Here is a 55,028-nt window from a genome sequence, read left to right as displayed (position 1 = left end):
GATCTGATCAAGCGGGTCGTGGCGGTCGGCGGCGACACCGTGAAGTGCTGCGCGTCGGACGGGAGGCTCCTCGTCAACGGCATGGCGGTCGAGGAACCGTACGTCTATCCCGGGGATTCACCCTCCACCATCAAATTCGAGGTAAAGGTTCCGGCGGGCCGCCTCTTCGTCATGGGGGACCACCGCTCCAATTCCGCCGATTCGCGCTTCCACATGGACAAGACGGCGAACGGCACGATCTCCGAGGACGCGGTCGTGGGGCGGGCCAAATGGATCGTCTGGCCCTTCGGGCACTGGGCCGGCCTGGAGGAGCGTGCGGCCTTCGCCTCGGTCCCGGACGCGCGCGCCGGTACGGGGGCCGCCTCGGGGCCGTCGAATAGTGTGTCCAAAGATCCAGGCGGATTGATCCGGCTCCCGACCCCTGCGGAACTCCCGCTCGTTATGGGAGTGGTGGGCCTGCGTCGGCTAGGGCGCGGGCGGTGGCACGGAGTAAGGAGTGGATGTGGGGGATTTGGCGGTCGGCGCACGATCCGGACACGACGAACCCGAGGACCGGCCGGGACGTCCGGCACATTCCGAGCCCGCCGGTGCGGCGGAGGACGGGACGACGGTGAGCGGGGCGGAAAGTGACGGCGGCGCGTCCGGGAGCAGCACGGCCCGGAAGAAGAATCCCCGCCCGTTCTGGAAGGAGCTGCCGCTCCTCATCGGCGTCGCCCTCGTACTGGCGCTGCTGATCAAGACGTTTCTGGTGCAGGCGTTCTCGATTCCGTCGGACTCGATGCAGAACACGTTGCAGCGGGGCGACCGGGTCCTGGTGGACAAGCTGACGCCGTGGTTCGGTTCGGAGCCGGAGCGCGGCGAGGTCGTCGTCTTCCACGACCCGGGCGGCTGGCTGGAGGACAGCCAGGCCCCCGAGCCGAACGCGGTGCAGAAGTTCCTCAGTTTCATCGGCCTCATGCCCTCGGCCGAGGAGAAGGACCTCATCAAGCGGGTCATCGCGATCGGCGGTGACACCGTGCAATGCAAGAAGGGCGGCCCGGTCGAGGTCAACGGCAAGGCGCTGGACGACAAGTCCTTCATCTTCGAGGGCAACAGCGCCTGCGACGACGAGCCGTTCGGCCCGATCAAGGTGCCCAAGGGCCGGATCTGGGTCATGGGCGACCACCGGCAGAACTCCCTGGACTCGCGGTACCACCAGAACCTGCCGGGCAACGGCACCGTCTCCAACGACGAGGTGGTCGGCCGGGCCATCGTGATCGCGTGGCCGGTCAGCCGCTGGGCGACCCTCCCGATCCCGAAGACCTTCGACCAGCCCGGCATCAACGCCGCCGCCGCGGCGGCCCCCGGGGTGATCGGCCTCGCGGGGGCGGTGCCCCTGGTGCTCTGGCGCAGGCGGCGCCGGACCACGACCGCCGGCACAGTGAGGAACGACGCGTGAGCGACCTGGCAGACGGAGCACAGTCCGAACAGGCGCGGTCCGCCGAGTCTCCCGCCGCAGAATCCTCGGCCCCGGAGCCTTCCGCGGCTGAGCCCGAGGCGGACAAGAACGCGGAGCCGCAGGCCGGAAAGAAGAAGAACGACCGGCCGTTCTGGAAGGAGCTGCCGCTCCTCATCGGCATCGCGCTGGTCCTGGCCCTGTTCATCAAGACGTTCCTGGTGCAGGCGTTCTCGATTCCGTCGGACTCGATGCAGAACACGTTGCAGCGGGGCGACCGGGTCCTGGTGGACAAGCTGACGCCGTGGTTCGGTTCGGAGCCGGAGCGCGGCGAGGTCGTCGTCTTCCACGATCCGGACGGCTGGCTGGACGGTGAGCCGACCCCGAAGCCCAACGCCGCGCAGAAGTTCCTGAGCTTCGTCGGGCTGATGCCGTCCGCCGAGGAGAAGGACCTGATCAAGCGGACGATCGCGGTCGCCGGTGACACCGTGGAGTGCAAGAAGGGCGGCCCGGTCGAGGTCAACGGCAAGGCGCTCACCGAGCCGTACATCTTCCCCGGCAACAGCGCCTGCGACGACATGCCCTTCGGGCCGTTCAAGGTGCCGGACGGCAAGATCTGGGTCATGGGCGACCACCGCCAGGATTCGGCGGACTCCCGCTACCACACCAGCGACGCCAACAAGGGCTTCGTGCCGGTGAGCCAGGTCGTGGGCCGGGCCGTGGTCGTCGCGTGGCCGGTGAACCGCTGGTCCGTGCTCTCCGTCCCGGACACCTTCGACCAGCCCGGCATCAGCGCCGCGGCCGGTGCCGCACCGGGCGTCCTGGGGCTCGCGGGCGCGGTTCCGTTCGTCATCCGGCGCAGGCGGAGGCTGACCGCCGGACGTACTGCCGGGTAGGGTGCCCACGCGGATCAGCGATTGTCGATCTCCGATGGGGGACGCCGGTATGGGTGCAACAGGTCGTACGGACGACGGCCGCGGCCGGCTCGGCAGCAGGCTGTCCGGGGCGGCGGTGGCGCTCGGCTGCCTGCTCTTCCTCGGCGGCTTCGTCTGGGGCGCCTTCGTCTACCAGCCGTACACGGTCCCCACCGGGTCGATGTCACCGACGGTCGACGCGGGCGACAAGGTCCTCGCCCAGCGGGTGGACGGCGGCGAGGTCCGGCGCGGTGACGTGGTGGTGTTCAACGACCCGGAGTGGGGCAACACCCCGATGGTGAAGCGGGTCGTCGGCGTCGGCGGCGACAAGATCGCCTGCTGCGGCAAGGACGGCCGCCTCACGGTCAACGGCATACCCATGGACGAACCGTATCTGCGGTCGCCCGGCCGCGCCTCGGCCCAGGACTTCACCGCCGAGGTGCCCAAGGGCCAGCTCTTCCTGCTGGGCGACGACCGCACGGTCTCGCTGGACTCCCGGGTCCACCTGGAGGACGCCATGCACGGCTCGGTGCCCCGGTCGGCCGTGGAGTCCAGGATCGACGCCGTCGCCTGGCCGCTGGGCTCCATGATCGACCGGCCCGAAGCGTTCGCCGCGCTGCCGGGCGGTGTCTCGTCGGCCGGGCCGCTCAGGCTCCAGCTGACCGCCATGGCGGTGGGCATCGTGCTCATCCTGGGCGGAGCGGCGTACGGCCCGCTGGCGGCCCGGGCCGCGCGGCCGAAGCGGAGTGCGAAGCCCGAGGCGGCCGCCGGTGTCCGCTGAGGTGCGCAGGGTCGCCCGCCTGGTGCTCCTCGACCCGGACGACCGGATTCTGCTGATGCACGGCTTCGAACCGGAGGACCCGGCCCGCACCTGGTGGTTCACCCCGGGCGGCGGCCTGGAGGGCGACGAGACGCACGAGCGGGCCGCGCTGCGCGAGCTGGCCGAGGAGACGGGGATCACCGACGTCGGACTGGGCCCGGTGATCTGGCGGCGCTCGTGCTCCTTCACCTTCGACGGCCGGCGATGGGACCAGGACGAGTGGTACTTCCTGGCCCGTACGGCACAGACCGCCACGGACACCAGCGGCCACACATGGCTGGAACGCCGCAGTGTCACAGGGCTGAGGTGGTGGACCTCCGCCGAACTGTTGGCGGCGCGTGAGACGGTGTACCCCACCGGGCTCGCCGACCTGCTCCGGAGGCTGCTCGACGAGGGCCCTCCGCGTACGCCGGTGGACCTGGCCCCCGGAAGCGGCTGAGCGGCCGGGGCGCCGGAGCCCGGCGCACAATGGGGAAACGCACGGCTGAAGGGGAACATGCCAATGAGCGCCGAGGACCTCGAGAAGTACGAGACCGAGATGGAGCTGAAGCTCTACCGGGAGTACCGCGATGTCGTCGGTCTGTTCAAATTCGTGATCGAGACCGAACGGCGCTTCTACCTCACCAACGACTACGAGATGCAAGTGCACTCGGTCCAGGGCGAGGTGTTCTTTGAGGTGTCCATGGCGGACGCCTGGGTCTGGGACATGTACCGGCCCGCCCGGTTCGTGAAGCAGGTACGCGTGCTCACGTTCAAGGACGTCAACATCGAGGAGCTCAACAAGAGCGATCTCGAACTTCCGGGTGGCTGAGTTATCCACAATCGCCCGCCTGTCCACCAAGATCCACTGAAGTAGGGCGGACGCGTCAGAGTCGGTGCCGGAGGTGGTGCCGACATGAACGCACGGGCGGCTCTCGGGCGGTACGGCGAGGATCTGGCGGCGAGGCTGCTGACCGACGCCGGCATGTCCCTTCTGGAACGGAACTGGCGCTGTCGCGCCGGTGAGATCGACATCGTCGCGATGGACGGGGACGCGCTCGTCATCTGCGAGGTGAAGACCCGCAGATCGGGCGCGTACGAACATCCGATGGCCGCGGTCACCCCGGCGAAGGCCGAGCGGCTGCGCAGGCTGGCCGCGCTCTGGCTGGAGCGGCACGGCGGCCCGCCGCCGGGCGGAGTGCGCATCGATCTGGTCGGGGTGGTGCTGCCCGAGCGCGGCGCACCCCTGGCCGAGCACGCGCGGGGGGTGGCCTGATGGGGTTCGCACGTGCCTGCTCGGTCGCCCTGGTCGGCGTCGAGGGCGTGGTGGTGGAGGTCCAGGCGGACCTGGAGGCCGGTGTGGCGGCGTTCACGCTGGTGGGGCTGCCCGACAAGAGCCTGGTGGAGAGCCGGGACCGGGTCCGGGCGGCCGTGGTCAACTCCGGGGCGGAGTGGCCGCAGAAGAAGCTCACCGTGGGGCTTTCCCCGGCCTCGGTGCCCAAGGGCGGATCGGGCTTCGACCTGGCCGTCGCCTGTGCGGTGCTGGGCGCGGCGGAGCGGATCGACCCCGAGTCGATCGCCGACGTGGTGATGATCGGGGAGCTGGGTCTCGACGGCCGGGTGCGCCCGGTGCGGGGTGTGCTCCCCGCGGTCCTGGCGGCGGCCGACGCCGGGTACCGGCAGGTGGTCGTCCCGGAACAGACCGCGGGCGAGGCGGCCCTCGTCCCCGGCGTCTCCGTGCTCGGGGTGCGCAGCCTGCGGCAGCTGATCGCGGTGCTGTGCGACGAGCCGGTGCCGGAGGAGCGGCGGTCCCAGGACGAGGGCCGCCCCGACCCGATGCTCGCCGGGCTGATGGTGCCCGGTGCCGGGCTCGGCACCGGCCTCGCCAGGGGCCCGGCGGCCGGGGACGGCGCCCGGCCGGACCTGGCGGACGTGGCAGGTCAGGAGCAGCCGCGCAAGGCCCTGGAGGTCGCCGCCGCCGGCGGCCACCATCTGCTGCTGACCGGTCCGCCGGGCGCCGGCAAGACGATGCTGGCCGAGCGTATGTCCGCGATCCTGCCGCCGCTCACCCGGCAGCAATCCCTCGAAGTGACCGCCGTCCACTCGGTGGCGGGCATCCTGCCACCGGGCGAGCCCCTGATCGGCCGGCCGCCGTACTGCGCGCCGCACCACTCGGCGACCATGCAGTCGCTGGTCGGCGGGGGCAACGGACTGCCCCGGCCGGGTGCGGTCTCGCTCGCCCATCGCGGAATCCTCTTCCTGGACGAGGCGCCGGAGTTCTCCGTGAAGACGCTGGACGCGCTGCGCCAGCCGCTGGAGTCCGGGCACGTCGTGGTGGCCCGCAGCGCGGGGGTGGTGCGGCTGCCGGCGCGGTTCCTGATGGTGCTCGCCGCCAATCCGTGCCCCTGCGGGCGGCACACCCTGAGCGGTGGGGGCTGTGATTGCCCGCCGTCGGCGGTGCGGCGGTATCAGGCCAGGCTCTCCGGACCGCTGCTCGACCGGGTGGACCTCAGGGTGACCGTCGCACCGGTCACGCGGGAGGACCTGATGGGGCGGGCCGGCCGGGGCGAGTCCACGGCGACCGTCGCCGCGCGGGTGCGGGAGGCCCGGGAGCGCGCGGCCGAACGGCTGGCCGGGACGCCCTGGACGACCAACAGCGAGGTGCCCGGCCACGAGCTGCGGACCCGGCTGGCCGCTGCCCCGGGCGCGCTGATGGCGGCCGAGCGGGACATGGAGCGCGGGCTGCTCACGGCCCGGGGCCTGGACCGGGTGCTGCGCGTGGCGTGGACGGTCGCGGACCTGCGCGGCGCGTCCCGCCCCGACGCCTCGGACGTGGCGGCGGCCCTGGAGCTGCGCAGCGGCATCCCGCGCGGGGTGCCGCTGGGGGCGGGGGCACCGTGACGGGGCGCGGGGGAGGCGGACCCGGGGGAGGCGGATCCGGGTATGGCGCCGGTCCGGGTGCGGGCGGAGTCACGGGCGCGCGGGTGGGCCCGGAGGCCGCCGGGGGTGCGGGCGCGGCGGAGCGGCTGGCCCGGTCGGCACTGACCCGGGTGCTGGAGCCCGGCGACGAGCGGGGCGGCCGGTGGCTGCGGGAGTGCGGCGCGGTCGGACTGTGGCGGCGCATCACGGACCCGGCCGGGGAGGCGGAGCGGCTGCCAGGCATGACGGCGCGGCGTCTCGCGGGCTACCGGCTCCGGGCGGACCGGGCCGACCCGGAGCGGGACCTGGCCGCCGTCGCCGCGGTCGGCGGACGCTTCGTCTGCCCCGGCGACCGCGAGTGGCCGACCCAGCTGGACGACCTGGGCGACGCGCGGCCGACCGGGCTGTGGGTGCGGGGCGGGCCCGATCTGCGGCTCTGGGCGCTGCGCTCGGTCGCCGTGGTCGGCGCCCGCGCCTGCACCCCGTACGGGGCCCACATGGCGACGACGCTGGGCGCGGGGCTCGCGGAGCGCGGCTGGGTGGTGGTCTCGGGCGCCGCCTTCGGGGTGGACGGCGCTGCGCACCGGGGTGCGCTGGCGGCGGGCGGGGCGACGGTGGCGGTGCTGGCCTGCGGGGTGGACGTGGTCTATCCGCCGGGCCATGCCGAGCTGATCGCGCGGGTCGCCGGGCAGGGGCTCGTCGTCGGTGAGCTGCCGCCGTCCGAGCACCCCACGCGCAGCCGGTTCGTCCAGCGGAACAGGGTGATCGCCGCGTTGACGCGGGGGACGGTGGTCGTGGAGGCGGAGTACCGCAGCGGTTCGCTGGTGACGGCGCGGGTCGCACAGCGGCTGGGGCGCTTCACGATGGGCGTCCCCACACCTCTTTCCGGGGCTGCCACTCTGGCTCCGATCCGGTTCCGCATGGCCATCGCCGCGTAGCCGCGCCAGCACGAGGCCCGGGAGGGCATTCTCCCGGGCCTCTCGTGTGCCCGCCGGGCCTGGGAGGCCGGGGCGGGGTCTCGTGCGCTCCGTGGTGCCACCGGAGCCCGCGACGGCCTATGCGGTCGGCTGGGACTGCGACTCCTCGGACTGTTCTTCCTCGGTGCGCTCCCGTTTCATGTCGCGCCAGGCGACCCGGGCGCGACGTGCCGAAGCGAAAACGTCAGGTAGCTGGTCGAGGAAACCACGGATGGCGAAGAGCAAGATCGACAGCACGCCAAAGAATGCGAGGATGCCGAGCGTTACGGCCGCGTCCAACAGTCTCAGTACCTTTCAGACAGGTGACCGAGCCGGGTCTCTTGCGCAGGGCATTCGTCAGCTCGGCCACGGTGAAGTGGCTCGAACCGAGAAGCCCCGCGCTCGACGCAACGCTGGGTGTCTCAGTGGCCGAGGCGGGCGCGCTCGGCAAAACAGTGCGTTCATACAGTTCGTGGCGAGTCGAATGCTCCTCAAGCAACCTTGCGAGCCGACATCGATTGGACGTGACCAGCAGGTATCCGACCCGCCTGCCTCATCCCGGTCTCGCGCCTCCTGGAACTCCCTGCACCATCTGGATGCAGATCACAAGAAGCGAAGCAAAGGGCTTCGACTGCGTGCGAGAGCTTGCAACCTCCCACACGCAGAATTGATGGTAGGCCAAGCGCGTCCACACGCGCAGCTCCATCTGAGACAAGTGACCCCCGTCTCAGTCGCGTTGACTGGACGGGGGCAAGTGACAAGAGGTCGGGACGACCTATGCAGCGAGGGGCGGCTCCTCGTCGTCGTCCGCCTGGGGCGGCTCGTCCGCCGGGGGCGACGAGTTGGGCCTCTTGAAGCGCTGCCACGAGTCGCGAGCGCGTCCGGCCGAGTCGATGACGTCGGGCACCTGGTCCAGACACGCCTTGATCACGATGAGCAGCGCTGAGGCCACGCCAGCGATGCCGAGAATGATGATGGTGATGCCGTCCACCGATCCTGACCTTCCCTGTCATGGGTCGGATCGGGTGCGCAGGCAGCCTCGATCCGAACCCTACGGTTCGGACCGAGACACCCGCGCTTGACGCACAGCGGCGCAAATGTTCTCGGGCGGGCCAATGGTGGCCCGGGTTGTGCAGGTACTACGTCTCTTTCGGCGGCAGCCCCGTCTTCACGGCCTGTGCGTCAGGCCCCCTGTCGGAATTGAGAAGGGGGCCCCGAGCTCCAACGGGGCGGCGTCCTGGTTCCCGGTGCAATCGGGTCGCCCAGGTGCGGAGGGCCAACTGTGACCCTCAGTCGCCATGATAGCGCAACTGCGCCCCGCAACCTCGGTAGTTGAGGTGCGGGTCGCTCCCGTTGTGGGACTCGCGGCGGACTCGATCCGGCCATTCCGGATGATCGGTCACAGAACCACGTATTCCGCACTTATGATCCTCGCCATGACTACACAGAACCCCAACACCGCCTGTATGTGCGGCAGTTACTCGTTCGAGGTGCTGGTGCACGAGGAGCCCAGTGGCGACAAGGTGTGGCAGCTGAAGGCCACCGGTTGCGCCGCGACAACCCAGAGCAAGTTCGCGCCGGGGCATGACGCCAAGCTCAAGTCGTTGATCATTCAGGCCGGAGTCGGCGGCCACCCCGTGCGCCGCGTCGTCCGCGACACCGTGGTGTCCAAGGACGCGCTGCGGGTGGCCGCCGACCTCGGATGGGAAGACCTCGTCCGGGACGCCATCGCCCGGGGGAGTAGCTAAGCCTTGTCGGCCTCGGGCACCGGCTTGATGCGCTCCAAGGGCACGTCCCACTCGATGCCCCCGCCTTGTGGGCGCAGGTACGCCTGGCGGCCGACCACTCGCCCGCCCTCTTTGGTGCGCTCCTCGATCACGCCGACCAGGTGGCCCGTGCGCTCCGAGACCGTGTCTTCAACCAGCGTGCCGGCCGGATACGGCAATGTTCCGTGGCTCAACGTCGTCTGCGGCTTCTCGTGCATGCGTCCCGTCCCCTCGTCGTCCTGACCAGCAGGTATCGCGATATCGTGATGTCGCGCTATCGCATATTACTGCGGTAGCGCGGCTAACGGCGTGCTCTTACGGTCAGAGGGTGACTGGGGATCTTGATCGAAGCCGTCCGATCTGGCGGCAGGTGGCCGCGATCATCGAGGCGCGCGTGGCCGACGGGACTTACCCGCCGGGCAGCCGCGTGCCGGGCATCGTCGAGCTGAGCGCCGACTTCAACATCGCCGCGTCGACCGCGCAGAAGGCGTTGGCGCACCTGCGCACGACCGGGGTCGTCCGCACCGAGCTGGGCCTGGGCACCTTCGTCGCCGACAAGTAAGCCCAGAGAGACCCCACGGAAGGCCACGAGAGACCGCCCCGGGCCCAGACGGCCCGGGGCGGTCTTCTGTGCGCTCCCGTACCCCACGGGAGCCCGGGGCGAGGGTGGTCGCAGGAACGCCGAAGGGGCACCCCGTCTGGGTGCCCCTTCGGTCAGAGACCGTTCACTCAGCAGCCGCCACGTGACCCGCTGCCACAATCACGCTCACGGCTGACATAAGAAATGCAATAACCTTCATGCCAACCTCCACGTTGTGCTTTGAAATTGTGTGATCAGGGCGAGTGCCCTGGGTGTTGCTCTTACGGAACGCGCGAACAGCCTTGGTGAACTCATAGAAGTGCCAAAGTGCCAGGCCAACCGTAAGTGTGATTGCCGGAGTCGAACCGGCTGTGGCGATAGCTCAACGAACGCTCTCTATGCCTCAAGTCTACCTGAAACGGCCGGAGTTGGCCACGTTTGTCCCTCGCGCTGGCGGGGGCGGACGGACCCCCGGAATGGGTACGAGAGGCCGCCGGAGACCCCACGGAAGCCCGGAGCGGGGCATGCCCGGCGCGCTGGCCGGAGTCCCAGATGGCCGGGCGTCATGTTGAGGTATCAGGCTCCGGCCGGCCGTGACCTCTCGTGTTGAAACTCGTCACCTCCCGTGACAGCCGCGAAAGGCTGCTGACGGCATCAGCGGACTTGCGCAGAACGCAACGTCCGGCAGGTCTTGCCGCCCCGGGAAATGGCATGTTCCTCTGGGATGGCACCCGGCGACGAGGCTACCGAGCCGGGGGTGTTCAGGTAGTAGCCATAGGTATGGATGTGACGCCGCTTCTGCTGCGCCCGACCCTGGGGCATTCCTTGAAGTGGGATAGCCATGTCACTCCGTTTCGACCCCGACGCCTTGCGCCGAGTGCGCGAACAGCAAGGCATCAGTCAGGGCCAGCTCAGCCGCCAGGTGGCCGGTAACCGCATCGCGGTGAACGCCTGGGAGTGTGGCCGCAAGGTCCCCACCCTCGACACGATCGGCCGTCTCGCCGATGCGCTGGGCATCGAGTACACCGACCTGATCAGCCGGACCAGCCGAGAGGCGGTGTCGGCATGATCGCCAAGGACGCGCGTCCCATGACGGACGCTGAGCGTCGTCGGCTCATCCGCTTGATTTTCGGCCCCCGCAAGGAGACCACCCAGGGCGGAGGCGAGGGCGAATGACCACCGCGAACATGGATCGACCCCCGGTCGCCACAACCGAGGGCCAGGAGATCCACCACAACACCGGGACCAGCGAAGCACGCGATTTGAGCGGCATGCAAGCTGCGGATGACTCGCGCGGCGTGCTGGCGAACGCCCTCGCCCTGGCGGGCCGAGGTGTGGCCATCCTCCCGTGCCACACCATCAACGGTCACGGCGTCTGCACCTGCTACAAGAACGGCTGCCCGAGCCCCGGAAAGCACCCCCGGACCAATGACGGGTCCGAGGACGCGACGACCGACCGTGACGTCATCCTGGGTTGGTGGCGGAAGTGGTCCGGCAAGCTCAACTTCGGTCAGACGCTGGCCGATCGGTGCGTGGTGGACGTCGACACGAACGACGGCAAGACCGGTGCTGAGACGCTGGAGGCGCTGGAGGCCGAACACGGTCAGCTCGTGTCGACGCTGACCTATCGAACCGGACGCGGCGGCACTCAGTACGTCTACGCGTGGCCGGACGACGCCGACCACGAGGCGTACGGCAAGAGCCTGGGCGACTACGTGGACTTCAAGCACGGCGCGACTCAGTACGTGATGGTGCCGGGCAGCCGGACGGAGGGTATCTACGAGGCCCTCACGGATGTGCCCCCGGCCCCGGTGCCCCGGTGGGTGCTCGGAGCGGCTCCGAGAGCCGCCGGAGGGTCTTCCCGGGCCTACCACGTAGAGCTGCCCCGGGTGCCGGTCAGCCTCGCTGAGTGCCGGACGCTGGCGGACTGCCTGTCGCTGCCGAGGGACCACCCGGAGCGGGGTGACGACTGGCTGACCAAGGTGGCCGGGTTCGAGGCCCAAGGCGTTCGCAACGTGACGGCGCTGTTCGCGAAGCTCCGGGCGTACAACGCGGGGTCGTCCGACCCCATGGACGACGGCCGGGTTCAGAAGATCGCTGAGTCCGTCTGGCGACGTGAGCAGGCGAAGGCCGAGAGCACCATCGCCGAACTGGTCGAGGCTGGCGACCTGGACGCCGTCCGTGAGGCCGTACGCGATACCGCCGACTACAAGCGCAAGCTTGTCGAACAGCGCGCGTTGGCAGTCGCCCGTGAGGATGTCGCCCGGGAACTGTCGGGCATCTCCGACGAGGCCATCGCCGAGCCCGAGGTGATGAGCCTGGCCGACATGATGGCCGAGGTCGACGCAATGGACGCGCCGCAGTGGCTCATCCAGGGCCTGTGGCCCGAGGACGCATACGGCGTGCTGGCTGCCCAGAAGAAGGCGGGCAAGACGTGGTCGGCGCTCGACCTGGCGGTCTCGGTGGCGTCCGGTGGTCGGTGGTTCGGCGAGTTCCAGTGCAAGCGCGGCCCGGTGATCTACATCATCGGTGAGGGCGGCAAGCGAAACACGATCCGGCGAATCCGGGCCATCGCCGAGCACAAGGGCGTGAACCCGGCCTCGTTGCCCATCCAGATCTGCACAATGCCGATTCAGATTACGAAGGCCGAACACCTGGCGATCGTCCGGAAGTGGATGGACACGGTCAATCCGGTAATGGTCGTCATCGACCCGTTCTACCTGAGTCAGGGATCGGCCAACGGCACCAACCTGGCCGAGATGGGCGAGACCCTGCGTGAGATCCAGGTCATCGTGTCGAGCAAAGACGCGGCCCTGGTCATCGTCCACCACTTCAAGAAGGGCTCGGCAGCTGGCACCGACCAGATGACGGGCGTCGGCCTCCAGGAGTGGGGCCGCGTGCTGGCCACCGCTGGCATCGCCGAAGGCGGCATCGTCGACGAGGTCACGAAGCGCACCCGGGTCAAGATGAATTGGGCATTCAGCGGAAGCGAGATCGCCCCGCAGGAGTTCACCGCGACGCGCGAAGTGTGGAGCACCGACCCCGACAGCCTGACGGCTCCGATGCGGTACGAGGTCAGCGTGGGTCGGGCCGACAGCGAGTCGGCCAGCGATGGACCCCGGGCGCTGTCGGCCGGTCAGAAGCTGCTGTACGAGGCCACCAAGGCACTCGGCACGGCGAGCCCTGCTGACGTGTTCGCGTGGCTGGAGCAGAACCGCAAGAAGCGCGAAGTGCTCAAGTCGAAGGACGCCGTCTCGGAAGGGTTCCGCAAGTTCCGCGAGAAGCGGCCTGACGTCATCGCGTACAGCGATGCGAACGGCACCGTCGAGTACCGGCTGACCTAGGCCCCCCCACGCACTGGGCCCCCGGGCAGGGGGGCCACGTGGGGGCCCTGCGTGGACTTGCTGGGTGGGAAAGCCTGGCCGGTCAGAGGGGGTCCACGCCCCCACGTGGCATCCCACGTGGCACCCCATCCACGCCCCCACTCCCCCCCCATAGGGGAGTGGGGCGCGTGGGGGCGTGGGGGGCCGGTGTGGGAGATAGCGAGAAGAAATAGAAATCAAACTTACAGAATCGAGGAAATCAAGTGGCAATCAAATGGTTCAAGATTCAGGTGGACGACGCCGGAGGAGCCGTGTATCGGTCGGAGCTCAGCCCCACCATGAAGTTCGGCCAGCAGTCGGACGGAATGTACATGCACGCCAAGGTGGTGCGGAGGTGGGACGAGGTCGACGAGGAATATCACTGGGTCACCGTTTCAGGGCCGCTTTGGAAGGGTGCGCGCATCGTGGCCGAATTCGGCAGCCGCGAGGACTCCTTGGCTGACAAGCAGCTTTGCGAGGGATGAGGCCCGGGACGGCCCACGGGAGACCACGGAGGACCGCCCCACGGCCCGAGTGCCGCAGGCACCGGGCGAGGCCACGGGAGATACCGCCGGACGCCGGGACGGCACCAGTGCGCGGCAGCGGGTGGTCCCGGGGCGGCCCCGTGGCGCGGCCCCAGTAACGACGAGTTCCCAACATTCACCGGTCGTGCCGGCCGGACTTCAATATTTAAGAGCCACGGAGGAGCGATGGAGTTCTGGAACGCACACCCGAAGGTGCAGCTGGGGGAGCGGTGGGTGGCCCTCAGGCGACACGGGCTCTTTGATCCGGACTGGTGTCTCGCCAGGGTGACGGACGGGCGCGGTCGGCGACAGCTCGACCAACTGCTGCGCGACGAGTTCGCACGGCCCGGCTTCAACTCGGTCTTTGAATACACGGTCGTCGCCAAGGAGGACGCGGGCAGGGTGGCCCAGCGGTTCGCCGAGATCGGCCACGCCGACCGGCTCATACTGCGGCTGCTGCCCGAAGCGCCGCGTTTCTGAAACCGGACACGCAGAAGCCCCACCGGAATGAACCGGCGGGGCTTCTGCACCGATGGCCAACATCCCCAGGAAAGCACCCCGGAAAGACCGCGTCTATCTTGCGCGAAACGCAACCCCAAATGGTACTACCGTGCGGTGCACCGCACGTGATGGACTTTTTCCATGGACGGAGCGAAGATCCGGGAGATTCGGCGTTCCCGGAACATGACGCAAGAGCAATTCGCCGATGAGCTGGGGACGTCGCGTTTCATCGTGAACAGGTGGGAAGCCGGGGTGCACCGGCCGAACATCGAAAGCACACGGAAAATCGCGAAGGTCGCCGGAATCACGATCGATGAACTCATTGAGGAGGTGACCGAATGAGCGAGTACGTGAAAGCGGACGCGGGGTGGGTGGCCATCGAGAGCGACCCGGAATTCGGGGCCGAGGTGCACCGGGTGCGGTTCTTCGAGGTGGACGACGAAGGCGTCCGGCCGCTGATCAAGGACGTGGACGGGGTGATGGTCCAGCCGGGCCGCCACACCACCGACGTGATCCAGGCGAGTGGCCTGGACGCGGTACGGATCGCCGCACTGCGAGAGCTGATTCGGCTGGCCGGACGAGCCCGGACGCAAAAGCAGATGGACGGCATCGCCGAGGCGCAGGCGCTGATCATGCGGGGGCCCGGTGGGTGACCAGGTCGCCAAGGCGCTGGAGAAAATCCGCGAAGCGGAACCGGTCCAACCTCGCGCGGAGATGGTTATCGTCCTGGCGCAACAAGGGATAGGGCGAAACGAGATTTCCCGACGTACGGGGATTCCGGCGGTCACGGTTTCACGGATCGCAGCAGCCGAAGGGCTCAAGTTCGACCGAGCCAAGATGGAGCGACCGCTCAAGGCGCGAATTGCCGATCTCAAGCTGGCGCAGGCCGGAATTGCTGAAGGTCTGCAAGAGGACGTGACATTCGCCCGGGTCCTGCTGCGCACGGCCAGGACCCACCGCGACTACGCGTTCGCCGCAAAGGCGATCAGCGATCTCACTCAAGCCGTTCAGCGCATGACGCCCGAGGTCACCAGCGCCGAATCCCTCGAAGAGGCCAAGGGCTTCTTGGTCGACCTCAGGGACCAGCTCGCCGCAGTGCGCGACGACTTCGAAAAGCAGACCGGCGTGGCCTTCGAGAGCGACGAGGCCGGGCGAATCATCAACCAGCAGGAGGAACCAAATGACGAATCGTAACTTCGGCCAGGTCGTGCAGGGGCCGATGGCGCCGGACGGCCCGAGCGTGGACGACCTGCGGGCGGACCTGTACGGCGGACAGGTGGCCGGGCGGTTCACGTTCCGGGACGCCGAGGGCGTGACCACCGCCAGCGTCACGGACGGCCAGGAGACCCGGCAGGGCGACGGCACCGTGACCGAGGACGAGATGGCCGAGATCCGGAGGTCCGCCGGGACCCGGGCCGAGGACCGCCGGGATCTGCCGGACCCGAAGTCGTACGTCGAGCGGATCGACCCCACGACCGGGGTGGCCACCCGGACCTACGGCGACGGCCGCACCGAGCAGGTGTAGCGGCGGGGCGGGACGGGGGTCCGGACGGCCTCTCGTCCCGCCCGGGGCCCGTGGGCCCGCCAGCCGCCGGGAGGCCGGGGGAGAGCCGCCCGGAGCCGCAGCCAGAGCGGTGCGCGGAACGGGCGTCAGCCCGCCTCTTCCGGCTGGCACTCGTCCGCCGGATCTGGCGGGGGTCCGCCGGATCTGACAGCCGGGTCCGGGCCCGACCCCGGACCGGGTCCGGCCGATCTCGGACCAGATCCAGACCCGGAAGCCGGACCCCGTCCCCAGGGTCCAGATCCCAGGGCGCCGGGTCCGGACCGCACTTGCCGATCTCGCATCGACCTGGCGCGAGATCCAATACCCATCAAGGAGCAGCAACCATGAACGAAGCCGAACTGATGCAGCTTGCCCGCCAGGCCATCGAGGACGAGGACACCGCCCGTCTCGACGCCAAGGCGGCCGAGCTGGCCGCAGCCGACGAGCGCAACCGGCTTGCCGCCGAGAAGGAGGCCCGGACCGAGGAGCTGAAGGCGGCGGCCGAGCAGGCCATGAACGCCGAGGGCGTCACGCTCCCCCACATCGCCCGCAAGTTCGATGCGGCGGTGGCCTCGCTGGTCGACCTCGGCCGTGCGGCCTGCACCCGTAACGAGGTGATCAGCCGCCACGCTGAAGGGCTCCGGGCGGCAGGACTCAGCGACGCAGAGCGGACCCCTGCGCGAGAGCTGCTGGCCCGAGCGCTGGCCATGGCCGCCAACCAGGTTGCGACCCCGGACAACGGTCTGGGCCGCCTGGCCAGTGGCCTGCTGGGTCACACCGGGCCCATGCACCGCCTGACCGCAGTAGAGCGCGCCGCCCGATAGGCCCGTCCCGGCCTCCCGTGGTACCTCCCGCCGCACGAGAGATCCGGCCCGGTACTCGGTGCCCGGCCGGAGGTTGACGACCCGCACGCAGAAGGGGCCCGGAAGCTACCCCGCCAAGGATTCGCTTTCGGGCCCCTCAACCACGAACGACCTGACAAGGGAAGGCCGCCCAAACCCAGAAAAGCACGGGGGGCGGGTGGCCGGAAGGGACCACCGATGGCCACCGCCAAGACGTTCAAGCCGGAATTCCGGACCCGCACCGGGAAGCGCGTCAGCTTCGGCGCGAACTACACCCACAACACCGCCGCCAAGCGCCGCGCCGGACTCACCAAGAACGGCCTTCCCCGGGTTTCTGTGGGGGGTGCTGGCACGATCGTCCGGCGCCCTCGCCGCTGGAGGACGTGGGCCATTCTCGGCGCCAATTCGGCAGTGCTCGGCTGCTGTTTCGCCATCCGTGAGCTGGGGCCCGTGCCCGGCGGCCTGGTGATCGCCGGAGGGCTCTACGTCGCGTACAAGGTCGCGCGCTGGACGGTGGGGGAGGTGGCCCACTGGAGCGTCAAGGCCCGGCAGATCAGGGGCCGCGACCAGATGGCCACGCTCGCCAGCGACGGCCTGCCGACGCCCCGCGTTCCGGCCGACACGGTCAACCACTCCGGCTTTCAGCGGTAACGAGCCGTAATTGGAAAATGGAACTGTAAACCCCGCCCCACCCCCTCCCCGCCGGGTACGTGCCCAGGCATGGGGGGTGGGGCGGGGGTTCCACTGGGTGTTCCAGTTCCAGTTTACAGTTACGAGAAGTGACGATTACGGGTCGTGAATTCAGGTGCGTGAATGGGTGTGGTCGCGCCTATTTCGGCCGCCTTTTTGGTTTCGGTTAAATTTGAGAAATTGTGCGGCGCGCAAATCCCGTGTTTTGATTTTCCTGTAATTCCGGACCGGCCGGAATTCGGAGAATTCGGGAGACACGAAATGGCCGCGAACAAGACCGCGAACAAGGTTGCAGCCGACCAGGGCGAGCGCTGGACGCCGTGCACCTGCTCGCAGTTCTCCACGGAGGACGGCCGGACCACCGGCTGCGCGACGACCACGACGCGCCTGTTCGCCCCGGGCCACGACGCCAAGCTCAAGTCTTTCCTGATCAAGGCCGGTGCGGCGGCGGAGATGGTCACCCGCACCCAGGACGGCGTCGTCACCAGCGGCCAGGCCGACTCGATGGCCGCCGGATTCAAGTTTGCCTACATGGTCAAGGCCGGAATCGCCCGAGCCCGGGGCAAGGCCGCCGAGAAGGCCGCCAGGGCCGCCGACCGCGCCGCCAAGAAGGCCGCCCCGAAGTCCGTCACCGCCAAGGTCGGCCGCTGGGAGCGCACCGGGACCGTCGCGGGCGACACCTTCACCTACACCGACGCCAAGGGCGCGACCAAGACCACGACCAAGTTCCAGCTCGTCTGACCATCCCGCCGCCGGGCGGTCGGTCAGGCCGCCCGGCTCCTCACCGAGGAGCCCCCGATGTACAAGATCCAGTTCCGCAACCCGCAGGGCCGCATGGTCACCGCCCAGAACCGCGACGCCGACACGATCCAGAGGCTCGCCGACAAGGCCCGGCGCGACATGCCCGAGACCCACGAGTTGAGGGTGCGCGAGGTGGTCATGGACCAGGCATCCGGCGACTTCATCTGGGCCGACTGCACGGCCGACTTCACCCGCTGACGAACGAGCCCGGCCGGGGGTGCCACCCCGGCCGGGCCGAATGCTGAAACAAGGAATCGCCAGCATGAACCAGAAGAACACAGACGCTCTCGACGTCGCCATGGGCGTCATTGACCGGGTCACCCAGACGGCCAGGTTGCGGGCTGTCGCCTATGCCCGCGTCTCGACCGAGGAGCAGGCCAGGGGGTACGGCGTCCAGGCCGCACTGAAGAAGATCACCCGGTACATCGGGCGCAAGGACTGGGACCACGTCGGCACCTACACCGACGAGGGCATCTCGGGGTCGCTCGAAGCGGCCGACCGTGAAGATCTCAAGCGGCTGATGGGCGATGCCCACCGCACCCCCCGACCCTTCGACATCGTGGTCGTGAGCGAGGGCCGCGCCATCGGCCGGACCGGGCGGGCGTTCTGGCGGTGGGTCTGGGCCCTGGAAGACATCGGCGTGTACGTCGGCGTAGTAGAGGACGACTACGACAACAGCACGGCCGAGGGTCGCAAGAAGATGCGCCGTGACGCCGACTACGCCGAAACCGAGTGGGAGACCATCCGCAGGCGCACCCAAGGCGGCCTCCAGGAGAAAGCCGAAGACGGCGGGTGGCCCGGCGGCATGCCGCCGTACGGTTACGAGATCGCCTGTCAGGGCCAGAAGGGCAAGTCACACCTTGTCCAGTGCGAGGCTGAAGTCAAGGTGCTGCGGCTGGCCTGGCGGCTGATCGTTGAGGACGGCATCAACAACACGCGCGAGCTGGCCACCCGCCTCAACGCCGAGAACCTGTTCACTCGGTCGGGTGTCCCTTGGACGCACTCGAACCTTCGGGCCAAGTTCCTCAGCGAGTCGACTCTCAATGCCCGCGTGATCTTCCGGAACCCCAACCGGACCCACGCCGGGCACGGGGCCAAGTTCGGCCGCGACGGCAAGCCGCTCAACGGCGAGACGGTCATCATCAAGCTGAAGCCGATCTTCACGCCGGACGAGGTGGCCGCCCTGACGGCAGCCCTGGGCCGGACGTCCAAGGGGGTGGGCAGGTCGCAGCCGCAGGCGTACCCGCTGTCGAAGCGACTGTTCAACGAGCACACCGGCTGCAACTCGCACCACGTCGGCATGGCTCGGTCCGGCCGGGAAGGTCGCTGGTACCGGTGCTCCGGGCTGGCCGCGAGGTACCCGGGCGGCTCGGTGTGCGATTGCAAGATGATCGACGCCGACACGATGGAGGCGGCGGTCTGGGGCGAGGTGGTCAACCTGCTGGGTGACCCCGCCCGTCTCAGGTCGATGGCGGCTGAGTGGGTTGGCATGACTGAGGGCGACAAGGTGCAGCACGCCGACCGCATCGCCGACTTCGACCGCCAGATTGCGAACCTGGACCGAGCCATCGCGACCACGCTCAAGGAGTACGCCAAGGCAGGGCTTCCGGCGTCGGCAGTGGTGGAGGTGACCGCCGCCCTTGTAGAGGAGCGACGCCAGCTCACCGACATCCGCGACGAGGCCGCCGCGTGGCTTGAGGAGACCGTGGCCACCGCCCAGCGGGCGCGCGACCTCGAAGCGCTGGCCACCGTAGCCCGTACGCGGCTGGCCGACATGGACCCGGCCGACCAAGCCGAGGTGCTGGCTCTGCTGGACGTGCGGGTCACGGTCACCGGGCCCGTGCCCAGACCGAAGCTCGGGCTGTCGTGCTCGATGGCGGAGTGGTTCAAGGAGGCCGGGCGCCAGGTGCCTGCCGAGCTGACCGACGAGGCGTGGGCCCTGGCCGAGCCGATCGTGAAGGCGTGGGAGTCGCCGAATCACAAGCTGATCTCTGGGCGCCTGATGCTCGACGCGATGTTCTACAAGGCGCGCACCGGCCACCGCTGGCAGGACCTGCCCGAGCGGTTCGGTCCGTGGAAGGGCGTCCACACCCGTTATAAGACGTGGCGCACCTGCGGGGTCTGGGACGACCTGATGGCCGCGCTGCCCGTGGATGGCCCCGGGTACCGCCCTGTCCCGGTGCTGCACCTCGTGCCGCCCTTCCGGGTGGAGGGCCGCGTGGACCCGCGTGTCCTGACGGGTGCCGATATCCAGGAAGAGGGGGTGGCCCCGGAAACAGGCGTCCCGGGGCCGGCGACCAGCGGTCTGTCGGCCGGTGTCCACGAACTCCTGCGCGGGGAGGGCGTACTGGTGACGGACGCCGCGGAAGTGGTCGAGCTGGTGGGCGACATGGGGGAGCTGGCTCCCTCCAGGAGCGGTCCGGTGCTGCCCCGGGACCTGCTGGACACCGTCGCCGGGCGGGTGCTGGACGCGCTTCCGGCGCGCGCCGCCGTCGATGCCCGGGAGGTGGCGCGAGGCGCCGGGACCAGCACCGACGAAGCCCTCGGCAAGCTGTACGAACTGCACTCACTGGGATACGTCGAACGCGTGGGCGAGGGCTGGAGGTTGACGCGAAGGCCGACTTGCCGGGACGACGCGCGGCGAGGCGATTCTTGACCTGGGGCATTCGGGTGAAAAGGTGATGCCGATGACCTCGGCGGACGCTTCCACGGTGACTCCGGGGCCGGTGAGCGCCCGGTCGGCATCCTCTATCCTGCGCGCACCGCGACAACCCAGTCACGCTACGCTCACAAGGATTCCGCCCCAGAGACAAGTCCCAGTACTTCACGGCAGAACGGCTCAAGGCACCACATGCCCCCTCACACCTCCGGGTCTGACCGCGCGGCAGTACCACCGGCTGCGCGTGGCACTGTGCGCCCTCCCGCCCCGTCCTCGCTCGACGAGTTGTGGCGCTCGTACAAGACGACCGGCGACGAACGGCTGCGGGAGCAGCTGATCCTGCACTACTCGCCCCTGGTCAAGTACGTCGCCGGGCGGGTGAGCGTGGGCCTGCCGTCCAACGTCGAGCAGGCGGACTTCGTCTCGTCCGGGGTGTTCGGGCTGATCGACGCGATCGAGAAGTTCGACGTCGAACGGGCCATCAAGTTCGAGACCTACGCGATCACCCGCATCCGGGGCGCGATGATCGATGAACTCCGGGCGCTGGACTGGATCCCCCGTTCCGTACGGCAGAAGGCGCGCGCCGTCGAACGCGCCTACGCGACGCTGGAGGCGCAGCTGCGCCGCACCCCGTCCGAGGCGGAGGTCGCGGCGGAGATGGGCGTCACGCTGGACGATCTGCACGCGGTCTTCAGCCAGTTGTCCCTGGCCAACGTGGTCGCGCTGGAGGAGCTGCTGCATGTGGGCGGCGAGGGCGGCGACCGGCTGAGCCTGATGGACACCCTGGAGGACACCACCGCCGACGACCCCGTGGAAGTGGCGGAGGACCGCGAGCTGAGACGGCTGCTCGCCCGGGCGATCAACACCCTCCCGGACCGCGAGAAGACGGTCGTCACGCTCTACTACTACGAGGGCCTGACCCTCGCCGAGATCGGCAACGTCCTCGGGGTCACCGAGAGCCGGGTCAGCCAGATCCACACCAAGTCGGTGCTTCAGCTCCGCGCGAAGCTGGCGGACGCCGGGCGCTGAGCCGGTCCGCCGGGCACCCGGACCGGCCACCTCGGCCCGCACGCGTACCTCTCGGCAGCGGTCGCCGTAGAGTGGAGGCGTGCCCAGGATTCGAGCGGCCTCCGTGGCCGAGCACCGGACCATGCAGCGCGGCGCCCTCCTGGACGCAGCGCGCTCCCTGCTGTCCGAGGGGGGCACGGAAGCGCTGACCTTCCCCGCCCTCGCGGAACGCACGGGCCTCGCCCGGTCCTCCGTCTACGAGTACTTCCGCTCCCGCGCCGCCGTCGTCGAGGAGCTCTGCGCCGTCGACTTCCCCGTCTGGGCGGCCGAGGTGGAGAGCGCGATGGAGCGGGCGGGGGCGCCCGAGGAGAAGGTCGAGGCGTACGTCAGGCGCCAGCTCGACCTGGTCGGGGACCGGCGCCACCGGGCCGTGGTCGCGATCTCCGCCAGCGAACTCGACGCGGGCGCGCGCGAGAAGATCCGGGCAGCGCACGGCGGGCTCATCGCCATGATCGTGGAGGCGCTCGGCGACCTCGGCCACGCGGAGCCCCGCCTCGCGGCCATGCTGCTCCAGGGCTCCGTGGACGCCGCCGTCCGGCGCATCGAGCTGACCGTGGCGGAGGAGCCGGGGGTCATCGCCGACACCGCCGTCGCCATGATCCTCGACGGCGTCCGGGGCGCGGCCGCCCGCGACTGACCCCGCCGCGACGGCCGCGACCACCACCGCCACGGCACGGCGAGCACCACCAGCAGGGCGGGCACCGCCGCCCCGCGTGCGGCCGGCGCCCCAGCCTTCGGCGGCTCCGGCAGCGGCACGCCGTACACCGGCAGCAACCGCGAAGGGCCGCGCCGCAGCAGCGCCGGCGGCAGCAGCGACAGCGGGTCCAGATACGCCTCCTCCCGGCGCAGCCCCCAGTGCAAGCAGGCCGCCGCGCAGTGGAACGGCCCCGCCTCCAGCACGGCCACCACCTGGCCCGCCGTGACCTCGTCGCCCTCCGCGACCAGCGGGCGCACCGGCTCGTACGTCGTCCGCAGCGGCGGGTCGCCCGTCCCCGCGAGCTCGACGGAGACCACCCCGCGCCCGGCGACCGCCCCCGCGAACGAGACCCGGCCCGCGGCGGCGGCCAGCACCTCGGTGCCCGGCGCGGCCGCCAGGTCCACGCCCCGGTGGCCCGGCCCGTACGGACCGGCGGGCGGTTCCCATCCCCGTACGACCGAAGGCCGCCCCGCCAGCGGCCAGACCCGGTCCCCGCCGCCGGGGCCTTCCCGTTGCGGCAGGCCGGGCGCGCGGGCTCCGGCCTGCCCCGGAGGGAAGGCCCCGGCCGCCTCGGCGGCGACCGGCCACCCGCCCCACGCCGTCAGCGCGGTGAGCACGACGGCCCAGGGCAGCCACCACCGTGCTCGTTCCCCTGTGATTCGCATGGCGCCACCGTCCCCCGTGGCCCGCCCGCGCGGGGATCACGAGGCGGATCTGTGGACTACCGGCCGGTTGTGGACAGCGCCGTCACCCGGCACCCGGACGGTCCCGTACACTTCTTCAGGCGACCCGGGTCACCGGGTCGACTTCGCACGCCCCGCCACCACCCGTTCAGCGGAGGTGGCCGCGCCCCTCGGTCCCTTGCGGCACGGCGCGCCGGGGCGTCAGGCGCGACAGCAATCCTGCTGCCGCGACAACCGAGAAAACCAAGGAGTACGGCCATGGCCGTCGTCACGATGCGGGAGCTGCTGGAAAGCGGCGTCCACTTCGGTCACCAGACCCGTCGCTGGAACCCGAAGATGAAGCGCTTCATCTTCACCGAGCGCAACGGCATCTACATCATCGACCTGCTCCAGTCGCTGTCGTACATCGACCGCGCCTACGAGTTCGTCAAGGAGACCGTCGCGCACGGCGGCTCCATCATGTTCGTGGGTACGAAGAAGCAGGCCCAGGAGGCCATCGCCGAGCAGGCGACGCGCGTCGGCATGCCGTACGTCAACCAGCGCTGGCTCGGTGGCATGCTCACCAACTTCTCCACCGTCTACAAGCGCCTCCAGCGCCTGAAGGAGCTGGAGCTCATCGACTTCGAGGACGTGGCCGCCTCCGGCCTCACCAAGAAGGAGCTCCTGGTCCTCTCCCGCGAGAAGGCCAAGCTGGAGAAGACCCTCGGTGGTATCCGCGAGATGCAGAAGGTGCCGAGCGCCGTCTGGGTCGTCGACACCAAGAAGGAGCACATCGCCGTCGGTGAGGCGCGCAAGCTCCACATCCCGGTCGTCGCGATCCTCGACACCAACTGCGACCCCGACGAGGTCGACTACAAGATTCCGGGCAACGACGACGCGATCCGCTCCGTCACCCTGCTCACCCGCGTGATCGCCGACGCCGTCGCCGAGGGCCTCATCGCCCGCTCCGGTGCCGCCACCGGCGACTCGAAGCCGGGCGAGAAGGCCGCCGGCGAGCCCCTCGCCGAGTGGGAGCGCGACCTGCTCGAGGGCGACAAGAAGGCCGACGCCGAGGTCCAGTCCTCCGTCGAGACCGAGAAGGACGCCGCCGCCGACGCGGAGCCGGCCGCCATCGCCGCCGAGCAGGCCGAGGCCCCGGCCGCGGACGCCGAGCAGGCCTGACACCCGTCACGGCTGAAGACGGCGGGGGCCGGTGCACTGGCACCGCCCCCGCCGTCCACCCGTAGATCTTTCAGACTTCGAGAGAGAACACAGACTCATGGCGAACTACACCGCCGCTGACGTCAAGAAGCTCCGCGAGCTCACCGGCGCCGGCATGATGGACTGCAAGAAGGCGCTCGACGAGGCCGACGGCAACGTCGACGCCGCCGTCGAGGCGCTGCGTATCAAGGGCCAGAAGGGCGTCGCCAAGCGCGAGGGCCGTTCCGCCGAGAACGGCGCGGTCGTCTCCCTCGTCTCCGAGGACAAGACCTCCGGCGTTCTGGTCGAGCTGAAGTGCGAGACCGACTTCGTCGCCAAGGGTGACAAGTTCCAGGCCGTCGCCAACGCCCTCGCCGCGCACGTCGCCGCGACCTCCCCGGCCGACATCGAGGCGCTGCTCGCCTCCGAGATCGAGCCCGGCAAGACCGTCCAGGCGTACGTGGACGAGGCCAACGCCAACCTCGGCGAGAAGATCGTCCTGGACCGCTTCGCGCAGTTCCAGGGTGCCTTCGTCTCGGTCTACATGCACCGCACCATGCCCGACCTGCCCCCGCAGATCGGTGTCATGGTCGAGCTGGACAAGGCCGACGCCGACCTGGCCAAGGGCCTCGCCCAGCACATCGCCGCCTTCGCGCCGAAGTACCTCTCCCGCGAGGACGTCCCGGCCGAGGTCGTCGAGGCCGAGCGCCGCGTCGCCGAGGAGACCACCCGCGCCGAGGGCAAGCCCGAGGCCGCCCTCCCGAAGATCGTCGAGGGTCGCGTCAACGGCTTCTTCAAGGAGGCCACCCTCCTCGGCCAGCCGTACGCGCTGGACAACAAGAAGTCGGTCCAGAAGGTTCTGGACGAGGCCGGTGTCACCCTGAAGCGCTTCACGCGTATCAAGGTCGGCATCTGAGTCCGTCCGCGAAAAACGGCGGACCCGGTAGGGTCTGGTGCAGTCGACGGCCGCACACCGCCGTACGACCGCAGATCTGACGAGGAGGCCATTGCCGCAAGGGACACCAGACCCACCGGCAATGGCCTTCTTCGTATGTGCACGAGGAGAATCCCCATGAACAAGGGCGCGGACGCCGCCAAAGACGACGACAAGCGCGAGGACGGCAAGGTGCGCGGACGCTTCATGCTGAAGCTGTCCGGAGAGGCGTTCGCCGGCGGCGGGGGCCTCGGTGTCGACCCCGATGTCGTGCACGCCATCGCCCGGGAGATCGCCGCGGTCGTCCGGGACGGCGCGGAGATCGCGGTCGTCATCGGCGGCGGCAACTTCTTCCGCGGCGCCGAGCTCCAGCAGCGGGGCATGGACCGGGCGCGCTCCGACTACATGGGCATGCTCGGCACCGTGATGAACTGCCTCGCCCTCCAGGACTTCCTGGAGAAGGAGGGCATCGACTCGCGCGTCCAGACCGCCATCACCATGGGCCAGGTCGCGGAGCCGTACATCCCGCTGCGTGCCGTGCGGCACCTGGAGAAGGGCCGCGTCGTGATCTTCGGCGCGGGCATGGGCATGCCCTACTTCTCCACCGACACCACCGCGGCCCAGCGTGCCCTGGAGATCGACGCCGAGGCGCTGCTCATGGGGAAGAACGGTGTGGACGGGGTCTACGACTCCGACCCGAAGACCAACCCCGCCGCGGTGAAGTTCGACGCGCTGGAGTACAGCGAGGTGCTCGCCCGCGACCTCAAGGTCGCCGACGCCACCGCCATCACGCTCTGCCGTGACAACCAGCTGCCGATCCTCGTCTTCGAGCTCACCGCCGCCGGCAATATCGCCCGCGCCGTCAAGGGTGAGAAGATCGGCACGCTCGTGAGCGACCAGGACACCCGCGCCTGACGACCGGCGCGTCCACCGGTGAGGCCCGGTGGAACAGGGGCGCGGGACCGGCCCCGGAAGATGGACAACGGCCTGCCGGTCGGACACCGTGCAGGTGAGAACGCGACGCAGGACCCGCCGGGCCCGCCGGGCCCGTTCAAGACACGCAGGAGCACGTGGTGATCGAAGAAACCCTCCTCGAGGCCGAGGAGAAGATGGAGAAGGCCGTCGTCGTCGCGAAAGAGGACTTCGCCGCGATCCGCACCGGCCGTGCGCACCCGGCGATGTTCAACAAGATCGTCGCCGACTACTACGGTGCGCCGACCCCGATCAACCAGCTGGCCTCGTTCTCGGTGCCCGAGCCCCGCATGGCCGTCGTGACGCCGTTCGACAAGACCGCGCTGCGCAACATCGAGCAGGCCATCCGCGACTCGGATCTGGGCGTCAACCCGAGCAACGACGGCAACATCATCCGGGTCAACTTCCCCGAGCTGACCGAGGAGCGCCGCCGCGACTACATCAAGGTCGCGAAGACCAAGGCGGAGGACTCCAAGATCTCGATCCGGGCCGTCCGCCGCAAGGCCAAGGAAGCCCTCGACAAGCTGGTCAAGGACAAGGAGTCCGGCGAGGACGAGGTGCGCCGCGCCGAGAAGGAGCTCGACGACACCACCGCGAAGTACGTCGCGCAGGTGGACGAGCTGCTGAAGCACAAGGAAGCCGAGCTGCTCGAAGTCTGATGAACGACTCTTCCTGGGGCGCCCCGCAGGGCGCCGGCCACCGGGTCGCGCCGGAGATGCAGGGTGCTGCGGCGGGTCCTGCCTACGATGTGCACGACGCCCAGCAGACTCGGCCCATGCCCATCGTGCCGGACGTTCCCGACGCAGGTAGAGACGCTGAAGACCGTGATCACCGGGACCAGGGGGCCGGACGCCTGAGCGGCGGCCCCCTGTTCCGCGACGAGAAGCCGCAGGAGCCCATGCCGACCGCCCCGCCGCCCCCGCCCCCGCCGCCGCAGAAGAAGCGCGCGGGCCGGGACCTGGGTGCCGCCATAGGGGTCGGTGTGGGGCTCGGCGCGCTGGTCGTCGTCTCGCTCTTCGTCGTCAAGGAAGTCTTCGTCGGCGTCATCGCGCTCGCCGTCGTGGTCGGCCTCTGGGAGCTCACCTCCCGGCTGGAGGAGCGCAAGGGCATCAAGGCGCCCCTCGTGCCGCTCGCCGTCGGCGGCGCCGCCATGGTCGTCGCGGGGTACGCGCGTGGGGCCGAGGGTGCCTGGATCGCCATGGCCCTGACCGCCCTGGCGGTGCTCGTGTGGCGGATGGCGCAGCCGCCCGAGGACTATCTCAGGGATGTCACGGCGGGCATCTTCGCCGCGTTCTACGTGCCCTTCCTGGCCACCTTCGTCGCCCTGCTCCTGACCGCCGACGACGGTCCGCAGCGGGTGCTGACCTTCCTGCTGCTGACCGTGGTCAGCGACACGGGGGCGTACGCGGTCGGCTGGCGGTTCGGCAAGCACAAGCTGGCTCCGCGCATCAGCCCCGGCAAGACCCGCGAGGGCCTGTTCGGGGCGGTCGCCTTCGCCATGGTCGCCGGTGCGCTGTGCATGCAGTTCCTGGTCGACGACGGCTCCTGGTGGCAGGGCCTGCTGCTGGGCCTCGCGGTCGCCGCCAGTGCCACCCTGGGCGACCTGGGCGAGTCCATGATCAAGCGTGACCTCGGCATCAAGGACATGGGCACGCTGCTGCCCGGCCACGGCGGGATCATGGACCGGCTGGACTCCCTGCTGCCGACCGCCCCGGTGGTCTGGCTGCTGCTCGTGCTGTTCGTCGGCTCCGGCTGACCGGCTCCGGCCTGCGGTTTTCCGTGCGAAGGCCCGTCGTCCACAGGGCGGCGGGCCTTCGCCGTTCCGTCTGCGACACTGGAAGAACCATGCCTAAGCCCGGAGAACTCACTTTCGTCGCGCCCCGCGGAGCCAAGAAGCCGCCGCGGCACCTCGCCGACCTCACGCCCGCCGAGCGCAGGGAGGCCGTCGCCGCGATCGGCGAGAAGCCGTTCCGCGCCCAGCAGCTCTCGCAGCACTACTTCGCGCGGTACGCGCACGACCCGGCCGAGTGGACGAACATCCCGGCCGGGTCGCGGGACAAGCTCGCCGAGGCGATGTTCCCCGACCTGATGTCCGTCGTGCGGCACATCAGCTGCGACGACGACACCACCCGCAAGACCCTCTGGAAGCTGCACGACGGGACGCTCGTCGAGTCCGTCCTGATGCGCTACCCGGAGCGGGTCACGATGTGCATCTCCTCGCAGGCCGGATGCGGGATGAACTGCCCGTTCTGCGCGACCGGGCAGGCCGGTCTCGACCGCAACCTGTCGACTGCCGAGATCGTCCACCAGATCGTGGACGGCATGCGGGCCCTGCGCGACGGAGAGGTCCCCGGCGGCCCCGCCCGGCTCTCCAACATCGTGTTCATGGGCATGGGCGAGCCGCTGGCCAACTACAACCGCGTCGTCGGCGCGATCCGCCGGCTGACCGACCCGGAGCCCGACGGCCTCGGCCTCTCGCAGCGCGGGATCACCGTCTCCACCGTCGGCCTGGTGCCCGCGATGCTGCGGTTCGCCGACGAGGGGTTCAAGTGCCGCCTCGCCGTCTCGCTGCACGCCCCGGACGACGAGCTGCGCGACACCCTCGTGCCGGTGAACACCCGGTGGAAGGTGCGCGAGGTGCTCGACGCCGCGTGGGAGTACGCGGAGAAGTCGGGCCGCCGCATCTCCATCGAGTACGCCCTGATCCGCGACATCAACGACCAGGCGTGGCGCGGCGACCTGCTGGGCCGCCTCCTCAAGGGCAAGCGGGTCCACGTCAACCTCATCCCGCTGAACCCGACACCCGGCTCCAAGTGGACCGCCTCGCGGCCCGAGGACGAGCGCGCTTTCGTGGAGGCCATCGCGAGCCACGGCGTGCCGGTCACCGTCCGCGACACCCGGGGCCAGGAGATCGACGGCGCCTGCGGGCAGCTGGCGGCCTCCGAGCGCTGAGGGGGCGGGGTCCCGGACGCCCGGGGCCCCGGCCGAAAACGGCCGTGTAGCCTGGGGCCGAAATCAACTGCATATTCCGACAGGGGAGCGCCACAGCGCTGAGAGTGCGGCACCAAGGACAGGTTGGCCGCAGACCCTCTGAACCTCGCCCGGGTCATTCCGGGTAGGAAGTTCGGACCTTACTCAAGCTGTTGCGCCCTGCCCGCTTCCGGCTCCGGCCGGTGTGCGGGCAGGGCCGCGTCTCTTCCTGGTCACTCCAGGAGGAATCACACATGAGCACCACCAAGAAGGCCGCGGTGGCGGCCGTCGCCGCCGCGCTCGGCGTCACCGCGCTGGCCGGCTGCGGAAGTTCCGACGACTCGGCGTCCGGTTCCGGATCCACCAAGGGCTCGTCCGGTTCCAAGACCGTCACCCTCGTCAGCCACGACTCCTTCAACGCCTCCAAGGACGTGCTGAAGGAGTTCACCCGGGAGACCGGCTACACCGTCAAGGTCCTCAAGAGCGGGGACGCGGGCGCCGCCCTGAACCAGGAGATCCTGACCAAGGGCTCCCCGCGCGGCGACGTGTTCTTCGGCGTCGACAACACCCTGCTCTCGCGCGCCCTGGACAACGGCCTGTTCACCCCGTACGAGGCCAAGGGCCTGGAGCGGGTCCCCGCCGATGTCCAGCTGGACGCGGACAAGCACCGGGTCACCCCGGTCGACACCGGCGACATCTGCGTCAACTACGACAAGAAGTACTTCGCCGACAAGAAGCTCGCGCCGCCGAAGACCTTCGCCGACCTGGCGAAGCCCGCGTACAAGGACCTGCTCGTCACCGAGAACGCCGCGACCTCCTCGCCCGGCCTCGGCTTCCTCCTCGGCACCGTCGCCACCTTCGGCGAGGACGGCTACCAGGACTACTGGAAGAAGCTGAAGGACAACGGCGTCAAGGTCGTGGACGGCTGGGAGCAGGCGTACAACGAGGAGTTCTCCGGCTCGGCCGGCGGCAGGAAGGCCAAGGCCGACCGCCCGCTCGTCGTCAGCTACGCCTCCAGCCCGCCCGTCGAGGTGCTGTACGCGGACCCGCAGCCGAAGACCGCGCCGACCGGGGTCGCCACCGGCACCTGCTTCCGCCAGATCGAGTTCGCCGGTCTCCTGGACGGAGCGAAGAACGAGGCGGGCGGCAAGGCCCTGCTGGACTTCCTGATCGGGAAGAAGTTCCAGGAGGACATGCCGCTCACCATGTTCGTCAGCCCGGTCGCCAAGGACGCGAAGGTGCCCGAGCTCTTCACGAAGTTCGGTGCCACCGCCGAGAACCCGGCGACCGTCGCCCCGGACGCCATCGCCAAGAACCGTGAGCAGTGGGTCCAGTCGTGGTCCTCGCTCGTAGTGAAGTAACGAAGACTCCCGTACGCGGACCGGGCGCGCGCGGGAGATCCGCACGCGCCCGGGCCCGGCGCGGGGCCGCGCTGCGGCTCGGCCTGATGGCCGTGCCCGTCGCGTTCTTCGCCGTGTTCTTCGCCTACCCGGTCGCCGCGATCGTGGGCCGGGGGCTCAAGACGGACGGCGTCTGGCAGTTCGGCCGGTTCGGCGAGGTGCTGGCGCGGCCGGAGATCCGGGACGTCCTGTGGTTCACCCTGTGGCAGGCCCTCGCCTCGACCGCGCTGACCCTGCTGATCGCGCTGCCGGGCGCGTATGTCTTCGCCCGCTTCGACTTCCCCGGCAAGCAGGTTCTGCGGGCCGTCGTCACGGTGCCGTTCGTGCTGCCTACCGTCGTCGTGGGCACCGCATTCCTCGCGATGCTCGGGCGCGGCGGGCTGCTGGACGAGTTGTGGGGCGTACGGCTCGACACCACCGTGTGGGCGATCCTGCTGGCGCACGTCTTCTTCAACTACGCGGTCGTCGTCCGCACCGTCGGGGGCCTCTGGGCGCAGCTCGACCCGCGCCAGGAGGAGGCCGCCCGGGTCCTTGGCGCGAGCCGGTTCAGCGCGTGGCGGCGCGTCACGCTGCCCGCGCTCGCCCCGGCCGTGGCCGCCGCCGCGCTGATGGTCTTCCTGTTCACCTTCACCTCTTTCGGGGTGGTACAGATCCTCGGCGGCCCCGGTTTCTCCACGCTGGAGGTGGAGATCTACCGGCAGACCGCGCAGCTGCTCGCGCTGCCCACGGCCGCCGTGCTGACGCTCGTGCAGTTCGCGGCCGTCGGCGCGATCCTCGCCGTGCACGCCTGGACCGTACGCCGCAGGGAGCGCGCGCTGAAGCTGGTCGATCCGGCGGTGACCGCGCGCAGGCCGCGGGGGGCCGGGCAGTGGACCCTGCTCGCCGGGGTCCTGCTGAGCGTGCTGCTCCTGGTCCTGCTGCCGCTCGCGGTGCTTGTGGAACGGTCGCTGGGCGGTTCCGGTTTCGCCTACTACCGCGCGCTGACCTCGGCGGACGCCAACAGCGGTACGTTCCTGGTCGCGCCGGTCGAGGCCATCGGGAACTCGCTGCGCTACGCCCTGGTCGCGACCTCGATCGCCCTGGTCGTCGGAGGGCTCGCCGCCGCCGCGCTCACCCGGCGGGCGGGCCGGCTGGTCCGGGGCTTCGACGCGCTGCTGATGCTGCCGCTCGGGGTCTCCGCCGTCACCGTGGGCTTCGGCTTTCTCATTACCCTGGACAAGCCGCCGCTGGACCTCCGTACCTCCTGGATCCTGGTGCCGCTCGCCCAGGCGCTGGTCGGGGTGCCTTTCGTCGTTCGGACCATGCTGCCGGTGCTGCGAGCGGTGGACGCGCGGCTGCGCGAGGCCGCGGCGGTGCTCGGAGCCTCGCCGCTGCGGGCCTGGCGCGAGGTGGACTTCCCGCTCGTGCGGCGGGCGCTGCTGGTCGCCGCCGGGTTCGCCTTCGCCGTGTCGCTGGGGGAGTTCGGCGCGACCGTGTTCATCGCGCGGCCCGACAACCCGACGCTGCCGGTGGCGGTGGCCCGCCTGCTCGGCCGGTCCGGGGAGCTCAACTACGGGCAGGCCATGGCCCTCAGCACCGTCCTGATGCTCGTGTGCGCGGTGTCGCTGCTGCTGCTCGAACGTATCCGCACCGACCGATCCGGGGAGTTCTGAGAGATGCTGACGCTCGAATCGGCCACCGTCCGCTTCGGTGACCGGCACGCGCTCGACGGGGTCGATCTGGAGGTCGCCGACCACGAGATCGTCTGCGTCCTCGGGCCGAGCGGCAGCGGCAAGTCCACCCTGCTGCGCCTGGTCGCCGGCCTCCAGGAGCCGGACGGCGGCCGGGTCCTGCTCGACGGGACCGACCAGGACGGCATCCCGGTCCACCGGCGCGGCCTCGGCCTGATGTTCCAGGACCACCAGCTCTTCCCGCACCGGGACGTCGGCGCCAACGTCGCCTTCGGCCTGCGGATGCACGGCGTGGGCCGGGGCGAGCAGGACCGCCGGGTCGCCGAACTCCTGGACCTCGTGGGCCTCCCCGGCGCCGGACGCCGCGCCGTCGCCGCGCTCTCCGGCGGCGAGCAGCAGCGCGTCGCCCTGGCCCGGGCCCTCGCCCCCAGCCCCAGGCTGCTGATGCTCGACGAACCCCTGGGCCAGCTGGACCGCAGCCTGCGCGAACGGCTCGTCGTGGAGCTGCGCGCCCTCTTCGGCCGCCTCGGCACCACCGTGCTCGCCGTCACCCACGACCAGGGCGAGGCGTTCGCGCTGGCCGACCGGGTCGTCGTGATGCGCGAGGGCCGCGTCGCCCAGGTGGGCACCCCGCTGGAGGTGTGGCAGCGCCCCGCCTCCGCCTTCGTGGCCCGGTTCCTGGGCTTCGACAACGTGGTCGAGGCGACCGTCGAGGGGGACGCGGCGGACACGGGCTGGGGCGAGGTCCCGGTGCCCGTCGGCTCACCGCAGGGCGCGTGCGATCTGCTGGTGCGGCCGGCCGGGGTCCGGATCGGCGGGCCGGAGAAGGGGCTGCGCTGCGTCGTGGGCGCACGCACCTTCCGGGGCAGCCATGTCGCCGTGACCCTGCACCCCGAGCGCGGTCCGGTGCTGGAGGCGGAGTGCTCGCTGCGCGGGACCCCGGAGGAGGGTGAGCGCGTGGGCGTCACCTTCGACGCGTCGGAGTGCGTGGTGCTGCCGGCGCTGTTCTGAGGTCAGGCGGCAGGGCGGACCGCTCGGACGAGCGCGCACGGGTCGTCGGCGTGGAAGCGGATGGTGTGGGCCCGTTCCCTCGCGCCGAGCGGGCGGGAGAAGGTGAGCGGCCGGTTCAGCCGCAGGGTCACCGACGTCTGGCTGCCCACGATGAGGTCGAGGACCCCGTCGTCGGAGACGGTGATCAGACGGCCTTCCGGATAGCGCCGGTCGACCCGGGCCGAGGCGACCGCGTCCTGCGGCACGACGAGGTCGAAGAGGGCCCCGTAACGGATCCTCAGCGAGCCGTCGGGACGCACGACGTGCGGCCGGGTGACGCAGGCGGCGTGCAGTGCCAGTACGAGCAGGACGCCGTACAGGTCGAGCACCAGGAACACCCGGTGGACCACCGGCCACGGGATCAGGAGGGCCAGGCCCAGCGTCTCGACGGCCATCACGAAGAGCAGCCCGTACATCATCGCGGTCTGCGGGCCCGTGTACGCGACGGCGAGGTCCCCGGGACGCACACCGTGCGCGCGGCGCCGGACCCACCGCCCCAGGGAGCCGAGGGCGCGCAACTCGTGGAGGACCAGTCGGCGGACCGTCACCGGCACCGCCCGCCGCAGGGCGGCCCGCCGCGCCGTCCGCCGGTCCGCCCCCTCGGCTCGCGCCGCGACGTACAGCGAACGCAGCACCCGGGCCTCCAGCAGCAGCACCGCGAGCATCAGAGCCTCGGCGCCCGCCATGGCCCACCCGGGCGGTCGGACCCCGGCCACCAGGCAGGCCGTCAGCGCCAGTTCTCCGAGCAGCACGGCGGCTGCGGCGATCCGCGTGGTCCGTACGCCGGTCATCCCCGGCCCCTCGCCATGAATGCCTCCATGAGACGGCGCACGACCTCCGCCTGCGCGGGGGCGTACTCGGCGAGCATCGCCTCCTTGAGGCCGGTCACGACCACCCCGTCCGCGGGAATCGCGGCGAACAGCTCCTCGGGGACGGCCGCCATCAGATCGGCGGCCAGCGGGGCGATCCGCGGATCGTCGGCCAGGGCCTCGGCGAGCGCGTCCAGGCGCTCGTACAGTGCGATGACGGCGGGGTCGGTGACCAGCGTCTCGAAGAGCGCGAAGACTTCCCGGCCGCCGCTGCCGGGCGCGTCCATCAGCGTGAGGAATTCGCGGTCCTTGGCCGCGCTCGGCGAATCGGTCCTCGGGGCCTGTGCCAGCAGCGCGGCGAGGGCGGGCGAGGCGGGCCCGGTGGCGCCGGGCGGCTCGGCGAGCAGGGTGCCGAGGCGGCGACGGCGCTCCCGGATGGCTTCCTCCTAGCGGGCCAGGTCCGCGTCGAGTTCCTCCAGCACCTCGGCGAGCTCGCGCCCGGCGTCATCGGTGAGGACGTCGCGCACCTCGTCGAGGCCGAGGCCGAGTTCGGTGAGGCGGCGCACCCGGGCGAGGAGGACGGCATCGCGGACGCTGTAGGCGCGGTAGCCGCTCGGGTTCCGGGAGCAGGCCGACATGGTGGTAGTGCCGGATCGCCCGGGTGGTGAGCCCCACGAGCGCGGCGATCTCTCCGATTCGCATGCCGCCAGTAGAAACCTTGCCGCTGCGTCAAGGTCAAGCGCCGCCACAGAGCGCGGGGCGCACCACGACGCGCGTGCGCGCGGAGCCGCCGCGGGGGCGCGTTGCCGTGTTCAGGCCCCCGACAGGCGGGCAAGGGCGTCAGGCGCCTCCTCCGGCCTGTCGACCAGGGCGATGCGGGCCTCCATCTTCCGGCCGGACGCCAGCGTTTGCAGGAGGGGCCAGGCGGGAAGCTCGCGGGTCCAGTGGTCGTGGTCCACCAGCACCATCGGGACGGGTTCGCCGCGTGACTCGTAGTAGTTCGGGGTGACGCTGTCGAAGATCTCCTGGACGGTCCCGGCCGCACCGGGGAGGAAGATCACGCCCGCGCTCGACCGCGCCAGCAGGCCGTCCTCGCGCAGCGCGTTGGTGAAGTACTTCGCGATGTGCCCGGCGAACGGATTCGGCGGCTCGTGACCGTAGAACCAGGTGGGGATCGACACGGACGGGCCGCCGCCGGGCCAGCGCTCCCGTACCGCGAAGGCCGCCCGCGCCCAGTCGGTGACCGACGGGGTGAAGGACGGCACCGCGCCCAGCATCGCGCACGCCTCGTCCAGCACCGCGTCGTCGTACGGCGCCGCGTACGCCCCCAGGTTGGCCGCCTCCATCGCGCCGGGGCCGCCCCCGGTCGCCACGGTGAGGCCGCCGCGGGCCAGGGTCCTGCCGAGCCGGGCCGCCTCCGCGTAACCCGCGCTGCCCCGGGGCGTCGCGTGGCCGCCCATCACGCCCACCACCCGGGCCCCGGCGAGCACCTCCTCCAGCGCGTCCGAGATCGCGTCGTCGTGGAGCGCCCGGAGCATCGAGGCGAACGCGTCGCCGTCCGACCGGGTCCGCCGGAACCAGTCGTGGGCCAGGGCGTCCGGCGTGGACGCGTAGCCCTTCTGCGCGAGCCCGTCGTAGAGCGCGTCGGGGGTGTACAGCAGGCCCCGGTACGGGTTGAAGGGCAGGCCCGGGACCGGCGGGAAGACGAAGGCCCCGCGCGCCCGGACCTGCTCCTCGGGGCCGGGCTCCATCGGGCAGCCGAGGAACACGGTGCCGGTGGTGTCCGCGGCCAGCAGCGCCGCGCTCCGCTCCGTCAGGTCCACCGACTGCACGCGGCGCCCGGCCAGCGAACCGGCGGCCACCGCCGCGTCGAACTCGGCCTGCGACTCGATCTCGTCGCCATGGGCGCTCTGGTGCTCGTCCGGGCTCTCCACGCGCCTCATGCTACGAAATGCTCATCCGATACGGGCGGGCACCCGGAAACGCGAGGAACCGGCCGGGCCCGTGCCCGGCCGGTTCCTCGCGTGCGGCCGCGCTCAGGGCGTCAGCGGCAGCGCGGCCAGCTCGGCGATCGCCCAGGTGAGCGGGGCGAAGAGGACCAGCAGCGCCACCGCGCGCAACGCGGTCGCCGCGCGCAGCGCCGCGGCCGGGGCCCCGAGCCGCAGGAGCGCCCTGGCCGTCTCGGCGCGGGCCTGGCGGGCTTCCAGGGCCGAGGTCAGCAGCGTCGCCGTGGTGCAGCCGACGACGAGCACCGCGCCCAGGGCCGTGAGCGGGCCGAACGGCCGGGGCCCGGACCCGTACAGCGCGAAGGCGGCGATGACCGCCGACAGGACCGCGCAGACGATGCCGAGCGGGCGGCCGATCCGGCGCGCCTCGTCCATGAGGACCCGGCCGGCCAGCAGGCGTACGGCCCCGGGCCGGACCGTCTGGAGGAGTCTGCCGCACACATACGTCAGCCCCGGGCCCGCCGTGGCCAGGCCGATCGCCGTGAGCGTCCAGCCGACGAGCACCGAGGCCGGGGTGGAGTCCAGCTTGCCCGGGAGCGGGAAGGGGCTGCCGGCCGTGCCCCGGCTCGCGTACGCCTCGACTGCGAGACCGGCGGCGGTCAGGGCCACCCCCCAGGGCAGCCCGCCCGGCGGTGCGGCGGGTCCGGGGATCTCCTCGGCGGGCACCAGGTCGCCCCCGTCGTCCGTATCGCGCGCCGCCCCAGCGGGCCGCCCGCGCAGCGCCAGCGCACTGGCCGTGGCGGCCGCCACCGGCACCAGGGCCAGCAGGACCAGCACGGCGGCGACGGGCAGCGACGCGTCCGCGCCGAGCAGGTCGGCGGCGGCACCGTCGAACGGCAGCCCGGACAGGTCGCCGCGCAGGTGCAGGAAGAACAGCAGCGCCACCGCGGAGCCGAGGGTGCACGAGACGGCGGTGGAGACCGCGGCGAGCACGCTGAGCTTCACCGGGCCGAGGCCCACGGCGGACAGCCCGCTGCGCGGCCGGGTGCTCGGGTCCGTACGGGCCACCGCGACGGCGAACTGCACGGTCGCCGCCAGCGGGACGAAGCACCACAGCAGCCGCAGCACCGCACCTGCCGAGTGCGGGTGCGCGGCGGTGTAGCCCAAGGTGCACAGGAGCAGGAAGCCGACCCCGGCGGAGGCGGCCGCGACCAGCAGCCGCCGCATCAGGACCAGCGGATGGGAACCGCGGGCTAGACGGAGAGCGAGCACGCCGCGCGCCCCTCCGGATCGGCTTCGGCGGGCAGGCCGACCGTGGAGACCCGGCGCCCGTCGAGCAGGGGCACCATACGGTCGGCGAGTGCGGCGATCTCGGCGTCGTGCGTGGCGAGCACCACCGTGATCCCGTGCGAGCGGGCGGCGCTGGTCAGGGTCCGCAGGACGTGCGTGCGGTCCGTGCGGTGCAGCGTCGCGGTCGGTTCGTCGGCGAAGATCACCGAGGGCCCGGCGGCCAGCGCGCGGGCCACCGCGATCCGCTGCCGCTGGCTCTGCTGGAGGGCGTGCGGGCGCTTCTTGGCGTACGGGCCGATGTCCAGGCGCTCCAGCCACTCCATGGCGGCCTTCCGGGCCTCCCGGTGCGAGGCGCCGCGCAGCAGCAGCGGCAGGGCGGTGTTCTCCCAGGTGTTCAGCTCCGGGACGAGCTGCGGCTCGGGCGCGATCCAGCCGAACTTGTCGCGGCGCAGCCGCTCGCGCAGCCTCGGCCCCATCGTGTGCACGGGCACGCTGTTGAACCAGACCTCGCCCTGCTCCGGCACCAGCTGGCCGGAGAGGCAGTGCAGCAGTGTCGTCTTGCCGCTGCCGCGCGGTCCGGTCACCGCGAGGATCTCGCCGTCGCGGATGCCCAGGGAGACCCCGCCGAGCGCGGGTGAGCCGTTGTGGGAGTGCTGCAGGGAACGTGCCCAGATCACATCGTTGTCCGGCGGGGCCACCATGGCGTACACCTCGGTTCAGATCAGATATCCCGTCCCCGTACGGGGGAACGAAGAGGGGGCCGATCGGTCACTCGGCACCGTAAGGATTCGGATCGCGGTGAGCGGACAGCACGCGGCCCGGGCCCGTCTCTTGCCACTCGATCGGCCGCATCCGAGCCGCTCCGGGCGCCGGGAGACGCCTTGCCCGGCACAGCACAACGGCGCCCGACTACGCTGGTCGTCTCACCCATTGGACATACACGAGGAGGGGTGGCCGTGACCGCCGAGGTACGCCGTCTGCGCAACTACATCAACGGGGAGTTCCGGGACGCCGCCGACGGGCGGACGATCGACGTGGTCAACCCGGTGACCGAGGAGGTCTACGCGACCTCGCCGCTCTCCGGCCCCGCCGACGTCGACGCCGCGATGGCCGCCGCCGCGGCCGCGTTCCCCGCCTGGCGGGACGCCACACCGGCGGAGCGCCAGCGCGCCCTGCTCAAGGTCGCGGACGCGTTCGAGGAGCGGGCCGAGGACCTCATCGCCGCCGAGTCCGAGAACACCGGCAAGCCGATCGGGCTGACCCGCACCGAAGAGATCCCGCCGATGGTGGACCAGATCCGCTTCTTCGCGGGCGCCGCCCGGCTCCTGGAGGGGCGCTCGGCCGGTGAGTACATGGAGGGCCTGACCTCCATCGTGCGGCGCGAGCCGGTCGGTGTCTGCGCACAGGTCGCGCCGTGGAACTACCCGATGATGATGGCCGTCTGGAAGTTCGCCCCGGCGCTCGCCGCGGGCAACACCGTCGTCATCAAGCCGTCCGACACCACGCCCGCCTCGACCGTGCTGATCGCCGAGATCATCGGGCAGATCCTGCCCAAGGGCGTCTTCAACGTCATCTGCGGCGACCGCGACACCGGCCGCGCGATGGTCGAGCACCGGACCCCGGCGATGGCCTCCATCACCGGCTCGGTGCGGGCCGGCATGCAGGTCGCCGAGTCGGCCGCGAAGGACGTCAAGCGGGTCCACCTGGAGCTCGGCGGCAAGGCGCCCGTGGTCGTCTTCGAGGACACCGACCTCGCCAAGGCCGTCGAGGACATCTCGGTCGCGGGCTACTTCAACGCGGGCCAGGACTGCACGGCCGCCACGCGCGTGCTCGTCCACGAGTCCATCCACGACGAGTTCGTCACCGCGCTCGCCAAGGCCGCCGCCGACACGAAGACCGGCCTGCCGGACGACGAGGACGTGCTCTACGGCCCGCTCAACAACGCCAACCAGCTGGCCCAGGTCAGCGGCTTCATCGAGCGCCTTCCCGCCCACGCCCGGGTCGAGGCGGGCGGCCACCGGGTCGGTGACAGGGGCTACTTCTACGCCCCGACCGTCGTCTCCGGGCTCAAGCAGGACGACGAGATCATCCAGCACGAGGTCTTCGGCCCGGTCATCACGGTCCAGTCGTTCCGCGACGAGGCGCAGGCCGTGGAGTGGGCGAACGGCGTCGAGTACGCCCTCGCCTCCTCGGTGTGGACGAAGGACCACGCGCGCGCCATGCGGATGTCCAAGAACCTGGACTTCGGCTGCGTCTGGATCAACACCCACATCCCGCTGGTCGCCGAGATGCCGCACGGCGGTTTCAAGAAGTCCGGATACGGCAAGGACCTCTCGGCCTACGGCTTCGAGGACTACACGCGCATCAAGCACGTGATGACGTCCATCGAGGGCTGAGCGACCCCCGGGGACCCGTGCGAACCAGCCGGTTCGCACGGGTCCTCGGGCCTGTCCGCGCTCTGGCGGGGGCGGCGTAAAGACGCGGTAAATGCGGGCGTACGCTGCGGACATGAGCGAGCAACGCGCCTTGCGAAGGCGTATACGCGTGTGGTTGGTCGTCTTCATCGCCTGTCTGGTTCTGAGCGGGCTGACCGCCTTCCCGCTCGTCCACGAACTGCGCTGGACCGAGGATCTGCTGACGTCCTCGGCCTCTCCCGTCCCCGAGCACTACCCGGCCCTGCTGGACTGGATCACCCGCGTCCGCACCGGCCTCGACGAGGCCGACGCCCGGTACCCCTTCGTGCTGTACGGCACCGACTGGCTGGCCTTCGCCCACCTGGTCATCGCGGTCGCCTTCTACGGGCCCTTCCGCGACCCGGTCCGCAACATCTGGGTCATCGAGTTCGGCATGATCGCCTGCGCCGGGATCATCCCGCTCGCGCTGATCTGCGGCCCGATCCGCGACATCCCCTTCTGGTGGTCCGTCATCGACATGTCGTTCGGCGTCTTCGGGGCGATCCCGCTGCTGATCGTGCACCGCAGGATCAAGCGCCTGGAGGCCCTGGAAAGGACCCCGGTGGCGGAGCCGGTGGCCGCCTGACTCAGCCGGCCGAGGGTGCCCCGAAGACCGTGCCGACCACCCCCATGACCAGGGAGTTGTCCCCCTCGGCCTTCGCGTTCGTGGAGTTGATGCTGTAGACGAGCGTGCGGGAGAGATCGCGCGTGGCGCCGATTCCCGCGTTGTAGCCCCAGCGGCCGCCGGTCTTGCCCCAGACCTGGCGGCCGCCCAGCTTCCAGGTGGACAGACCGGCGCTGAGCGAGGGCGCCCTGCCGCTCACGAAGTCGAGCACCGAGGGGTCCGGCAGCGTGAACATCTCCTCCAGCAGCGGACCGCGTACCACCCGGCCCTGGAACAGTGCGGTCAGGAAGCGCTCCAGATCGGCGGTGGTGGAGATGATGTCCCCGGCCGCCCAGCCGTCGGTCGCGCTCCACACACTGACGTCCCGCAGACCGGTGGTGCCGTCCTCCAGCCTCATGCGCTGGTACCCATGGTTGTGCGGTCCGTGGATACGCGGGTCGGAACCGGGGAACGACGTGCCGCGCAGACCCAGCGGGGCCAGGACGCGCCGGGAGACCTCCGCCGCGTAGTCGTGCCCGGTGACCTTCTCGATCAGCAGCCCGGCCACCGTGTAGTTGATGTTGAGGTAGTGCTGCCGCGTCCCCGCCGGGAACTCGCGCTCCTTGGCCGTGGCCGACGCGACGAGCTCCCGCGCGTCGAATCGGTGGAAGCGGTTGGCGTACCACTCCTCCACCGTGTCACCCGGGAAGTCGGCCGACGGCAGCCCGCTGGTGTGGTTCAGCAACTGGCGTACGGTGACCGCCCCGTACGTCGCGGGGATCAGCTCCGGCAGGTAGGAGCGCACCGGCCGGTCCAGGCTCAGCCTCCGCTCGGCAGCGAGCTGGAGCACGGTCGCGGCGGTGAAGACCTTGGTCACCGAACCTGCCCGGAACCGCGCGTCCGGGTCCGCCGGCCGCTTCGTCACCAGGTCGTGGACCCCGGCGGAACCCCGCCACGCGCCCTCGGCGCCGCCCACCCGGATCAGGGCGGCTGTCGCCCCCTCGTCGGGGAGCCCGGCGATGAGGTCGCTCAGCGCCCCGATGTCCGTGCCGGCCCCCGCCGGGGCGGTGGCGTGCGCCGGGGTGCCCGTCGCGAGGGCCGGGCCTGCGGTGCCCGTTGCGAGACCGGCCACCAGGGCGGCGGCGAGGACGGTACGGCGGATGCGGGCGTTCATCGTGATGCCTCCAGGCAGGGAGATCCGTGGCGGCGAAGTCCCGTCGACCGCGCCGTCGTTGATCCCATCCTGCGGACCGGGAGGCCCTTCGCGGATCACCGGAGCGGGGGGTTCCCGGCGGGCTCGTTCCTCCCCCGCGCGGGGGAGGAGGACGGTGGTGCTCCCTCCGGCGAGGGAGTGACGAGCCCGGTCTCGTAGGCGCAGATGACGGCCTGGACGCGGTCGCGCAGGCCCAGTTTGGACAGCACGTTGCCCACATGCGTCTTCACCGTGTGGTCGCTGACCACCATCGCCGCCGCGATCTCCGCGTTGGACTGCCCGTGCGCCAGATGCAGCAGCGTCTCGCGCTCCCGGGCCGTGAGCACGCCGAGCCGCCGCTCGTCCGGAACCGCCGCCGCCCGCGCCGGGCGCGAGGTGTACTCGGCGATGAGCAGCCGCGCCACCGAGGGCGCCAGCAGCGAGTCGCCCGCCGCCACCACGCGCACCGCGTGCACGAGGTCGTCCCGGCGGACGTCCTTGAGCAGAAAGCCGCTCGCTCCGGCGTGCAGCGCCTCGTACACGTACGCGTCGGAGTCGAACGTCGTCAGCATGACCGTCCGGCAGGCGGTCCGGGCGCTGATCTCGCGGCAGGCGCCGATGCCGTCGAGCACGGGCATCCGGATGTCCAGCAGGGCCACGTCCGGCTCCAGCCGGCGCACCGCGTCCACCGCCTGCGCCCCGTCGCCCGCCTCGGCCACCACCTCGATGTCCGGCTGGGCGTCCAGGATCATCGCGAAACCGCTGCGGACCAGCTCCTGGTCGTCCGCCACCACGACACGGATCGTCAACTGCCCACCTCCGCCGAGGACGTTACCGGCTCCAGCGGCAGCGTCACGTCGACCCGGAACCCCCGCCCGTCCGGGCCCGGACCGCTACGGGCGCTGCCGCCGTGCGCCGCGGCCCGCTCCCGGATGCCGATCAGGCCGTGTCCGGTGCCCGGGTCCACCCCCGGGCCGCCGCCGTCGTCGGTCACCGAGACGGTCAGGCTGCTCCTCCCGTACGCCAGCAGGACGCCGGCCTCGGAGGCCGCGGCGTGCTTGACCGTGTTGGTCAGGGCCTCCTGCACGATCCGGAACACGGCGCTGTCGGTGTCCCGGGGCAGCGGGCGCTCCGGACCGGTCACCGTGTGGGCCACCGCCAGGCCGCTGGAGCGTACGCGCTCGACCAGCGCCGGGAGTCCGGCCAGAGCCGGCTGCGGGGAGCGGGGTGCCCCGGGCCCCTGCTCGCTGTCGCGCAGCACGCCGAGCATCCGGCGCAGCTGGACCATCGCGTCCCTGCCGGTCTCCGAGATCGCGTCGAACGCCGCCTCGGCCCGCTCCGGAGCCGTACGGACCGCCACCGGGCCCGCCTCCGCCTGCACGATCATCAGGCTCACCGCGTGCGACAGGATGTCGTGCATCTCCCGGGCGATCCGGGCCCGTTCGCGGGCCGCCGCCTGCTCGGCCTCGATCCGGCGGGTGACCTCCAGCTGCCGCGCCCGGTCCTCGACGGCCCTGGTGTACGCCTGGCGGGTGTCCGTGAACCGGCCGAACCCGTACGCCGCCGTGAACACCATCAGGGAGAAGACCAGCTCCCTGGCCTCGCCCGTGTTGGACGCGACCGAGGGGAAGACGAAGGCCAGGGTGAGCGCCCCGCAGAGCCGGCGCGCCGGTGCCGGGGCGTAGGCCGCGACGCTGTAGAGGGCGACGAGACCCGTGTACGGCAGCGTCTGCCCCGGGCCGTCGACCGCCAGCCCGTACAGGCTCTGCGCCACGACCACCGCCAGCAGTACCCGCACCGGGGCCCGGCGCCGCCACAGCAGCGGAAGCACGGTCAGAGTGGTCAGCAGATACGCGGACACCGTCGCGGGTTCGAGGCGCGGGTCGCGGGGGAGCACCCACGGGACCGACACCGCCGCCTGCACCACCAGCACCACACCGATGTCGGTCACCCGGGGCCCCGGGCCGCCGGCCTCCCGCAGCCTCCGCCAGGCGGTACGGGGGCGTATCACGGTCTTCTCCCGGCGGTCCGCCGGTCGATCAGCTTGCGGAGCACGTCGATCCGGTTGGTGGTGACGGAGTCCACGCCATGGCCCAGCAGCCGGCGCATCGTCCGGCCGGTGTCGGCGGTCCAGGCCGAGACCAGCAGCCCGTCGCGGTGGTTCCGGTCCGTCAGCTCCCGGCTGACCAGTCCGAACCGGTAGTTCAGCCAGCGCGGCCGGACCGCATCGAGCAGCGCCGCGCGCGGCGGAGCGAGCGTCGTCCACGTCATCGCGATCTCGGCGGACGGGTCGGCCGCCCGCACCCGCAGCATCGCCTCGGGCCCCGCGCAGTAGTACACGCGCTCGCCGGCCCCGCACTCCCGGACCACGCCCACCGTGCGCTTCACCGACTCCGGCGTGGCGCCCGGCAGGTCGATCATCACGCGGTGCGCGCCGACGGCGAGCAGCGCCTCGCGCAGCGTCGGCACCCCGCCCGCCGTCAGCTCGGTCAGCTCCTGGTGGCCGAGCCGGTCCAGCCGCAGGTCGTGGCCCCAGAGCCGGTCCAGTGTGGCGTCGTGCAGCAGGACCGGCACCCCGTCGCGGGTGACCCGGACATCGATCTCCACCGCGTCCGCTCCGCGTTCGAGCGCGGAGCGGATCGAGGGGAGGGTGTTCTCGCGGGCGCGGTACGGATCGCCGCGATGCGCGACGGCGGTGACAGGCGTGGGCGTGGGCATGCGGCCATTGTCACCGCCGGTGCGTCAGCGTCCTGCGCGGGTCAGCCAGTTGGCGGTGTACGTGTCGATCTCGTCGGTCAGCGTGCGCTTGCCGGCCGGGTCCAGGAAGGACGCCTCGACGGCGTTCTTCGCGAGCGCGGCCAGGCCGTGTTCGTCCAGACCGAGGATGCGTGCGGCCACCGCGTACTCGTTGTTGAGGTCGGTGCCGAACATGGGCGGGTCGTCGCTGTTGATCGTGACCAGCACCCCGGCCTGGACCATCTCGCGCACCGGGTGCTGCTCGATGTCCTTCACCGCCCGGGTCGCGATGTTGGACGTGGGGCAGACCTCCAGGGCGATGCGCCGCTCGGCGAGGTGGTCGAGCAGCTTGGGGTCGGCGACCGAGCTGGTGCCGTGGCCGATGCGCTCGGCGCGCAGCTCGGTCAGCGCGTCCCAGACGGTCTGCGGGCCCGTGGTCTCCCCGGCGTGCGGCACCGAGTGCAGGCCCTCGGCGATCGCCCGGTCGAAGTACGGCTTGAACTGCGGGCGGTCCACGCCGATCTCCGGGCCGCCGAGGCCGAACGACACCAGCCCCTCCGGCCGCAGGTCCACCGCGAGCCGGGTGGTCTCCTCGGCGGCCTCCAGACCGGCCTCACCGGGGATGTCGAAGCACCAGCGCAGCACGACGCCGAGCTCCCGCTCGGCCGCCTTGCGGGCGTCCTCGATCGCCTCCATGAACCCCTGCTCGGGAATGCCGCGACGGGTCGAGGAGAACGGGGTGACCGTCAGCTCCGCGTACCGGATGTTCTGCCGGGCCATGTCCCGGGCGACCTCGTACGTCAGCAGCCGGACGTCCTCCGGGGTGCGGATCAGGTCCACGACCGACAGGTAGACGTCGATGAAGTGGCCGAAGTCGGTGAACGTGAAGTAGTCGGCCAGCGCCTCGGGGGCGGTGGGGACCTTGGAGTCGGGGTGGTGCGCGGCCAGCTCCGCGACGATGCGGGGGGAGGCCGAACCGACGTGGTGGACATGGAGCTCGGCCTTGGGCAGCCCCGCGATGAAGGGGTGCAGGTCGGTCATCGGGGCCTCCGTGGGCGTGGAGTGTGACGGGCCCCGGCCGTGGGGCGACCGGGGCGGGGACGGGAGCCATCGTAGGACGGGCCCGTAGCATGACCGCATCACGATGGGGGAGGCCCATGTCGGACAACACAGGTCAGCCCGCGGACGGGGCCGCGCCGATCGATCCCTGGGCACCGCCGGAGCGGCGCACGCCCCGCGACAGCCCGGCGCCTCCGGGCGGCGCCGAGCCCTCGGACGGCCCGGCGGCCGCGGCCGGCCGCGTGCCCCTGGACAAGAAGCCCGGCGCCGGGACCCCCGGCCCCGGTGCCCCGGCCGGCGCCGGACCCGGGGACGGCATACCCGCCGACGGCATATCCGTCGATCCGCGGCCGCCCGCCGTGCACGACCAGCAGACGGTCACCTCCATGCCGGGCCTGGGCACGGGACCTGTCCCGACCGCCGGAGCCGGCACACCGCAGACCGGGCCCGCCGGATGGGCCGCCCCCGGAACGCCCGGAGCCGTTCCCCCGCCCCCCGTCGGGCCGAACGGCCCCGGCCAGGCCGGACCACCGCTCCAGGACGGCTTCCCGGGCGCCCAGCCGCAGTACGGCTACCCCGGGCCGCAGACCCCCGGTTACGGCTACCCGGGCGCCCAGCCCCCGCAGTTCGGCTACCCCGCGGCGCAGCCGCCGCAGTACGGCTACCCGGGCTACCCCGGTTACGGGAATCCCTGGGGAGGCCCGGCGCCCGCCAACGGGATGGGCATCGCCGCCCTGGTGCTCGGCATCATCGCGACGGCCGGCTTCTGCATGTACGGCGTGGGCATCATCCTCGGCATCCTCGCGCTGATCTTCGGCATCATCGGCCGCGGCCGCGCCCAGCGGGGCGAGGCCGACAACGGGGGCGTGGCGCTGGCCGGGATCATCCTCGGCTCCGTCGGGATCGTCGTCAGCGCCGCCTTCCTCGGCTTCTTCATCTGGCTCGTGACCAACGACAAGTTCGATGACGAGGACAGCGGGTCGGACTACGAGCCCGCGCCCGTCTCCCTCGTGGCCGAGGCGCGCGAGCAACCGCCGCTGGGCCACTTCTCCGTACGGGCCTGAGCGAACCGGGACCACGGCTCGCGGGGCGACGGGAGACACCTCCGCCGCCCCGCGAGCCGCCTCATATCGACCCGGCCGCGCCCCGCAGCTCCTCCCGGGCCGCCATCAGCGCGAACCCCAGCAGATTGAGTCCGCGCCACTTCGCCGGGTCCTGGGCGCGCGGGTCGTCCGCGGCGAGCCCGATGCCCCAGATCCGGTCCATGGGGCTCGCCTCCACCAGCACCCGGTTTCCGGTGCCGAGCAGGAACGCGCCCAGCGCCGGATCCTGGCCGAACTTGTGCACGCTGCCCGCCACGACCAGGCCGTACCGCTCGCGCTGCCAGACGGCGTCGTCGAAGCCCCGGACCAGCCGGCCGGTCTTCTTCGCCTCGGCGGGGCTTTTCGCCGCGAGCGCCCGCTCCGCCGCCTCGGCGTCACCGAACAGCCGGGCCTTGCCCGCCATCATCCAGTGCTCCGCCGACGCGTAGGTCACGCCGTCGACCGTGAACGGCGAAGGCCACCACTGGCTGAGGCAGCTCGCGCCGATGCTGCCGTCCGGCCGCGGCCGGTGCCCCCAGAAGTGCAGGTACTTCACCCTCTCGCCGCGACCGGCCAGCTCGATCAGGTCCTCGACACCGCGCACGTCCCCCATGTGTTCCATGCTCCGGAGTCTGCCACCCGCCACTGACAACGGGTTCACGTGACCCAGATCACTACCGATGAGTAGCCGAACCCGCGTCATGAACCGGCCCGGGCCCGCTCTCTCCCGTGAACGCGCCCGGCCGCCCGGCCGGCGCGACACGGACTACGGAGGCGGGCCATGAAGGGCTCGGAGGTCAGGGCAGCGGTCGAGTGGCTGGCGTCGGCGGCGCCCGACCCGGTCGCCTGCCGGTGGGACTGGGAGCGCGATCCGCGGGGGATCGCGCTCCTGCCCGCCGGCCGGCGCTGGGACGTGCTGATCCTGCCGGGGGAGCTGGGCTATCCCACGCTCGACGTGCTCACCCGGCTCATCGCCCGGCCGGGACCGGTCCTCGCGGACTTCGGCGAGTCCCGGATGGGGTTCTTCGTCCCGCCGGGCACCGTTGCCCGCTGGGTCGGCACGGGCATCCGGGGGGCCGGGCGCGGCACGTGGATCGTCGTTCCGCACCCGGGCCGCCCGGCCGGAAAGGTGCGCTGGCTCGTCCCGCCCGACGGCTCGGGCACCCTCACCGACGCCACGCTCCTGGAGCTCGCGATGCACGAGGCGGCGGCAGGCCCGGCGGGCGGCGAGGAGGCCTGACGCTGCCAGAGGTCTTGACAACCCGATTGGTCTGGACCATGTTGTGCGCGCCGCATCAATTCCCCGCGCCGCACCAATTCCCCCCTGTACGGAGGCCGTTGTGGAACGCACAAGACCCCCCGCCCGCATGACCGGACTTGTGGCCGCCTTCTCGGCCGCCCTCCTCGCCGCAGGCGGTCTCGCCGCCTCGGCGCCCACCGCCGCCGCGGCCGACGCCGAGATGGCGAGCAACGGCACCTTCGAGGCCGGGCTGACCGGCTGGAACTGCTCCGGCGGCAGCGGAACGGCCGTCAGCACCCCCGTACACGGCGGGACTTCGGCGCTGAAGGCCACCCCGGCCGGGAGCGACAACGCGCGGTGCTCCCAGTCCGTGAAGGTCAAGCCCGGCTCCACCTACACGCTGAGCGCCTGGGTGCAGGGCAGTTACGTCTACCTCGGCGCCTCGGGCACCGGCACGACCGACGTCTCCACCTGGACGCAGTCCGCCCCCGGCTGGCAGAAGCTGACGACCACCTTCACGACCGGGCCGTCCACCACCTCGGTCGGCATCTACACGCACGGCTGGTACGGCACCCCGGCCTACTACGCCGACGACATCAGCCTGATCGGCCCCGGCGGCGACCCGGTCGTGCTCCCCTCCGCGCCCACGGGCCTCAAGACCGGTACGGTCACCTCCTCCTCGGTCGCCCTCTCCTGGGCGGGCTCCTCAGGGGCCACCGGCTACAACGTCTACCAGGGCGGCACCAAGGTCCAGAGCGTCACGGGGACCTCGGCCACGGTGACCGGGCTCAGCGCCTCCACCGCGTACAGCTTCCAGGTCAGTGCCGTCAACGAGGCGGGCGAGTCCGCCAAGTCGGCCGCGGTGTCGGCCACCACCGGCAAGGGAAGCGACGGCGGTACCGGCACCCAGCTGCCGGCCCACGCGCTCGTCGGCTATCTGCATTCCAGCTTCGCCAACGGCTCCGGCTACACGCGCATGGCGGACGTGCCGGACTCCTGGGACGTCATCGACCTGGCCTTCGGCGAGCCGACCTCCGTCACCTCGGGCGACATCCGCTTCAAGCTCTGCCCGGTCACCGAGTGCCCGAACGTCGAGTCGGAGGCCGAGTTCAAGGCGGCCATCAAGGCCAAGCAGGCCGCCGGCAAGAAGGTCCTGATCTCCATCGGCGGCCAGAACGGCCAGGTGCAGCTCGCCACCACCGCCGCCCGGGACATGTTCGTCTCCTCGGTCGGCAAGATCATCGACGAGTACGGCCTCGACGGCCTGGACATCGACTTCGAGGGCCACTCCCTCTCGCTGAACACCGGGGACACCGACTTCCGGAACCCCACCACCCCGGTGATCGTCAACCTGATCTCGGCGGTGAAGACCCTCAAGGCCAAGTACGGCGACAAGTTCGTCCTCACCATGGCCCCGGAGACCTTCTTCGTCCAGCTCGGGTACCAGTACTACGGCTCCGGCCCCTGGGGCGGTCAGGACCCGCGCGCCGGTGCCTACCTGCCGGTGATCCACGCGCTGCGCGACGACCTCACGCTGCTGCACGTCCAGGACTACAACTCGGGCTCCATCATGGGTCTGGACAACCAGTACCACTCCATGGGCGGCGCCGACTTCCACATCGCGATGACCGACATGCTGCTGGCCGGCTTCCCCGTCGCCGGTGACCAGACGAAGGTCTTCCCCGGACTGCGCCCCGACCAGGTGGCGATCGGCCTCCCGGCCTCCACCCAGGCGGGCAACGGACACACCTCGCCCACCGAGGTGACCAAGGCGCTCAACTGCCTCACCAAGAAGACCGACTGCGGCTCCTACGCCACCCACGGCACCTGGTCGGGCCTGCGCGGCCTGATGACCTGGTCCATCAACTGGGACCGCTTCAACAACTGGGAGTTCTCGAAGAACTTCGACGCCTACTTCGGCTGACCACCCCGTACAACAGCAGGAGCGGCAGCCCGCACAGGAACCAGCTGCCCAGCACATCCAGCGGCCAGTGATAGCCGCGGAGCACCAGGCCGATGCCCGTCGCCACCGTCAGCAGGACGGCGGCGACGGGCATCATCCACGCGTGACGCCCCCGCCCGGCCAGCAGCAGCGCCGAAGCCCCGTACGCCACCGCCGCCGTCGCCGCGTGCCCCGACGGGTAGTAGCCGGTGGCCTCCGTCAGTGGGCCGGGCCGGGCGACCCAGTCCTTCAGCGGTACGACGAGCAGCGGCACCGCCGCCATCGCGAGGACCGCGCCCAGCGCCTCCCACCGCCGCCCGCGCAGCAGCGACCAGCCGATCGCACAGGCCAGCACGGGAAGGGCGACCTGCATATTGCCGAGATCGGCGAGGAATTCCGTGAGCCACCGGGGCCCGAGGCCGACGACGGACCGCCCGGCGCGTTCATCGAGGCCGCGCACGGGGCCGTCGGCGGCGATCTGCCAGGTGGTCAGCGCGAAGAGGGCCGACAGGCCCGACACCAGGGAAACGAAAAAAGCCGTCCGCCCCGGAACTGGGGGGGTTGTTCCGGAGCGGACGAGTGGACCGGTTTGCCGCGCGCCCCGGGGGGTGTGGGGCGGGCGGCCATCCGATCGGTGAGGAGTTCCGGAGCGTGATGCCCCAGTGGTGTGCGCGAAGGCACGCCCGGGACGGTGCTGGGGAAGCCCCGACCCGGATTCACCCGCAGTCCCCTGCGAGCGGGGTGTTTCTCTCATCTGCGAAAACCGTACGTCAGGCGGAGGGGGGACCGATAGCGGTAACGGTATCCCGCCATCGGCCCCCCACCCTTTCTTCACAGGCGCACACGGAACCCCGGGTTCAGATCCCGGCGAAGGCGCCCTCCAGGACGTCCAGGCCCTCGTTCAGCAGGTCCTCGCCGATCACCAGCGGCGGCAGGAAACGCAGCACGTTGCCGTAGGTGCCGCAGGTCAGGACGAGGACGCCCTCGGCGTGGCACGCCTTCGCGAGCCGGGTGGCCGCCTCCGGGTGCGGGTCCTTCGTGCCCGGCTTCACCAACTCGATCGCGATCATCGCGCCGCGGCCCCGGATGTCACCGATCAGCCCGCCGTTCGGCAGCTTCGCGCGCATCCCCTCCAGACGGCCCTTCATGACCTCCTCGATGCGCTTCGCCTTCTTGTTCAGGTCCAGCTCGCGCATCGTCTCGATGGCCCCGAGCGCACCCGCGCAGGCGACCGGGTTGCCGCCGTACGTACCACCGAGGCCGCCCGCGTGCGCCGCGTCCATGATCTCGGCGCGGCCGGTCACCGCCGACAGCGGAAGGCCGCCCGCGATGCCCTTGGCCGTGGTGATCAGGTCCGGGACGATGCCCTCGTCCTCACAGGCGAACCACTGGCCGGTCCGGCAGAAGCCCGACTGGATCTCGTCGGCCACGAAGACGATGCCGTTGTCCTTCGCGAACCGGGCGATCGCCGGCAGGAAGCCCTTGGCCGGCTCGATGAAGCCGCCCTCGCCGAGCACCGGCTCGATGATGATCGCGGCGACGTTCTCCGCGCCGATCTGCTTGCTGATCTGGTCGATGGCCTGGGCGGACGCCTCCGCACCGGCGTTCTCGGCGCCGGTCGGCCAGCGGTAGCCGTACGCCACCGGCACCCGGTACACCTCCGGCGCGAACGGGCCGAAGCCCTGCTTGTACGGCATGTTCTTGGCGGTCAGCGCCATCGTGAGGTTCGTCCGGCCGTGGTACCCGTGGTCGAAGACGACGACCGCGGTGCGCTTGGTGTACGCGCGAGCGATCTTCACCGCGTTCTCGACGGCCTCGGCACCCGAGTTGAACAGCGCGGACTTCTTCGCGTGGTCGCCCGGGGTCAGCTCCGCGAGCCGCTCGCAGACCTCCACGTACCCCTCGTACGGCGTGACCATGAAGCAGGTGTGGGTGAAGTCCGCGAGCTGCGCGGAGGCCCGGCGCACGACGGCCTCGGCGGAGGCGCCGACCGAGGTCACCGCGATGCCGGAGCCGAAGTCGATCAGCCGGTTGCCGTCCACGTCCTCGATGATCCCGCCGCCCGCCCGCGCGGTGAACACCGGCAGGGTGGAGCCGACGCCCGCGGCGACCGCCGCGAGCCGGCGGTCTTGCAGCTCGACCGACTTCGGACCGGGGATGGCGGTGACGAGTCGGCGCTCCTGCGGGATTTCGGTCATGCGGGGCTCCTGGGGGTGTTTCGGACGCTTCTTCGTTGTGCAGGCTAGGCGCGGGGCCCTGGGCGGGGCATGCTCCGATCGGTAGTGGTCGCGTACGTGTCGTTGTCCGCGAAGGACAGAAGGCGGTGCGGGGGACCGGGGCGCGATCCCGGCGGTCACTATCCGGGCGCGTTGCTGAACTCCCCGTGTGCGCGCACTAGATTGACCGGTGCAGTGACGGACCTGGCTGGTCAAGGGGGCAACGGTTCATGGACAACGACGGTACGCACGGCGCGTGGGACACGCGGGGCACGCCGCCGCCCGACGCCCGGGCCGGAGGCTCCGTACCGCGTCCGGCGGGCCCGCCTCCCGCCACCCCGCCCGCCTACCCGCCCACGGTCCCGCCGCCCGCCCGGCCCCCGGCCGCGCCGCCGCCCCTCGCGCACACCCCGGCCCCGGGCACCGCCGCGCCCACCGCCGACTGGTTCAACGCCCCGCGTCCCGAGGCCGGGCCCGGCGTCTGGCGGTACCGGTTCGTGCCCCGGCCCGCCGAGCGCCCCCCGCGCCCCTCACTGGTGGGCCCGGCCGCGACGCTGATCCTCTGGCTGCTGCTGTGGCTGCTGCTTTCGGCACGCGCCATCCCCTACGTGTTCAAGCCGATCGCGATCATCACCGGCCCCGAGTGGTGGACCATGGGCGGTCTGCGGGACGACGCACCGGCTCTGGTGGTCAACTCGACCACCCTGTACTACCAGGTCCTGGTGCTCATTCTGGGCTTCTACGCGGCCCGGCTCGGCGGCTGGGCCCACGTCCTGCGGTACTTCGCCGGCGAGGGGTTCGAACGCGTCAGGCTGACCCTGTCGGTGGCCGGCGCCCTGCTGCTGCTGTGGCTGGCCTGGACCCCCAAGTTGCCGCTGCTGTTCGTGCTCATGGGATCGGCGCAGGGGTGGCTGCTCAGCGGGGACCGGTTCAAGGCCACCGTGGCCGCCTACGGCTGCTACGCGCTGACCACCGCCATCGTCGTGTGGCCCATCGCCCGGGCCGCGCACTGGGGAGACGCCCTCCGCGACTTCCGGGCCGGCCGCACGCCCGGCCGCCCACAGGGCGCGCAAGGCACGGCCCCCGCCCCGGCGGACGGCCCCCCGCGCGCCCAGTGGCCCGAGCTGCGTGCCGCCGGTTCCGCCGACGCCGCCGAGGCGCTGACCGCCGCCGTGTACGCGGGCCGGATGAACGACGTGGACTGCGTACGGGTGGGCCACGCCTGGTCCGGGGCGCGCGGCCGCCCCGACCGGCTGGCCTCCTTCACCGAGACCGTGCTGCGCAAGGGCGCCGACGCCTTCCTGCACCCCTCCGGCTTCCGGGACGTGCCCCGGCGCACCGCCACCCACGACCCGCTCACCGGCCAGGTCCGCATCGGGGAGTGCGCCGACGACCCGCGCAACCCCCACCCGCGCCGGGGCTCCGGCATGGCGCTGGACCCCGCGTCGCTCGGCACCTCGCTGCTGGTCGTCGGGCCGCCGGGCTCCGGCAAGACCGAACGGGTCGTCGGGCCCGTCGTGGAAGCCCTCGCGCTGCGGGCGCTCACCGGCCAGGCCGCGGTGCTCGCCGTCGGCGGGGCGGGCGGCGGGCTCGGCCCGGACGACGCCTACGACGTCGTCATCCGCATCGGCGACCCCGCCTCCCTGCACGACTTCGACCTGTACGGCGGCACCACCGACCCGGACGAGGCCGCCGCCGCCCTCGCCGAGGGGCTGGCCGGGGACGTTCCCGCCCTGGAGACCCGGCGCGCCGCGACCGCCCTCGGGCAGCTGCTCGGCCCGTTCCGGACGGTCCACGGCCGCTTCCCCTCCGTGCCCGAACTCCGCGAACTCCTCGAAGGATCCGCCGCCGCGCTCGGCGCCCTGCGCGACGCCCTGGAGACCGGGGGCCACCAGGCGATGCTCCGCGAGCTGGAGGCCAGGGCCCGCCAGGCGGGCGGCGGCGCCGACCCGGCCGCCGTCCTGGCCGACCGGATCGCCACCCTCGACCGGCCCGCCTTCGCGGGGTTCTTCGCCACCGGCGAGGACGCCCGGCCGTTCTCGCTGCGCTCCCTGGGCCGGCACCCGCTGCGGGTCCGCGTCGACCTGCCGGAGCGGGCCCACGCCGAGGCGTCCCGCATCCTGGCCCGCCTGGTGCTCGCCCAGTTCAACGCCGTCACCGCCGCTCGCACCGACCGCTCGCTGTTCGTCTGCCTCGTCCTGGACGACGCCACCCACGCCGTCACCGCCGACACGGTCCGGGGCATCCGCCGCCTCCGGTCCGTCAACGCGGGCGCGGTCCTCGCCCTGCGCACCCTGGACGACGTACCGGAGGGACTGCACACGGCGCTGCTCGGGGCGTTCGGCTGCACCATGGTCTTCCCCGGCCTCACCACCTGGGACGGCAAGCGCTTCGCGGAGGCGTGGGGGAAGGAGTGGGTGGAGGTCCGGGAGGTCGCCCAGCACGGCGTCTTCGCCGACCAGCCGCTCACCCGCGCCCTGCACTCCCTGCGCAAGATGGCCACCGGCAAGGCCGTCACCACGGACGCGGTGACCGTGCGCCAGGTCGAACGGGAGCGGTGGTCCGCCTCCGCGCTCGCCTACGAGCTGCCGCACGGCCACGCGGTGCTCTCCCTGACCACCGTGGACGGCGAGCACATGCCCCCGCTGCTGGTGCGGCTGGCCGGCTGACGGAGGGGCGGGGCGGCAGGGGCGCGCGGGACGCGAGTGGCAGCGGTGACAGGGACTCTGCCACCCTGGCAGAATCGAAGTGAGCCGTTCATACGGGACGGCGAAATCACCCCCTGCCGAAGGCCCTCACCCCCATGCCGCCCACGCTCGCCTCGCTCGTCCAGCACTCGGCGCTCAAACTCACGGTGCGCGCGGGGGCGGACCGCCTCGACACACCGGTGCGCTGGGCGCACGCCAGCGAGCTGACCGACCCCGTCCCCTACATGGAGGGCGGCGAACTGCTGCTGGTCACCGCGACCAACCTGGACGCGGAGAACCCGGAGGCGATGGGGCGTTACGTGCGCCGGCTCGCCGACGCCGGAGTGGCCGGGCTCGGCTTCGCCGTCGGCGTCAACTACGACGAGGTGCCCCGGCCCCTGATCGGCGCCGCCGAGGAAGCCGGGCTGCCGCTGCTCGAAGTGCCCCGCCGCACCCCCTTCATCGCCATCGCCAAGGCCGTCTCCTCGCACATCGCGGCCGACCAGTACCGCGCGGTCACCGCCGGCTTCGAGGCGCAGCGCGAGCTGACGAGCGCGGCGCTCGCCGAGGACGGACCCGCCGCCCTCCTCACCCGCCTCGCCGCCCACGTCAACGGCTGGGCCGCCCTCTACGACGCCGCCGGGGCCGTCGTGGCCGCCGCCCCCGACTGGGCGGCCCGCCGCGCCGCCCGGCTCACCCCCGAGGTGGAGCGGCTGCGCGCCCGCCCCGCCCCGGCCAGCATGGTCGTCGGCGACACCGACGACCGCGTCGAGCTCCAGTCCCTGGGCACCGGCCGCCGGGTCCGCGGCGCCCTCGCCGTCGGCACCGGAGCCGCCCTCGGCACCGCCGAGCGGTACG

General features: G+C 71.4%; 55 protein-coding genes and 5 pseudogenes (2 of these 60 cut by a window edge). 43 read left to right on the top strand and 17 right to left on the bottom strand.

Annotated features, from left to right (window positions below):
• From lepB (ACZ6C6_RS32520) to ACZ6C6_RS32480, 9 genes and pseudogenes are all read left to right on the top strand, one after another.
• A protein-coding gene (lepB, locus tag ACZ6C6_RS32520; protein ID WP_469208107.1) for a signal peptidase I crosses the window boundary here: on the top strand, positions 1-630 show its 3' portion. Its footprint begins 432 nt before the window's first position; the window shows 630 of its 1,062 coding nt (coding positions 433-1,062); its start codon lies off the left edge, out of view; its stop codon occupies positions 628-630.
• Entirely contained in the window at positions 512-1,438 is a 927-nt protein-coding gene (lepB, locus tag ACZ6C6_RS32515; protein ID WP_469208203.1) for a signal peptidase I, read from the top strand. The genes lepB (ACZ6C6_RS32520) and lepB (ACZ6C6_RS32515) overlap by 119 nt, the downstream gene beginning before the upstream one ends.
• On the top strand, positions 1,435-2,331 hold the full coding sequence (lepB, locus tag ACZ6C6_RS32510; protein WP_469208105.1) for a signal peptidase I: 897 nt from the start codon (positions 1,435-1,437) through the stop codon (positions 2,329-2,331). Before lepB (ACZ6C6_RS32515) ends, lepB (ACZ6C6_RS32510) begins: the two co-directional genes overlap by 4 nt.
• Before the next feature lie 49 nt (positions 2,332-2,380).
• Positions 2,381-3,130 (top strand): signal peptidase I, encoded by a 750-nt coding sequence (lepB, locus tag ACZ6C6_RS32505; protein WP_469208103.1) that lies wholly within the window; start codon positions 2,381-2,383, stop codon positions 3,128-3,130.
• Positions 3,120-3,608, top strand: coding sequence for an NUDIX hydrolase (locus ACZ6C6_RS32500; protein WP_469208101.1), 489 nt, complete (start codon positions 3,120-3,122; stop codon positions 3,606-3,608). Before lepB (ACZ6C6_RS32505) ends, ACZ6C6_RS32500 begins: the two co-directional genes overlap by 11 nt.
• Positions 3,609-3,671: 63 nt before the next feature.
• On the top strand, positions 3,672-3,980 hold the full coding sequence (locus tag ACZ6C6_RS32495) for a DUF2469 domain-containing protein (protein ID WP_043444228.1): 309 nt from the start codon (positions 3,672-3,674) through the stop codon (positions 3,978-3,980).
• Positions 3,981-4,064: 84 nt separating this feature from the next.
• The gene (locus ACZ6C6_RS32490) at positions 4,065-4,424 is read left to right on the top strand and encodes a YraN family protein (RefSeq protein WP_469208099.1); all 360 of its coding nucleotides are present in this window, start codon (positions 4,065-4,067) and stop codon (positions 4,422-4,424) included.
• Positions 4,424-6,049 carry a YifB family Mg chelatase-like AAA ATPase gene (locus ACZ6C6_RS32485; RefSeq protein ID WP_469208098.1) on the top strand — a complete coding sequence of 542 codons (1,626 nt, stop codon included), beginning with the start codon at positions 4,424-4,426 and terminating at the stop codon, positions 6,047-6,049. Before ACZ6C6_RS32490 ends, ACZ6C6_RS32485 begins: the two co-directional genes overlap by 1 nt.
• A pseudogene (locus ACZ6C6_RS32480) lies at positions 6,046-6,948 on the top strand (DNA-processing protein DprA); the annotation flags it as partial. The gene ACZ6C6_RS32485 and the pseudogene ACZ6C6_RS32480, both read left to right, overlap by 4 nt.
• A 174-nt stretch (positions 6,949-7,122) precedes the next feature.
• Here the strand turns inward: ACZ6C6_RS32480 and ACZ6C6_RS32475 are convergent.
• Together ACZ6C6_RS32475 and ACZ6C6_RS32470 are read right to left on the bottom strand one after the other, a co-directional pair.
• Positions 7,123-7,323 carry a hypothetical protein gene (locus ACZ6C6_RS32475; RefSeq protein WP_469208096.1) on the bottom strand — a complete coding sequence of 67 codons (201 nt, stop codon included), beginning with the start codon at positions 7,321-7,323 and terminating at the stop codon, positions 7,123-7,125.
• A 475-nt stretch (positions 7,324-7,798) separates the two neighbouring features.
• Complete coding sequence (locus ACZ6C6_RS32470) at positions 7,799-8,014, bottom strand: hypothetical protein (RefSeq protein WP_469208094.1); 216 nt, start codon at positions 8,012-8,014, stop codon at positions 7,799-7,801.
• Between the two features lie 445 nt (positions 8,015-8,459).
• Here ACZ6C6_RS32470 and ACZ6C6_RS32465 point away from each other — a divergent pair, with 445 nt between their 5' ends.
• Positions 8,460-8,771 carry a hypothetical protein gene (locus ACZ6C6_RS32465; RefSeq protein ID WP_469208093.1) on the top strand — a complete coding sequence of 104 codons (312 nt, stop codon included), beginning with the start codon at positions 8,460-8,462 and terminating at the stop codon, positions 8,769-8,771.
• On the opposite strand, the gene ACZ6C6_RS32460 is transcribed toward ACZ6C6_RS32465, so the two are convergent.
• Complete coding sequence (locus ACZ6C6_RS32460; RefSeq protein WP_469208091.1) at positions 8,768-9,007, bottom strand: hypothetical protein; 240 nt, start codon at positions 9,005-9,007, stop codon at positions 8,768-8,770. The two genes, ACZ6C6_RS32465 and ACZ6C6_RS32460, sit on opposite strands and share 4 nt — an antisense overlap.
• A gap of 110 nt (positions 9,008-9,117) precedes the next feature.
• Here ACZ6C6_RS32460 and ACZ6C6_RS32455 point away from each other — a divergent pair, with 110 nt between their 5' ends.
• The 17 genes and pseudogenes from ACZ6C6_RS32455 to ACZ6C6_RS32375 all read left to right on the top strand — a co-directional run bounded on the left by ACZ6C6_RS32455 (position 9,118) and on the right by ACZ6C6_RS32375 (position 21,996).
• Positions 9,118-9,351, top strand: coding sequence for a GntR family transcriptional regulator (locus ACZ6C6_RS32455; RefSeq protein ID WP_469208089.1), 234 nt, complete (start codon positions 9,118-9,120; stop codon positions 9,349-9,351).
• 859 nt (positions 9,352-10,210) lie between these two features.
• Positions 10,211-10,438, top strand: coding sequence for a helix-turn-helix domain-containing protein (locus tag ACZ6C6_RS32450; RefSeq protein WP_469208087.1), 228 nt, complete (start codon positions 10,211-10,213; stop codon positions 10,436-10,438).
• Between the two features lie 103 nt (positions 10,439-10,541).
• Positions 10,542-12,713 carry an AAA family ATPase gene (locus tag ACZ6C6_RS32445; protein WP_469208086.1) on the top strand — a complete coding sequence of 724 codons (2,172 nt, stop codon included), beginning with the start codon at positions 10,542-10,544 and terminating at the stop codon, positions 12,711-12,713.
• A 242-nt stretch (positions 12,714-12,955) separates the two neighbouring features.
• Positions 12,956-13,216, top strand: coding sequence for a hypothetical protein (locus ACZ6C6_RS32440; protein WP_469208084.1), 261 nt, complete (start codon positions 12,956-12,958; stop codon positions 13,214-13,216).
• Positions 13,217-13,441: 225 nt separating this feature from the next.
• Positions 13,442-13,735 carry a hypothetical protein gene (locus ACZ6C6_RS32435; protein WP_469208082.1) on the top strand — a complete coding sequence of 98 codons (294 nt, stop codon included), beginning with the start codon at positions 13,442-13,444 and terminating at the stop codon, positions 13,733-13,735.
• A 162-nt stretch (positions 13,736-13,897) separates the two neighbouring features.
• Positions 13,898-14,098, top strand: a complete 201-nt coding sequence (locus ACZ6C6_RS32430; protein ID WP_469208080.1) for a helix-turn-helix transcriptional regulator — start codon at positions 13,898-13,900, stop codon at positions 14,096-14,098.
• Entirely contained in the window at positions 14,095-14,409 is a 315-nt protein-coding gene (locus tag ACZ6C6_RS32425) for a hypothetical protein (RefSeq protein WP_469208078.1), read from the top strand. Before ACZ6C6_RS32430 ends, ACZ6C6_RS32425 begins: the two co-directional genes overlap by 4 nt.
• The gene (locus ACZ6C6_RS32420) at positions 14,402-14,950 is read left to right on the top strand and encodes a hypothetical protein (protein ID WP_469208076.1); all 549 of its coding nucleotides are present in this window, start codon (positions 14,402-14,404) and stop codon (positions 14,948-14,950) included. The genes ACZ6C6_RS32425 and ACZ6C6_RS32420 overlap by 8 nt, the downstream gene beginning before the upstream one ends.
• Positions 14,937-15,281, top strand: coding sequence for a hypothetical protein (locus tag ACZ6C6_RS32415; protein ID WP_469208074.1), 345 nt, complete (start codon positions 14,937-14,939; stop codon positions 15,279-15,281). Before ACZ6C6_RS32420 ends, ACZ6C6_RS32415 begins: the two co-directional genes overlap by 14 nt.
• Before the next feature lie 362 nt (positions 15,282-15,643).
• Complete coding sequence (locus ACZ6C6_RS32410) at positions 15,644-16,123, top strand: hypothetical protein (RefSeq protein WP_469208073.1); 480 nt, start codon at positions 15,644-15,646, stop codon at positions 16,121-16,123.
• 216 nt (positions 16,124-16,339) lie between these two features.
• On the top strand, positions 16,340-16,792 hold the full coding sequence (locus tag ACZ6C6_RS32405) for a hypothetical protein (RefSeq protein ID WP_469208071.1): 453 nt from the start codon (positions 16,340-16,342) through the stop codon (positions 16,790-16,792).
• Positions 16,793-17,092: 300 nt separating this feature from the next.
• The gene (locus ACZ6C6_RS32400; protein WP_469208069.1) at positions 17,093-17,572 is read left to right on the top strand and encodes a hypothetical protein; all 480 of its coding nucleotides are present in this window, start codon (positions 17,093-17,095) and stop codon (positions 17,570-17,572) included.
• A 57-nt stretch (positions 17,573-17,629) separates the two neighbouring features.
• Positions 17,630-17,830, top strand: a complete 201-nt coding sequence (locus ACZ6C6_RS32395; protein ID WP_469208067.1) for a hypothetical protein — start codon at positions 17,630-17,632, stop codon at positions 17,828-17,830.
• A gap of 40 nt (positions 17,831-17,870) precedes the next feature.
• A pseudogene (locus ACZ6C6_RS32390) lies at positions 17,871-19,757 on the top strand (recombinase family protein); the annotation flags it as partial.
• 153 nt (positions 19,758-19,910) lie between these two features.
• A pseudogene (locus ACZ6C6_RS32385) lies at positions 19,911-20,288 on the top strand (DNA-processing protein DprA); the annotation flags it as partial.
• Positions 20,289-20,483: 195 nt separating this feature from the next.
• Positions 20,484-21,320, top strand: coding sequence for an RNA polymerase sigma factor WhiG (gene whiG, locus ACZ6C6_RS32380; protein WP_469208065.1), 837 nt, complete (start codon positions 20,484-20,486; stop codon positions 21,318-21,320).
• 103 nt (positions 21,321-21,423) lie between these two features.
• Positions 21,424-21,996, top strand: a complete 573-nt coding sequence (locus tag ACZ6C6_RS32375; RefSeq protein ID WP_469208201.1) for a TetR/AcrR family transcriptional regulator — start codon at positions 21,424-21,426, stop codon at positions 21,994-21,996.
• A 242-nt stretch (positions 21,997-22,238) separates the two neighbouring features.
• On the opposite strand, the pseudogene ACZ6C6_RS32370 reads toward ACZ6C6_RS32375, so the two are convergent.
• A pseudogene (locus ACZ6C6_RS32370) lies at positions 22,239-22,721 on the bottom strand (peptidoglycan DD-metalloendopeptidase family protein); the annotation flags it as partial.
• Positions 22,722-22,997: 276 nt separating this feature from the next.
• Here ACZ6C6_RS32370 and rpsB point away from each other — a divergent pair.
• The 9 genes from rpsB (at position 22,998) to ACZ6C6_RS32325 (ending at position 32,875) form a co-directional block, all read left to right on the top strand.
• On the top strand, positions 22,998-23,900 hold the full coding sequence (rpsB, locus tag ACZ6C6_RS32365) for a 30S ribosomal protein S2 (RefSeq protein ID WP_143625983.1): 903 nt from the start codon (positions 22,998-23,000) through the stop codon (positions 23,898-23,900).
• A 97-nt stretch (positions 23,901-23,997) separates the two neighbouring features.
• The gene (tsf, locus tag ACZ6C6_RS32360) at positions 23,998-24,834 is read left to right on the top strand and encodes a translation elongation factor Ts (RefSeq protein ID WP_018102373.1); all 837 of its coding nucleotides are present in this window, start codon (positions 23,998-24,000) and stop codon (positions 24,832-24,834) included.
• Between the two features lie 156 nt (positions 24,835-24,990).
• Positions 24,991-25,767: a UMP kinase gene (gene pyrH, locus ACZ6C6_RS32355; protein ID WP_469208063.1), complete on the top strand. Its 777-nt coding sequence runs from the start codon at positions 24,991-24,993 to the stop codon at positions 25,765-25,767.
• A 158-nt stretch (positions 25,768-25,925) separates the two neighbouring features.
• Positions 25,926-26,483 carry a ribosome recycling factor gene (gene frr, locus ACZ6C6_RS32350; protein WP_018102371.1) on the top strand — a complete coding sequence of 186 codons (558 nt, stop codon included), beginning with the start codon at positions 25,926-25,928 and terminating at the stop codon, positions 26,481-26,483.
• A complete protein-coding gene (locus ACZ6C6_RS32345) occupies positions 26,483-27,580 on the top strand; it encodes a phosphatidate cytidylyltransferase (RefSeq protein ID WP_469208060.1) in 1,098 nt (365 codons plus the stop codon). The genes frr and ACZ6C6_RS32345 overlap by 1 nt, the downstream gene beginning before the upstream one ends.
• Before the next feature lie 89 nt (positions 27,581-27,669).
• A complete protein-coding gene (rlmN, locus tag ACZ6C6_RS32340) occupies positions 27,670-28,776 on the top strand; it encodes a dual-specificity RNA methyltransferase RlmN (RefSeq protein WP_164401695.1) in 1,107 nt (368 codons plus the stop codon).
• A gap of 272 nt (positions 28,777-29,048) precedes the next feature.
• A complete protein-coding gene (locus tag ACZ6C6_RS32335) occupies positions 29,049-30,155 on the top strand; it encodes a thiamine ABC transporter substrate-binding protein (RefSeq protein ID WP_469208058.1) in 1,107 nt (368 codons plus the stop codon).
• Between the two features lie 86 nt (positions 30,156-30,241).
• A complete protein-coding gene (locus tag ACZ6C6_RS32330; protein ID WP_469208056.1) occupies positions 30,242-31,846 on the top strand; it encodes an ABC transporter permease in 1,605 nt (534 codons plus the stop codon).
• Between the two features lie 3 nt (positions 31,847-31,849).
• A complete protein-coding gene (locus ACZ6C6_RS32325) occupies positions 31,850-32,875 on the top strand; it encodes an ABC transporter ATP-binding protein (protein ID WP_469208054.1) in 1,026 nt (341 codons plus the stop codon).
• 2 nt (positions 32,876-32,877) lie between these two features.
• Here ACZ6C6_RS32325 and ACZ6C6_RS32320 read toward each other — a convergent pair whose 3' ends face one another.
• The 5 genes and pseudogenes from ACZ6C6_RS32320 to ACZ6C6_RS32300 all read right to left on the bottom strand — a co-directional run bounded on the left by ACZ6C6_RS32320 (position 32,878) and on the right by ACZ6C6_RS32300 (position 37,660).
• On the bottom strand, positions 32,878-33,705 hold the full coding sequence (locus tag ACZ6C6_RS32320) for a hypothetical protein (protein ID WP_469208052.1): 828 nt from the start codon (positions 33,703-33,705) through the stop codon (positions 32,878-32,880).
• Positions 33,702-34,425 (bottom strand): annotated as a pseudogene (locus tag ACZ6C6_RS32315) (MerR family transcriptional regulator). The gene ACZ6C6_RS32320 and the pseudogene ACZ6C6_RS32315 overlap by 4 nt, the downstream one beginning before the upstream one ends.
• A 110-nt stretch (positions 34,426-34,535) precedes the next feature.
• Positions 34,536-35,666, bottom strand: coding sequence for an LOG family protein (locus tag ACZ6C6_RS32310; RefSeq protein WP_469208050.1), 1,131 nt, complete (start codon positions 35,664-35,666; stop codon positions 34,536-34,538).
• 93 nt (positions 35,667-35,759) lie between these two features.
• On the bottom strand, positions 35,760-36,941 hold the full coding sequence (locus ACZ6C6_RS32305; RefSeq protein ID WP_469208048.1) for a hypothetical protein: 1,182 nt from the start codon (positions 36,939-36,941) through the stop codon (positions 35,760-35,762).
• Entirely contained in the window at positions 36,923-37,660 is a 738-nt protein-coding gene (locus ACZ6C6_RS32300; protein ID WP_469208046.1) for an ABC transporter ATP-binding protein, read from the bottom strand. Before ACZ6C6_RS32300 ends, ACZ6C6_RS32305 begins: the two co-directional genes overlap by 19 nt.
• Before the next feature lie 255 nt (positions 37,661-37,915).
• Here ACZ6C6_RS32300 and ACZ6C6_RS32295 point away from each other — a divergent pair, with 255 nt between their 5' ends.
• Together ACZ6C6_RS32295 and ACZ6C6_RS32290 are read left to right on the top strand one after the other, a co-directional pair.
• Complete coding sequence (locus ACZ6C6_RS32295; protein WP_469208044.1) at positions 37,916-39,355, top strand: gamma-aminobutyraldehyde dehydrogenase; 1,440 nt, start codon at positions 37,916-37,918, stop codon at positions 39,353-39,355.
• Positions 39,356-39,467: 112 nt separating this feature from the next.
• Positions 39,468-39,998, top strand: a complete 531-nt coding sequence (locus ACZ6C6_RS32290) for a hypothetical protein (RefSeq protein ID WP_469208042.1) — start codon at positions 39,468-39,470, stop codon at positions 39,996-39,998.
• A 1-nt stretch (position 39,999) separates the two neighbouring features.
• Here the strand turns inward: ACZ6C6_RS32290 and ACZ6C6_RS32285 are convergent, their stop codons facing one another.
• The 5 genes from ACZ6C6_RS32285 to ACZ6C6_RS32265 all read right to left on the bottom strand — a co-directional run bounded on the left by ACZ6C6_RS32285 (position 40,000) and on the right by ACZ6C6_RS32265 (position 44,985).
• On the bottom strand, positions 40,000-41,190 hold the full coding sequence (locus ACZ6C6_RS32285; RefSeq protein ID WP_469208040.1) for a serine hydrolase domain-containing protein: 1,191 nt from the start codon (positions 41,188-41,190) through the stop codon (positions 40,000-40,002).
• Between the two features lie 95 nt (positions 41,191-41,285).
• Positions 41,286-42,017: a response regulator gene (locus ACZ6C6_RS32280; RefSeq protein WP_469208038.1), complete on the bottom strand. Its 732-nt coding sequence runs from the start codon at positions 42,015-42,017 to the stop codon at positions 41,286-41,288.
• Positions 42,014-43,159 carry a sensor histidine kinase gene (locus ACZ6C6_RS32275; protein ID WP_469208199.1) on the bottom strand — a complete coding sequence of 382 codons (1,146 nt, stop codon included), beginning with the start codon at positions 43,157-43,159 and terminating at the stop codon, positions 42,014-42,016. The genes ACZ6C6_RS32280 and ACZ6C6_RS32275 overlap by 4 nt, the downstream gene beginning before the upstream one ends.
• A 56-nt stretch (positions 43,160-43,215) precedes the next feature.
• Complete coding sequence (locus ACZ6C6_RS32270) at positions 43,216-43,926, bottom strand: glycerophosphodiester phosphodiesterase (RefSeq protein ID WP_469208036.1); 711 nt, start codon at positions 43,924-43,926, stop codon at positions 43,216-43,218.
• Positions 43,927-43,950: 24 nt separating this feature from the next.
• Positions 43,951-44,985, bottom strand: coding sequence for an adenosine deaminase (locus ACZ6C6_RS32265; protein ID WP_469208034.1), 1,035 nt, complete (start codon positions 44,983-44,985; stop codon positions 43,951-43,953).
• Between the two features lie 260 nt (positions 44,986-45,245).
• Here ACZ6C6_RS32265 and ACZ6C6_RS32260 point away from each other — a divergent pair, with 260 nt between their 5' ends.
• Entirely contained in the window at positions 45,246-46,067 is an 822-nt protein-coding gene (locus ACZ6C6_RS32260; protein WP_469208197.1) for a DUF4190 domain-containing protein, read from the top strand.
• A gap of 61 nt (positions 46,068-46,128) precedes the next feature.
• Here the strand turns inward: ACZ6C6_RS32260 and ACZ6C6_RS32255 are convergent, their stop codons facing one another.
• Entirely contained in the window at positions 46,129-46,698 is a 570-nt protein-coding gene (locus ACZ6C6_RS32255) for an NADAR family protein (RefSeq protein WP_469208195.1), read from the bottom strand.
• 168 nt (positions 46,699-46,866) lie between these two features.
• Between ACZ6C6_RS32255 and ACZ6C6_RS32250 the strand changes: the two genes are divergently transcribed.
• Entirely contained in the window at positions 46,867-47,325 is a 459-nt protein-coding gene (locus ACZ6C6_RS32250; RefSeq protein ID WP_469208032.1) for a bifunctional DNA primase/polymerase, read from the top strand.
• Positions 47,326-47,425: 100 nt separating this feature from the next.
• Positions 47,426-49,249, top strand: coding sequence for a chitinase (locus ACZ6C6_RS32245; RefSeq protein WP_469208030.1), 1,824 nt, complete (start codon positions 47,426-47,428; stop codon positions 49,247-49,249).
• On the opposite strand, the gene ACZ6C6_RS32240 is transcribed toward ACZ6C6_RS32245, so the two are convergent.
• A complete protein-coding gene (locus ACZ6C6_RS32240) occupies positions 49,203-50,021 on the bottom strand; it encodes a phosphatase PAP2 family protein (RefSeq protein WP_469208028.1) in 819 nt (272 codons plus the stop codon). The two genes, ACZ6C6_RS32245 and ACZ6C6_RS32240, sit on opposite strands and share 47 nt — an antisense overlap.
• Positions 50,022-50,124: 103 nt before the next feature.
• Positions 50,125-51,465 carry a 4-aminobutyrate--2-oxoglutarate transaminase gene (gene gabT / locus ACZ6C6_RS32235; RefSeq protein ID WP_469208026.1) on the bottom strand — a complete coding sequence of 447 codons (1,341 nt, stop codon included), beginning with the start codon at positions 51,463-51,465 and terminating at the stop codon, positions 50,125-50,127.
• Between the two features lie 248 nt (positions 51,466-51,713).
• Between gabT and ACZ6C6_RS32230 the strand changes: the two genes are divergently transcribed.
• Together ACZ6C6_RS32230 and ACZ6C6_RS32225 are read left to right on the top strand one after the other, a co-directional pair.
• On the top strand, positions 51,714-54,152 hold the full coding sequence (locus tag ACZ6C6_RS32230) for an ATP/GTP-binding protein (RefSeq protein WP_469208024.1): 2,439 nt from the start codon (positions 51,714-51,716) through the stop codon (positions 54,150-54,152).
• Between the two features lie 134 nt (positions 54,153-54,286).
• Positions 54,287-55,028 carry the beginning of a PucR family transcriptional regulator gene (locus tag ACZ6C6_RS32225; protein WP_469208022.1) on the top strand. The gene runs 827 nt beyond the window's last position, so only the first 742 of its 1,569 coding nucleotides appear in the window; the start codon lies at positions 54,287-54,289; its stop codon lies beyond the right edge, outside the window.

The sequence above is a fragment of the Streptomyces sp. NPDC041814 genome (assembly GCF_055590565.1).
This window is presented reverse-complemented; position numbering and strand designations above follow the sequence as displayed.

What these genes read in the sequence shown, in the direction of transcription:
- ACZ6C6_RS32325 (WP_469208054.1), top strand. Translation starts at nt 31,850, where the DNA reads ATGCTGACGCTCGAATCGGCCACCGTCCGCTTCGGTGACCGGCACGCG.
- ACZ6C6_RS32485 (WP_469208098.1), top strand. Translation starts at nt 4,424, where the DNA reads ATGGGGTTCGCACGTGCCTGCTCGGTCGCCCTGGTCGGCGTCGAGGGC.
- ACZ6C6_RS32270 (WP_469208036.1), bottom strand. Translation starts at nt 43,926, where the DNA reads ATGCCCACGCCCACGCCTGTCACCGCCGTCGCGCATCGCGGCGATCCG.
- ACZ6C6_RS32425 (WP_469208078.1), top strand. Translation starts at nt 14,095, where the DNA reads ATGAGCGAGTACGTGAAAGCGGACGCGGGGTGGGTGGCCATCGAGAGC.
- rpsB (WP_143625983.1), top strand. Translation starts at nt 22,998, where the DNA reads ATGGCCGTCGTCACGATGCGGGAGCTGCTGGAAAGCGGCGTCCACTTC.
- ACZ6C6_RS32285 (WP_469208040.1), bottom strand. Translation starts at nt 41,190, where the DNA reads ATGAACGCCCGCATCCGCCGTACCGTCCTCGCCGCCGCCCTGGTGGCC.
- rlmN (WP_164401695.1), top strand. Translation starts at nt 27,670, where the DNA reads ATGCCTAAGCCCGGAGAACTCACTTTCGTCGCGCCCCGCGGAGCCAAG.
- gabT (WP_469208026.1), bottom strand. Translation starts at nt 51,465, where the DNA reads ATGACCGAAATCCCGCAGGAGCGCCGACTCGTCACCGCCATCCCCGGT.
- ACZ6C6_RS32400 (WP_469208069.1), top strand. Translation starts at nt 17,093, where the DNA reads ATGGCCGCGAACAAGACCGCGAACAAGGTTGCAGCCGACCAGGGCGAG.
- ACZ6C6_RS32410 (WP_469208073.1), top strand. Translation starts at nt 15,644, where the DNA reads ATGAACGAAGCCGAACTGATGCAGCTTGCCCGCCAGGCCATCGAGGAC.
- ACZ6C6_RS32460 (WP_469208091.1), bottom strand. Translation starts at nt 9,007, where the DNA reads ATGCACGAGAAGCCGCAGACGACGTTGAGCCACGGAACATTGCCGTAT.
- whiG (WP_469208065.1), top strand. Translation starts at nt 20,484, where the DNA reads ATGCCCCCTCACACCTCCGGGTCTGACCGCGCGGCAGTACCACCGGCT.
- ACZ6C6_RS32265 (WP_469208034.1), bottom strand. Translation starts at nt 44,985, where the DNA reads ATGACCGACCTGCACCCCTTCATCGCGGGGCTGCCCAAGGCCGAGCTC.
- ACZ6C6_RS32495 (WP_043444228.1), top strand. Translation starts at nt 3,672, where the DNA reads ATGAGCGCCGAGGACCTCGAGAAGTACGAGACCGAGATGGAGCTGAAG.
- ACZ6C6_RS32310 (WP_469208050.1), bottom strand. Translation starts at nt 35,666, where the DNA reads ATGAGGCGCGTGGAGAGCCCGGACGAGCACCAGAGCGCCCATGGCGAC.
- ACZ6C6_RS32430 (WP_469208080.1), top strand. Translation starts at nt 13,898, where the DNA reads ATGGACGGAGCGAAGATCCGGGAGATTCGGCGTTCCCGGAACATGACG.
- ACZ6C6_RS32445 (WP_469208086.1), top strand. Translation starts at nt 10,542, where the DNA reads ATGACCACCGCGAACATGGATCGACCCCCGGTCGCCACAACCGAGGGC.
- ACZ6C6_RS32255 (WP_469208195.1), bottom strand. Translation starts at nt 46,698, where the DNA reads ATGGGGGACGTGCGCGGTGTCGAGGACCTGATCGAGCTGGCCGGTCGC.
- ACZ6C6_RS32405 (WP_469208071.1), top strand. Translation starts at nt 16,340, where the DNA reads ATGGCCACCGCCAAGACGTTCAAGCCGGAATTCCGGACCCGCACCGGG.
- ACZ6C6_RS32250 (WP_469208032.1), top strand. Translation starts at nt 46,867, where the DNA reads ATGAAGGGCTCGGAGGTCAGGGCAGCGGTCGAGTGGCTGGCGTCGGCG.
- ACZ6C6_RS32300 (WP_469208046.1), bottom strand. Translation starts at nt 37,660, where the DNA reads ATGGTGGCCCCGCCGGACAACGATGTGATCTGGGCACGTTCCCTGCAG.
- ACZ6C6_RS32335 (WP_469208058.1), top strand. Translation starts at nt 29,049, where the DNA reads ATGAGCACCACCAAGAAGGCCGCGGTGGCGGCCGTCGCCGCCGCGCTC.
- ACZ6C6_RS32415 (WP_469208074.1), top strand. Translation starts at nt 14,937, where the DNA reads ATGACGAATCGTAACTTCGGCCAGGTCGTGCAGGGGCCGATGGCGCCG.
- ACZ6C6_RS32435 (WP_469208082.1), top strand. Translation starts at nt 13,442, where the DNA reads ATGGAGTTCTGGAACGCACACCCGAAGGTGCAGCTGGGGGAGCGGTGG.
- ACZ6C6_RS32320 (WP_469208052.1), bottom strand. Translation starts at nt 33,705, where the DNA reads ATGACCGGCGTACGGACCACGCGGATCGCCGCAGCCGCCGTGCTGCTC.
- ACZ6C6_RS32490 (WP_469208099.1), top strand. Translation starts at nt 4,065, where the DNA reads ATGAACGCACGGGCGGCTCTCGGGCGGTACGGCGAGGATCTGGCGGCG.
- tsf (WP_018102373.1), top strand. Translation starts at nt 23,998, where the DNA reads ATGGCGAACTACACCGCCGCTGACGTCAAGAAGCTCCGCGAGCTCACC.
- ACZ6C6_RS32465 (WP_469208093.1), top strand. Translation starts at nt 8,460, where the DNA reads ATGACTACACAGAACCCCAACACCGCCTGTATGTGCGGCAGTTACTCG.
- ACZ6C6_RS32345 (WP_469208060.1), top strand. Translation starts at nt 26,483, where the DNA reads ATGAACGACTCTTCCTGGGGCGCCCCGCAGGGCGCCGGCCACCGGGTC.
- ACZ6C6_RS32230 (WP_469208024.1), top strand. Translation starts at nt 51,714, where the DNA reads ATGGACAACGACGGTACGCACGGCGCGTGGGACACGCGGGGCACGCCG.
- ACZ6C6_RS32330 (WP_469208056.1), top strand. Translation starts at nt 30,242, where the DNA reads ATGGCCGTGCCCGTCGCGTTCTTCGCCGTGTTCTTCGCCTACCCGGTC.
- pyrH (WP_469208063.1), top strand. Translation starts at nt 24,991, where the DNA reads ATGAACAAGGGCGCGGACGCCGCCAAAGACGACGACAAGCGCGAGGAC.
- ACZ6C6_RS32290 (WP_469208042.1), top strand. Translation starts at nt 39,468, where the DNA reads ATGAGCGAGCAACGCGCCTTGCGAAGGCGTATACGCGTGTGGTTGGTC.
- ACZ6C6_RS32240 (WP_469208028.1), bottom strand. Translation starts at nt 50,021, where the DNA reads ATGAGAGAAACACCCCGCTCGCAGGGGACTGCGGGTGAATCCGGGTCG.
- ACZ6C6_RS32395 (WP_469208067.1), top strand. Translation starts at nt 17,630, where the DNA reads ATGTACAAGATCCAGTTCCGCAACCCGCAGGGCCGCATGGTCACCGCC.
- lepB (WP_469208103.1), top strand. Translation starts at nt 2,381, where the DNA reads ATGGGTGCAACAGGTCGTACGGACGACGGCCGCGGCCGGCTCGGCAGC.
- ACZ6C6_RS32450 (WP_469208087.1), top strand. Translation starts at nt 10,211, where the DNA reads ATGTCACTCCGTTTCGACCCCGACGCCTTGCGCCGAGTGCGCGAACAG.